General features: G+C 74.0%; 39 protein-coding genes and 2 pseudogenes (1 of these 41 running past the window's edge). 15 read left to right on the top strand and 26 right to left on the bottom strand.

Translation table 11 applies throughout. The features are described 5' to 3' along the window. Nucleotides 1-68, bottom strand: partial view of a ribosomal protection-like ABC-F family protein gene (gene abc-f / locus ABZW10_RS24110; protein WP_355369311.1) — the 5' end (the start) only. It extends 1,567 nt beyond the left edge of the window; the window shows 68 of its 1,635 coding nt (coding positions 1-68); its start codon is at nt 66-68; its stop codon lies off the left edge, out of view. Between the two features lie 478 nt (nt 69-546). Here abc-f and ABZW10_RS24105 point away from each other — a divergent pair, with 478 nt between their 5' ends. Then, nucleotides 547-1,860, top strand: a complete 1,314-nt coding sequence (locus ABZW10_RS24105) for a cytochrome P450 (protein ID WP_355369309.1) — start codon at nt 547-549, stop codon at nt 1,858-1,860. Nucleotides 1,861-1,920: 60 nt separating this feature from the next. Here ABZW10_RS24105 and ABZW10_RS24100 read toward each other — a convergent pair whose 3' ends face one another. From ABZW10_RS24100 to ABZW10_RS24090, 3 genes are all read right to left on the bottom strand, one after another. After that, nucleotides 1,921-2,685: a glucose 1-dehydrogenase gene (locus ABZW10_RS24100; RefSeq protein ID WP_355369307.1), complete on the bottom strand. Its 765-nt coding sequence runs from the start codon at nt 2,683-2,685 to the stop codon at nt 1,921-1,923. Continuing rightward, complete coding sequence (locus ABZW10_RS24095; protein WP_355369305.1) at nt 2,682-3,317, bottom strand: TetR family transcriptional regulator; 636 nt, start codon at nt 3,315-3,317, stop codon at nt 2,682-2,684. Before ABZW10_RS24095 ends, ABZW10_RS24100 begins: the two co-directional genes overlap by 4 nt. Nucleotides 3,318-3,413: 96 nt before the next feature. After that, the gene (locus tag ABZW10_RS24090) at nt 3,414-3,617 is read right to left on the bottom strand and encodes a hypothetical protein (RefSeq protein ID WP_355369303.1); all 204 of its coding nucleotides are present in this window, start codon (nt 3,615-3,617) and stop codon (nt 3,414-3,416) included. Between the two features lie 235 nt (nt 3,618-3,852). On the opposite strand from ABZW10_RS24090, the gene ABZW10_RS24085 reads away from it, so the two are divergent. Further along, nucleotides 3,853-4,743: a helix-turn-helix transcriptional regulator gene (locus ABZW10_RS24085; protein WP_355369301.1), complete on the top strand. Its 891-nt coding sequence runs from the start codon at nt 3,853-3,855 to the stop codon at nt 4,741-4,743. Between the two features lie 42 nt (nt 4,744-4,785). Here the strand turns inward: ABZW10_RS24085 and ABZW10_RS24080 are convergent, their stop codons facing one another. The 5 genes from ABZW10_RS24080 to ABZW10_RS24060 form a co-directional block, all read right to left on the bottom strand. Next, on the bottom strand, nt 4,786-5,820 hold the full coding sequence (locus ABZW10_RS24080; RefSeq protein ID WP_355369299.1) for a hypothetical protein: 1,035 nt from the start codon (nt 5,818-5,820) through the stop codon (nt 4,786-4,788). Between the two features lie 61 nt (nt 5,821-5,881). After that, on the bottom strand, nt 5,882-6,268 hold the full coding sequence (locus ABZW10_RS24075) for a hypothetical protein (protein ID WP_355369297.1): 387 nt from the start codon (nt 6,266-6,268) through the stop codon (nt 5,882-5,884). A gap of 142 nt (nt 6,269-6,410) precedes the next feature. Then, on the bottom strand, nt 6,411-7,205 hold the full coding sequence (locus tag ABZW10_RS24070; protein ID WP_355369295.1) for a hypothetical protein: 795 nt from the start codon (nt 7,203-7,205) through the stop codon (nt 6,411-6,413). Next, complete coding sequence (locus tag ABZW10_RS24065; protein ID WP_355369293.1) at nt 7,202-7,936, bottom strand: hypothetical protein; 735 nt, start codon at nt 7,934-7,936, stop codon at nt 7,202-7,204. The genes ABZW10_RS24070 and ABZW10_RS24065 overlap by 4 nt, the downstream gene beginning before the upstream one ends. A 161-nt stretch (nt 7,937-8,097) precedes the next feature. Continuing rightward, on the bottom strand, nt 8,098-8,589 hold the full coding sequence (locus tag ABZW10_RS24060) for an HPP family protein (RefSeq protein WP_355369291.1): 492 nt from the start codon (nt 8,587-8,589) through the stop codon (nt 8,098-8,100). 178 nt (nt 8,590-8,767) lie between these two features. Here ABZW10_RS24060 and ABZW10_RS24055 point away from each other — a divergent pair, with 178 nt between their 5' ends. The 4 genes from ABZW10_RS24055 (at nt 8,768) to ABZW10_RS24040 (ending at nt 14,064) form a co-directional block, all read left to right on the top strand. Beyond that, nucleotides 8,768-9,973: an amidohydrolase gene (locus tag ABZW10_RS24055; RefSeq protein WP_355369289.1), complete on the top strand. Its 1,206-nt coding sequence runs from the start codon at nt 8,768-8,770 to the stop codon at nt 9,971-9,973. A 235-nt stretch (nt 9,974-10,208) separates the two neighbouring features. Further along, complete coding sequence (locus ABZW10_RS24050; protein WP_355369287.1) at nt 10,209-11,771, top strand: threonine/serine exporter family protein; 1,563 nt, start codon at nt 10,209-10,211, stop codon at nt 11,769-11,771. A gap of 248 nt (nt 11,772-12,019) precedes the next feature. Further along, nucleotides 12,020-13,669, top strand: coding sequence for a SulP family inorganic anion transporter (locus ABZW10_RS24045; RefSeq protein WP_355369388.1), 1,650 nt, complete (start codon nt 12,020-12,022; stop codon nt 13,667-13,669). 41 nt (nt 13,670-13,710) lie between these two features. Continuing rightward, on the top strand, nt 13,711-14,064 hold the full coding sequence (locus tag ABZW10_RS24040) for a zinc ribbon domain-containing protein YjdM (protein WP_355369285.1): 354 nt from the start codon (nt 13,711-13,713) through the stop codon (nt 14,062-14,064). Between the two features lie 61 nt (nt 14,065-14,125). Here ABZW10_RS24040 and ABZW10_RS24035 read toward each other — a convergent pair whose 3' ends face one another. From ABZW10_RS24035 to ABZW10_RS24015, 5 genes are all read right to left on the bottom strand, one after another. Continuing rightward, the gene (locus ABZW10_RS24035) at nt 14,126-14,494 is read right to left on the bottom strand and encodes a hypothetical protein (RefSeq protein WP_355369283.1); all 369 of its coding nucleotides are present in this window, start codon (nt 14,492-14,494) and stop codon (nt 14,126-14,128) included. A gap of 66 nt (nt 14,495-14,560) precedes the next feature. Beyond that, a complete protein-coding gene (locus ABZW10_RS24030; protein WP_355369281.1) occupies nt 14,561-15,934 on the bottom strand; it encodes a cytochrome P450 in 1,374 nt (457 codons plus the stop codon). A gap of 781 nt (nt 15,935-16,715) precedes the next feature. Further along, nucleotides 16,716-16,940 (bottom strand): holin, encoded by a 225-nt coding sequence (locus ABZW10_RS24025; protein WP_355369279.1) that lies wholly within the window; start codon nt 16,938-16,940, stop codon nt 16,716-16,718. A gap of 277 nt (nt 16,941-17,217) precedes the next feature. After that, nucleotides 17,218-17,619: a hypothetical protein gene (locus tag ABZW10_RS24020; RefSeq protein WP_355369277.1), complete on the bottom strand. Its 402-nt coding sequence runs from the start codon at nt 17,617-17,619 to the stop codon at nt 17,218-17,220. Further along, nucleotides 17,616-25,460 (bottom strand): ricin-type beta-trefoil lectin domain protein, encoded by a 7,845-nt coding sequence (locus tag ABZW10_RS24015; protein WP_355369275.1) that lies wholly within the window; start codon nt 25,458-25,460, stop codon nt 17,616-17,618. Before ABZW10_RS24015 ends, ABZW10_RS24020 begins: the two co-directional genes overlap by 4 nt. Nucleotides 25,461-26,135: 675 nt before the next feature. Here ABZW10_RS24015 and ABZW10_RS24010 point away from each other — a divergent pair. After that, nucleotides 26,136-26,729: a phosphoribosylanthranilate isomerase gene (locus ABZW10_RS24010; protein WP_355369273.1), complete on the top strand. Its 594-nt coding sequence runs from the start codon at nt 26,136-26,138 to the stop codon at nt 26,727-26,729. 160 nt (nt 26,730-26,889) lie between these two features. After that, the gene (locus tag ABZW10_RS24005) at nt 26,890-27,747 is read left to right on the top strand and encodes a class II glutamine amidotransferase (RefSeq protein WP_355369271.1); all 858 of its coding nucleotides are present in this window, start codon (nt 26,890-26,892) and stop codon (nt 27,745-27,747) included. Nucleotides 27,748-27,841: 94 nt separating this feature from the next. On the opposite strand, the pseudogene ABZW10_RS24000 reads toward ABZW10_RS24005, so the two are convergent. Beyond that, nucleotides 27,842-28,435: pseudogene (locus ABZW10_RS24000) on the bottom strand (alpha/beta hydrolase fold domain-containing protein); the annotation flags it as partial. Here ABZW10_RS24000 and ABZW10_RS23995 point away from each other — a divergent pair. Then, nucleotides 28,427-28,777: pseudogene (locus ABZW10_RS23995) on the top strand (TetR/AcrR family transcriptional regulator); the annotation flags it as partial. The pseudogenes ABZW10_RS24000 and ABZW10_RS23995 overlap by 9 nt on opposite strands. Nucleotides 28,778-28,847: 70 nt before the next feature. Here ABZW10_RS23995 and ABZW10_RS23990 read toward each other — a convergent pair. Next, nucleotides 28,848-29,486, bottom strand: coding sequence for a carbonic anhydrase (locus ABZW10_RS23990; protein WP_355369269.1), 639 nt, complete (start codon nt 29,484-29,486; stop codon nt 28,848-28,850). 312 nt (nt 29,487-29,798) lie between these two features. Between ABZW10_RS23990 and ABZW10_RS23985 the strand changes: the two genes are divergently transcribed. The 3 genes from ABZW10_RS23985 to ABZW10_RS23975 all read left to right on the top strand — a co-directional run bounded on the left by ABZW10_RS23985 (nt 29,799) and on the right by ABZW10_RS23975 (nt 32,519). Continuing rightward, the gene (locus ABZW10_RS23985; RefSeq protein ID WP_355369267.1) at nt 29,799-30,125 is read left to right on the top strand and encodes a MazG-like family protein; all 327 of its coding nucleotides are present in this window, start codon (nt 29,799-29,801) and stop codon (nt 30,123-30,125) included. Between the two features lie 850 nt (nt 30,126-30,975). Then, entirely contained in the window at nt 30,976-31,767 is a 792-nt protein-coding gene (locus ABZW10_RS23980; protein WP_355369265.1) for an alpha/beta fold hydrolase, read from the top strand. Then, nucleotides 31,764-32,519: an AfsR/SARP family transcriptional regulator gene (locus ABZW10_RS23975; protein ID WP_355369263.1), complete on the top strand. Its 756-nt coding sequence runs from the start codon at nt 31,764-31,766 to the stop codon at nt 32,517-32,519. Before ABZW10_RS23980 ends, ABZW10_RS23975 begins: the two co-directional genes overlap by 4 nt. Nucleotides 32,520-32,572: 53 nt before the next feature. Here ABZW10_RS23975 and ABZW10_RS23970 read toward each other — a convergent pair whose 3' ends face one another. Next, nucleotides 32,573-32,812 carry an acyl carrier protein gene (locus ABZW10_RS23970; RefSeq protein WP_355369261.1) on the bottom strand — a complete coding sequence of 80 codons (240 nt, stop codon included), beginning with the start codon at nt 32,810-32,812 and terminating at the stop codon, nt 32,573-32,575. After that, on the bottom strand, nt 32,809-34,728 hold the full coding sequence (locus tag ABZW10_RS23965; RefSeq protein WP_355369259.1) for an HAD-IIIC family phosphatase: 1,920 nt from the start codon (nt 34,726-34,728) through the stop codon (nt 32,809-32,811). The genes ABZW10_RS23970 and ABZW10_RS23965 overlap by 4 nt, the downstream gene beginning before the upstream one ends. Nucleotides 34,729-34,948: 220 nt before the next feature. Between ABZW10_RS23965 and ABZW10_RS23960 the strand changes: the two genes are divergently transcribed. From ABZW10_RS23960 to ABZW10_RS23950, 3 genes are all read left to right on the top strand, one after another. After that, nucleotides 34,949-35,647: a helix-turn-helix domain-containing protein gene (locus tag ABZW10_RS23960; RefSeq protein ID WP_355369257.1), complete on the top strand. Its 699-nt coding sequence runs from the start codon at nt 34,949-34,951 to the stop codon at nt 35,645-35,647. A 136-nt stretch (nt 35,648-35,783) separates the two neighbouring features. Beyond that, the gene (locus ABZW10_RS23955; protein WP_355369255.1) at nt 35,784-36,701 is read left to right on the top strand and encodes an ATP-binding cassette domain-containing protein; all 918 of its coding nucleotides are present in this window, start codon (nt 35,784-35,786) and stop codon (nt 36,699-36,701) included. Then, nucleotides 36,698-37,525, top strand: a complete 828-nt coding sequence (locus ABZW10_RS23950; RefSeq protein ID WP_355369253.1) for an ABC transporter permease subunit — start codon at nt 36,698-36,700, stop codon at nt 37,523-37,525. The genes ABZW10_RS23955 and ABZW10_RS23950 overlap by 4 nt, the downstream gene beginning before the upstream one ends. 80 nt (nt 37,526-37,605) lie before the next feature. Here the strand turns inward: ABZW10_RS23950 and ABZW10_RS23945 are convergent, their stop codons facing one another. From ABZW10_RS23945 to ABZW10_RS23910, 8 genes are all read right to left on the bottom strand, one after another. Then, nucleotides 37,606-39,096: an FAD-dependent monooxygenase gene (locus ABZW10_RS23945; protein ID WP_355369251.1), complete on the bottom strand. Its 1,491-nt coding sequence runs from the start codon at nt 39,094-39,096 to the stop codon at nt 37,606-37,608. 62 nt (nt 39,097-39,158) lie between these two features. Continuing rightward, nucleotides 39,159-43,862 (bottom strand): type I polyketide synthase, encoded by a 4,704-nt coding sequence (locus ABZW10_RS23940; RefSeq protein WP_355369249.1) that lies wholly within the window; start codon nt 43,860-43,862, stop codon nt 39,159-39,161. An 81-nt stretch (nt 43,863-43,943) separates the two neighbouring features. Then, nucleotides 43,944-44,723 (bottom strand): alpha/beta fold hydrolase, encoded by a 780-nt coding sequence (locus tag ABZW10_RS23935; protein ID WP_355369247.1) that lies wholly within the window; start codon nt 44,721-44,723, stop codon nt 43,944-43,946. After that, on the bottom strand, nt 44,723-45,565 hold the full coding sequence (locus tag ABZW10_RS23930; RefSeq protein ID WP_355369245.1) for a 2-oxo acid dehydrogenase subunit E2: 843 nt from the start codon (nt 45,563-45,565) through the stop codon (nt 44,723-44,725). Before ABZW10_RS23930 ends, ABZW10_RS23935 begins: the two co-directional genes overlap by 1 nt. A 1-nt stretch (nt 45,566) precedes the next feature. Continuing rightward, nucleotides 45,567-46,598, bottom strand: a complete 1,032-nt coding sequence (locus tag ABZW10_RS23925; RefSeq protein ID WP_355369243.1) for a 3-oxoacyl-ACP synthase III family protein — start codon at nt 46,596-46,598, stop codon at nt 45,567-45,569. 126 nt (nt 46,599-46,724) lie between these two features. Then, nucleotides 46,725-47,255, bottom strand: a complete 531-nt coding sequence (locus ABZW10_RS23920; protein WP_355369241.1) for a hypothetical protein — start codon at nt 47,253-47,255, stop codon at nt 46,725-46,727. 84 nt (nt 47,256-47,339) lie between these two features. Further along, entirely contained in the window at nt 47,340-48,419 is a 1,080-nt protein-coding gene (locus ABZW10_RS23915) for an alpha/beta hydrolase (protein WP_355369239.1), read from the bottom strand. Nucleotides 48,420-48,455: 36 nt separating this feature from the next. Continuing rightward, nucleotides 48,456-57,671: SDR family NAD(P)-dependent oxidoreductase (locus tag ABZW10_RS23910; RefSeq protein WP_355369237.1), on the bottom strand; the 9,216-nt coding region annotated here is incomplete at its 5' end.

Raw genomic sequence — 57,671 nt, 5'->3', positions numbered from 1 at the left:
TGGAAGACGGGGGTGTCGTCGGGCCAGGAGAAGGACAGGGTGGAGCAGACGACGGAAGCGCCGGACATGAAGACGACCTCACGGGGTGACGGCTTCAGGGGCAGGGAAGGACACACCTGTCCCCTGAGTGGACGAGGGGGAGGAGGGGACGACAGCCGGGCCGCGGCAACGGTGCTTCAGCGCACCGGCGAGCGGCCTGTCGGTCCGGGTATCACCCGGAGATGTCGTCGTCCACCACCATGTCCGGTCTCCTCGACGAAAGATCAACGTTCTCGCCACTGTAGCAGCACGGGCCCCGCGCCGCAGGTGGATGGATCCGCAGGGGGACAGCGGAGGCCCGTGCCGCCCGGTCGGCGTCCAGGACGGCCCGCGCGATCGTCGGCGGGCGCCTCCTGCGGCACGTTGTGGCCGACCTCCGGCAGGGTGCGGCGGTGAAGCGACCGCGCGCATCGGCCGATTGACGGTGGGACGGCTGTTCGGGTGGTGCCCCGGAAGGGTGTCATCCGCACCGCGAAGGCCCTCTCGACGCGGCGGACGCGCGGCGGCATGCTCGTCCCCGTGCACGGTCCGGACCGTGCCGCGTCCCTGCGCCGTACGACCGAAGGAGCCCCTGTGGACCGTCTCGTGCTGGACCCGACCGGCCGTGACCGCGACGCCGAGACCGCCGAGCTGCACGCGCGCGGACCGGCCACGCCCGTCGACATCCTGGGGGTGAAGGCCTGGGCGGTGGCCGACCCGGACCTGCTGGAGGAGCTGCTCAAGGACCCCCGGGTCTCCAAGGACGGCCGCCGGCACTGGCCCGAGCTCCCCGAGATCTCCGCCGGCTGGCCGCTGGCCCTCTGGGTGACCGTGCGCAGCATGTTCACCGCCCACGGCGCGGACCACCGGCGGCTGCGCCGGCTGGTCGGCACCGCCTTCACGGCCCGCCGGATCAACGAGCTCGCCGGGCGCGTGGAGGAGCTGACGGAGGCCCTGCTGGACGACCTCGCCGCGACGCCGCCCGGTACGCCGGTCGACCTCCGCGAGCGCCTGGCCTACCCGTTGCCGATCCAGGTCATCGCCCAACTCCTCGGCCTTCCACTCGAGTTGACGGATCGTTTCAGGGCCCATGTGGACGGCGCCTTCGACACCACGCTCACCCCGGCGGAGTCGGAGGCCAACGCGGTGGCCTTCTACGGGATGGTCGGCGAGCTGATCGCCGCCAAGCGCCGCGAGCCCGGCGACGACCTGACCTCCGCGCTGATCGCCGCCTGCGAGAGCGGGGCCGGGGACGGGGTCGACAGCGGTGCCGACGGCGGCGACGCCGGGCTGAGCGAACAGGAACTGCTCGACACCCTGCTGCTGGTGGTCTCGGCCGGCTACGAGACCACCGTGAACCTGATCGACAACGGCATCGCCAACCTGCTCACCCACCCCGACCAGCTCGCCCTGGTCCGCGAGGGCAAGGTCGGCTGGGAGGACGTGGTCGAGGAGACGCTGCGCCGCGACGCGCCCGTCGCCCACCTGCCGCTGCGCTACGCGGTGGAGGACATCGAGCTGCCGGGCGGGGTGACCGTCCGCCGCGGCGAGGCGATCCTCGCCTCCTACGCCGCCGCCGGCCGCCACCCCTCCCGGCACACCGACGGCGCCGTCTTCGACCTGACCCGGGTGGACAAGGACCACCTCGCCTTCGGTCACGGCGTGCACTTCTGCCTCGGCGCCCCGCTCGGCCGGCTGGAGGGCCGCACCGCCCTGAGCAGGCTCTTCGAGCGCTTCCCGGACCTCGTGCTCGCCCCGGACGCCGAGCTGCGGCCGGTGGAGTCGCTGATCTCCAACGGCCACCGCACGCTCCCCGTGCTGCTGCACGGCCCGCGGGCCTGACGGCGCGAACGCGGCCGCGCCGCCCCGGGCACCCTCCGGGACGGCGCGGTCGCGCGGGGCTCACTGGCCCATGACGTACTTGACGGTCGGTCCGGTGGTCCAGCCGCCGTCCACCGCCAGCTCGGCGCCGGTGACGTAGGAGGAGTCGTCGGAGAGCAGGAAGACCACGGCGGTGGCGATCTCCGGGGCCTCGCCGACCCGGCCCATCGGGGTGTTGGGGTAGTTGCCCTCGCCTCGCTGGATGCCGACCGAGGCCGTCATCGGCGTGTACGTCATGCCCGGGTGCACCGAGTTGACCCGGATCCGCTCGGTGCCCAGCTCGACCGCGCCGATCTTGCTGAGGCCGCGCACGCCCCACTTGGAGGCGCCGTAGCCGGCCGTCAGCGCCAGGCCCATCAGGCCGGCCGCCGAGGAGATGTTGACGATCGAGCCGCCGCCGGCCGCGCGCAGCGCCGGGACGACGGTCTTCATCCCGATGAACACACCGGTCAGGTTGACGTCCAGCACCCGGCGGAAGTGCTCGACGCTCTCGTCCGCCAGCAGCGTGCCGGTGGAGATGCCCGCGTTGTTGACCAGGCCGTGCACCGCGCCGAACTCCGCCACCGCGAAGTCCACCACGCGCTGCCACTCCTCCTCGGAGGTCACGTCGTGCCGGACGAACCGGGCCCGCTCGCCGAGCTCGGCGGCGGTGGTCCGGCCGTCGTCCTCCAGGACGTCGGTGATCACCACGTTGCCGCCGGCCGCGACGGCCAGTCGGGCGGCCTCGGCGCCGAGGCCGCGGGCGCCTCCGGTGATGATGACGGTCTTGCCGGTCAGGTCGTTCATGACGTGCTCCTTCGGGGGGCGGGGGCGGCGAGCATGGCGGCGGACACCGTCACCAGGTCGGCGAGGAAGGTCTCCTCGTCCGTCAGCGGCGCGGATCCGGCGAGGTACTGCTGCGCGCGGTCGGCGAGCGCCGCGCCGATCAGGGTGAGGACCAGGTCGAGCCGCTCCAGCCGGATCGGCTCCGGCAGCGCGGAGATCCGCTCCTCGGTCAGCTCGATCAGCCGCCAGTAGCCGCCGCCCGCCAGGGTGGGGTGCGGGGTCCGGGTGCGGACGCCGCTGTTGTGGCTGATCTGCGCGGAGATCCGCAGGCAGCGCCGGCCCTGCTCGGTACGCAGTTCGGTGGCCTCGGCGGTGACCAGCGCGCCGAGCAGTCCGGGCAGGTCCGCGTCCGCGAGCGCCGGCAGGTCCGGTGCGAGCGCCCGCTCGGTGCGCTCCTGGCGGGCGGCCATGATCGCGTCGAGCAGGCCCTCGCGGGAGCCGAAGTGGTACTGCACGGCGGACGGGTTGCTCTGCCCGGCCAGCCGGACGATGTCCTTGGTCAGCGAGGCCTCGACGCCCCGGGTCGCGAAGAGTTCCTCCGCGGCCCGCAGCAGCCTCTCGCGGGTCTCATGGCCCGCCGACGTTCTTGCCATACGACCAGATTAATACTGGGCATTATTAACGTCAATGAAGCAGAACGCCTCGGCCCCGCCGTCGCGGGACGGCGGGGCCGAGGGGCGGGAAGGGTGTCAGCAGCTGGTCGAGACGGTCACCCAGTGGTCCTGGTACCAGACCTCGATCTTGCACTTCTTGGGCGGCGCGGCCGTCGCCGAGGCGGTGGCGGCCGTGCCGACGGTCATGCCGCACACGGCGACGAGCGCGGCGAGCGCGGTGACCGCGCGCCGCCGGCCGGTCCGGGGGGTGGTGGTCCGGGTGGTGGTCCTGGTGGCCAAGGCTGGTCCTCCTCCTGTGAGCCGACCCGCCGGGAGACGGCGCCGGTGGAACGAGGATGCGCCCCGGTCCCCACCCGAGGGAGGGCAGAGCGTGCCCTGGCGCAACGGCCTTCCCTGTGCGCAACGACGGCTCCCGCCGCGGACGTTCGGGTACCGCCACGGTCGGATTTCCGTCCGCCGGTGTACGTCTCGCGGTGGATGGGTGGACAGCGGGGGCGGTGTGACAATCACTGCTGTGGATATCGCTGAAGCTCTCCGTGACTTCTTGGTCTCCCGGCGGGCGAGGCTTCGCCCCGACGAGGTCGGGCTGCCCGCCCACGGCATCCGCAGAGTGACCGGCCTGCGCCGCGAGGAGGTCGCCGCACTGGCGGCCCTGAGCGTGGAGCACTACACCCGGCTGGAACGGGGGCAGGCGTCGCGGGTCTCGGACGCCGTCCTCGACGCGGTGGCCGACGCCCTGCGGCTCAGCCCGGGGGAGCGCCGCTACCTGCGCGGCCTCGCCCGCCCGACCGACCGCGAGGAGGCCGGCCTTCCCCCGGACCGGCGGTCGGGCATCCAGCGGGTGCTGGACTCGATGCTCCTCACGCCTGCCTACCTGGTGGGCCGGGGCGGCTCGGTGCTGGCCTGGAACGGGCTGGCGGCGGCCGTGTTCATCGACTTCGCCCGCGTCCACCCGGACCGCCGCACCGTCGGGCGGCTGGTCTTCACCGACCCGCGCGCCCGCCGGGTGTTCGTCAACTGGGAGGAGAAGGCCCGCGAGACCGTGTCCTACCTCCGGGGCGAGGTCGGCACGTGGCCGCACGACCCCGGCCTCGCCCGGGAGATCGGCGAACTGCGGGCGTGCAGCGCGGTGTTCCGCCGGCTCTGGGCGGAGCAGGTGGTGCAGGAGAACGATCACGCGAACGTCCTGATCGCCTGCCCGGCGGTGGGCCTGCTCAGCCTCTCCGCCGAGGCGCTGCACCTCGCGGGACATCCGGACAAGGTGATGGCCGTGTACACCGCCGCCCCGGGATCCGGCTCCGAGCGGGGGCTGCGCCGGCTGGCCCGTGCCCTGGCGCCCGGGTCCGCGCCGTCCGCCGCGCGTAGTGCGGCGCCGCCGTCCGCCGACGGTCCGGCCGAGGTCTGACGGGGCGTCCGGGGCCTCACGGACCGTCCGGGCGCCCGTGGATCAGCTCAGGAAGCCCGCGTGCACGTGGTCGTGGTGGGTGTCGTCGGTGAAGAACTGGTTGGCCGTCGCACCGCCCGCCGGCAGCAGCGGCCCGCCGACGTTGTAGGAGCCGGCCGCGGCGGCGGCCCGCATGAAACCCTCGACCAGGTCGCGCGGGGTGGCCGGGTCGACCACGGCGTGGCCGTCGATCTGCCAGGTGTCGAAGGCCCGGCCGGCCGGGTGGTCGCTGGGCCGGTCGGTCCCGAACACGTTCAGCGGGTGGCCCGAGCGGACCACGCTGACCTGGAAGGAGTAGGGGCCGGCCAGGGTGAGCATGGCCTGCAGCACGCTGTCGTGGACCGAGCCGCTGCGCAGGTCCGCGACGGCCGCCGGCGGCAGGACGATCCGGGGTTCGGCGAGCACCCGGCCGGCGAGCGCCGGCAGCTGCGGCGCGGCGGGCCCCGGATCGGCGGGATGGAGCGCGGTGACCGTCCAGCGGGGGCTCGCCGCAGTCAGCCGGACGTCCACCGTCGTCCCGCCGGCGGTGACGGCGGAACCGGTGGCGGACCACTGGCGGCACACCACCAGGACGCTCGCCGAGTCCGCGAGGATGCCGCCGTACTGGGCGTCGATCACCTCCACCACCGCCTCGGCGTCGGCGGGCAGCAGCGGTCCCGCCTGGTCGGCGAGCTGCGGCGGGAGTCCGAGGGCCGCCACCCGTTCCCGGGCCGCGGCCGGTCCCTGCCCGCCCGGGCCCCAGGTGCCCAGCGCCTCGATCAGCTCGACCGCGCGCAGCTTGACGTCCGGCTGCACCTCGCCGGGCCCGGGGCGCCAGGGCGTGGCCGTCGGCAGGGTGGCGGAGGCCGTCGGCAGGGGTGTGGTCGTGGGCGCGCCGGCCGGGCCCGGGGGAGCCGGCGAGGTGGGCGCCGTGGCGCCTTCCCGGGAGCCGGCACCGTTCGAGCCGCTGTTGGAGCAGCCGCAGGCGGCGCCGAGCGCCACGCCGAGCCCGCCGACCAGGACGGCCCGCCGCCGCATCAGTGGAGCATGATCGCGCACGCGGTCCACTCTGCCCGCCGCCGCGTCCCTCCGCCGCCCGGCATGAGCCGAAAGAGAGCGCCTACGGCTTGACCAGGAAGTAGGCCGTGATCATCACCACGCAGGCCAGGAAGGTCTGCGCCACCATGGCCATCGGCCAGGTCCCGTCCTCGGACTCGCCCGCCTCCTCGGCCGCCATCAGGCGTTGCGCCAGCTTCCTGCGGTGCCCGACGGCCCCCAGCGGGAAGACCAGCACCGCCGAGGTGTACATCGCCAGCACGGTGGCCGGCTCCATCTGCTTCGCCGCGTAGCTCGCCAGCCCGAACAGCACCATGGCGACGGGTGCCAGCGCGGTCCGCACGCGGTACCCGGGGGTCGGCATGTGCGGCACCATGACGCACAGGTACACCCCCGTCGCCAGCAGCGCGACCCACCACCAGACGGCCACATCGAGCCCGAGCGGAGTCATCCCCAGCCCCCCTTGTCGAGGACGTTCGTTGACGTACGTCCCATCGCCGTCAGCGTAGTACCCCGCCTCGTTCCCACGATCACCGGGGACCGTCGCCGTGCGGGCCGGGAGCGCCTCCCCGGCCCGCACGCGGGTGCGCCGGTCAGGTCCCCCAGGGGTCCGGTGGCTCGTCCCCCTCGCGGCCGGCCCCCGCGGGCTCGGAGTGGTAGAGGTGCACGGACGCGCAGTGGACGGCTCCCCGGCCTCCTCGGCCGCCCGCCAGCAGGAAGTGCCGGTACGGCCCGGGCCCCGGCTCCTCGGTGACCGTGAGCGAGTCGTCGTACTCCGGCAGGACCGTCATCTCCCGGACGTCCCGGAACTCGACCTCCAGCCGGCCGAACCCGGGCCGGCCGTCCCCGCTCTGCAGCACGAGCCGGCGGTCCTCGGCCGTGTACGAGCGCAGCCGGGTGCTGCGGTCCAGCACGATGAGCGGTTCGCCCGGCGGACCGCTCGCGCTGTCCTCGCCGCCGAGCGGCGTCCTGGTCCGGGCCTGCCGCCCGGCCGTCCTCCAGAAGTCCGAGGAACCGAACCGGAGGTGCTCGGGTCGGGCGACGAACCGCGTTCCGACCGCCTCCGCGAGTTCGGCGTCGGAGACGGTGCCGCCGAGCCCGAGGCCGCTCCAGCAGGCGGCGCGCGCGGCGTCGACCGGGTCCAGGTCGAAGGCGAGCCCGAGCTGCATCAGGATCTCGTCCGCCTTCTCCACGGGGCCGCACGCGCAGTTCTGCCGGGCCGCCATCTCGCGCAGCGTCCGGTGGACCGAGCCGTCGTGCCGCGCGGCGAACTCCCGCAGCGCCCGGACCGTGGCGCGTTCGTTCCGGTCGTCCTCCTCGAAGATCTCCTCGAGGGTGGGCCGGCGCCTGCGGGCCGGCGGTTCCGGGGTGTTCCCGTCCTGGGTCATGCCGTGGCCTCCGAGGGGTCCAGCCGGTGCACGCGGAAGCGGTGGCAGACCACGAAGTCCCGCCCGTCGCGGTCGGCCAGCAGCAGCCGGTGGTCGTGGCCGCCGGGATCCGGGCCCAGCAGCGCGTCCATCGCGGCCACCGCCTCGGCGTCCGCCTCCGGTGCGGGGGATCCGGGGGCGCGGTCGATGACGAGGTCGCGGTACAGCGGCCGGACCCGCATCCCCCGGACGGCCTGGAACTCGACGTCCAGCAGGGCGCCGTCGCCGTCCGGGCCCGTGGCCCGGCCGCGCAGCACCAGGAGCCGGGAGTGCCCGTAGGACACGAGCCGGGACTCGCCCGGCAGGTGCACGGGGAGGTCGTCCTGGGTGGCCGTGAGCAGCATCCGCCGGGGCATCCGGTGCGCGAACCGGTCCCGGTCGACGGCGCCGTGGTCGAGGTCCCCGGTCCGCGGCAGCAGCCGCCCGACCTCCCGTTCCAGCCCGTCCTCGTCGAGCCGGCCGTCCCTCCCCAGCCCGGACCAGGCCATGATCAGGATGGCCTGCCCGCCGGTGATCCGGAACGCCTGCCAGACGATGGACCGCAGGGTGCCGAGCCGGTCCGCGACGTCCTCCCCGGGGGCGCCGGGCAGTCCCAGCTCCCTCCCCAGCCACTGGGCCGTCGCCAGCACGGACCCTCCGTTCGCGACGGCCGCTTCCCTTGCCCGCCGCACCAGTTCGCGCTCGTACTCCATCGACCGCCCCCCTGTTCCCGTTGACGGCATCCTCTCCCAACGACCCGGGAATCGGCCAGGCGCCTCAGCTGCCCGGAGGGGCCGGGAGGACGGCGACGGGCAGCGGGAGCCGGCCGGCGGACAAGCGGGTCATCCGATCGGATGACCCCCCGCTTCCGCCGTCACCAGGAAAGCGGGTACCGGACCGGATGCCCGCCGATCCGGCCCGGCAGCAGGCCGATCGCCACCAGCAGGACGGTGGAGAGCACGAGCAGCGGCAGGAACGGCCAGGCGTGCGGGGCCTGGAGCACCACGACCACGGCGCTGGCGACGGCCGGGGAGTGCGACAGGTGGCAGAGCATCATCGCGCCCAGCGCGAGTCCGGCGGCTATCGCCGCGCCCCAGGCGGTGCTGCCGGTGAGCGCGAGGGTGCCGTAGCCGATCAGCGCGGCGAGCAGCTGACCGCCCACCACGTTGCGCGGCTGGGAGATCGGCAGCCCGGGCGCGCCGTGCACCAGGGCCGCGCTGGCGGCGACCGGCGGGATCAGCAGGGGTTGGTGGACCAGCACACCGATCCCGGCCAGCAGGAGCAGCGCCCCGATGGCGAAGGCGGACGCCCGCAGCGCGTGCAGCGGATGCGGTCGGGAGGACTGGGCGGTGGGCGGCGTGGTCATGCGCGGGTGGCTCCGGGTGGGGAACGGGGGGACCCGGGGATGATAAACAGACTGTTGCAAGAAAAGGTGGGATGTTTCGCCAGTTGGACGGTCGTCGGACACTCCGTGGACGGACCGCCTTCCGTGGCGACCCCGGAACCACCGCAGCGACCATGCACGCAGAGAGGGTTGACTCCCCATGGCCGGAACCGCCGCCACCGTCTTCCGCAACGTCCGACCGTACGGTGCCGAGCGGTCCGTCGACCTGTTCGCCGTCGACGGCGTGCTGGTCGAGCGCCTGCCGGAGGGCGCCGAGCCGACCGTCGTCGACGGCGGGGGCCGGATCGCGCTGCCCACCCTGGTGGACGCGCACATCCACCCGGACAAGACCGCCTGGGGCGAGCCCTGGTACAGCCGGCGCCCGGCCGGTTCGCTGCCCGAGTACGTCCGGGGCGACGTCGACCTCCACCACCACCAGCGCACCCCGCTCGCCGAGCGCGCCCACCGGCTGCTGGCCCACGCCGTCGCCTCCGGCACCCGGGCCGTGCGGGCGCACGTCGACGTCGCCCCCGCCTACGGGCTGGCCGGGGTGACCGGGCTGGCCGAGGCGCGCGAACGGCTGGCCGGGGCGCTGGACGTCCAGCTGGTCGCCTTCCCCCAGCACGGCGTGCGCCGGACGCCCGGCGCGGGGGAACTGCTGGCCGAGGCGGCGGCGAGCGGGCTGATCGACGCGGTCGGCGGCATCGACCCGGCCGGCTTCGACGGCGGGCCCGACGGCGAGGGCCCCGCCCAGCTCGACCTCGTCTTCGACCTGGCCGAACGTCACGGCCTGCGGCTGGACGTCCACCTGCACGACCGGGGCGGGCGCGGCCTCGACCCGCTGCGCGACATCATCGCCCGGACCAGGGCCGCGGGCCTGGCCGGCCGGGTGGTGGTCAGCCACGCCTTCTGCGTCCCGGAGCTGGCCGGCGACCGGCTCGCCGAGCTCGCCGACCGGCTGGCCGAGGCCGGCGTCGGCCTCACCACCGTCGCTCCCTCCGCGCACCAGGTGCTGCCGTTCCGCGAGCTCCAGGCGCGCGGCGTGCGGGTGGGTCTGGGCTCGGACGGCGTGCGCGACTCCTGGAGCCCCTACGGCAACGCCGACATGCTGCACCGCGCCCACCTGCTCGGCTGGACCACGGACGCGCGCACCGACCGGGAGCTGGCCGACTGCTTCGCGCTCGCCGCCGACGGTGGCGCGGACCTGCTCGACCTGCCGCGCGTCACCCTGCGGCCGGGTTCACCCGCCGACTTCCTGCTGGTGGACGGCGAGTGCCTCCCGCAGGTCGTCGTCGACCTCCCGCCGCGCGACCTCGTCGTCCGGGCCGGCCGGGTGGTCGCCAGGGACGGCCGTCTGCTCGTCTGAAAGGCCCGCCGGCAGGTCCTCCGGCAGGCCCTCCGGAAGGCCTGCCGGAAGGCCGCTGTCCGGGGTGGTGACGGCGGTGTCCGTGGCGCGTCCCGACCTGACCGGCGCGAACGGTCCGCCCTCACTCCACCCCGGTGCGCCTGCGCACGCGCGGCGCGTTCACCGGACGGTCGCACCGGGTAGTCGTTCGCATACACTGGGCGACTCCATGGGGGGTGACGGCCAGGGAGCGGCAATGCCGGAACACGAACAGCTGGGCCCACGCGCCGAGCCCGGCGGACCAGTCGACCCTTCCCGACCCGCCGGCGCGGCCGGTCCGGCCGGCCCGTCCCGGCTGCCGGCGCGGCCGGACAAGGTGCCGCTCCAGGCCCGCACCCCGATGGACGGCCGGGCCGTCACCGGCCTGGGGGCGACCTCCTGGCCGGACCGGATGCTCCCGCTGCTCCGCATGCCCACCGCCGCCCGCCCGCTGCTCCCCGACCTCCCCGGCGAGGACCGGCCGGATCCGGCCGAGGTGGCGGCGGTGCTCGACCTCGCCCTGCTGGTGGGGGAACTGCTGCTGGCCAGCGGCGAGGCGGCGGAGGACGTCGAGGCGGCGATGCTCGCGGTGGCGCGCGCCTACGGCGTCCACCCGTGCGACCCGCAGGTCACGTTCACCCGGGTCGCCGTCTCCTACCGGCCGGGCCCGGCCGAGCCGCCGCTGACGGTGGAGCGGTCCGTACGCCGGCCGTCCGGCGACTACGCGCGCCTCGCGCTGCTCTTCCGGCTGGTCACCAGGATCTCGGCGGGCGGGATCGACGTCGAGGAGGCCCACCGCCGGCTCGCGGCCGGGCTCCGGTCCGGCCACCGCTACCCGGGGTGGCTGGTCGCGCTGTCCTGCGGGCTGCTCGCCGGGGCGGCCACCGTGCTGGTCGGAGGCCGCACCGACGCCCGGGCCGGACTGGTGTTCGCGAGCGCCTTCGTCGCGGCCCTGGTGGGCGACCGGCTCGCCGTACTGGTGGCCCGTCACGACCTCCCGGAGTTCTACCAGTTCGTGCTGGCCGCGACGCCGGCCGCGCTGATCGGCATCCTGCTCTCCTTCAACGGCCTGCACCTGCGTGGCTCGGCGGTGATCACCGGCGGGCTCTACGCGCTGCTGCCGGGGTGGCGGCTGGTCGCCGCGGCGCAGGAGGGACTCGCGGGCTGCTACCTGACGGCCGCCGCCCGCATGCTCGAAGCGCTGTACATGATGACCGGCGTGGTGATCGGGGTGACGGCCGTGCTCTACGTCGGCATCAACCACGGCGCGGACCTCGCGGCCCGCGATCTTCCGGTCGGAGCCTCGAACCCGCCGCTGCAACTGGTGGCGGCCGTGCTGGTCACCCTGGCCTTCGCGGTGATGCTGAACACCGAACCGGGTGCGCTGCCCGCGGTGCTGCTGAACAGCACGGCCGGCTGGACGACCTACGGCGTGCTGGTCGGCGCGGGCCAGCAGCCGGTCGCCGCCGCCGCCCTGGCCGCCGGGCTGGTCGGCCTGGCCGGCCAGGTGATGGCCCGCCATCGCGGCACCTCCGCGCTCCCGCACGTGTCGGCGGCCCTCGGGCCGCTGCTGCCCGGCTCGGTGCTCTACTTCGCCCTGCTCGCCTTCGTCCGCGGGGACGCGGTGACCGGCCTGCGGGGCGTCGCCCACGCCTGCGCCATGGCCATGGCGCTCGCCATCGGCGTCAACCTCGGCCGCGAGGCCGCCCGGCTCTTCCTCCCGGCCCCGGCGCCGGGCGCGGTCCCGCCCGCGCGCCACCGGGGCCGCCACCGCCGCTGAGCCGCGGCGTCGGCCGCCAGTCCGGTCGCTACTGTCCGGATCCGGCGCATGCCGAATCAGCGACTTGAAAAATTCTTCATGTTCATACATGCTGGCGTGCCGTTGGATCGGCACCGACCTGCCGCAGGCCGGTGAGGAAGAGGAAGAACACCGGTGAGGACGAGCAAGAGGGAGGCAGGGTGAACATCACCGCCTCCGTTCCCGGCCGGCTGCGCGCCGTACTGCCGAACCGGGAGACCATCGCCACCATGGGGCGCTCGCCCCGCAAGGACCTGCTCGCCGGGGTGACGGTCGCGATCGTCGCGCTGCCGCTGGCACTCGGGTTCGGCATCTCCTCCGGCGCCGGCGCCGAGGCGGGGCTGGCCACCGCCGTGATCGCCGGCGCGCTCGCCGCGCTCTTCGGCGGCTCCAACCTCCAGGTGTCCGGGCCGACCGGGGCGATGACCGTCGTCCTGGTACCGATCATCGCCCGCTACGGGACCGGCGGCGTCCTGACCGTCGGGCTGCTCGCCGGTGTGATCCTCGTCGCCCTCGCGCTCGCCCGGGCCGGCCGGTGGATGGCCTATGTCCCGGTGCCGGTGGTGGAGGGCTTCACCCTCGGGATCGCCGGTGTCATCGCCCTCCAGCAGGTGCCCGGAGCACTCGGGGTGAGCAAGCCGGACGGCGACAACCCCGCCGTCGTCGCCGCGCGGGCGGTGCGCGCCTTCGCCGCGTCGCCGCACTGGGCGGCGCTCGGCCTGGCCCTCGCGGTGGCGGCGGTGACGCTGATCGGCGCCCGGCTGCGACCCGCCGTGCCCTTCTCGCTGGTCGCCGTCGTGGCCGCGACCGTCACCGCGGGGGCCGCCGGCCTGCCGGTCGCCACCATCGGCCATCTGCCCGCCGGACTCCCGGCGCCCTCGCTCGGCTTCCTCGACCTCCCGGCCGTCCCCGCCCTGCTGCCCTCCGCGTTCGCCGTCGCGGCACTGGCCGCGCTGGAGTCCCTGATGTCCGCGACCGCCGCGGACGCCATGAGCGTCTCGGAGCGGCACGACAGCGACCGCGAGCTGTTCGGCCAGGGTCTGGCCAACCTGGCCGCGCCGCTGTTCGGCGGGGTCGCCGCCACCGGCGCGATCGCCCGCACGGCCGTGAACGTGCGCTCCGGCGCGGTGTCGCGCCTCTCCGCCCTCGTCCACGCCGCGGTCCTGGCGGTGATCGTCTTCGCCGCCGCCCCGCTGGTCGCCGGGATCCCGCTCGCGGCCCTGGCCGGGGTCCTGCTGGCCACCGCCGTGCGGATGGTCGAGGTCGGCTCGCTGCGGGCGCTCGCCCGGACCGGGCGCGGCGAGGCCGCCGTCCTGCTGCTCACCGCCGCCGCCACCCTGGCCTTCGACCTGGTCACCGCGGTCGTGGTCGGCCTGCTCGTCTCCGGCGTGCTGGCGCTCGCCGCGGTCGCACGGGCGGCCAGGGTCGAGCAGGTCCCGCTGCACGCCGACCTGCCGCCGGCCGACCACCACGACGAGGAGCAGGCGCTGCTCGCCGAGCACATCGTCGCCTACCGGATCGACGGACCGCTGGTGTTCGCCGCCGCGCACCGCTTCCTGCTGGAACTCACCGAGGCCGCCGAGGTCGACGTCGTCATCCTGCGGATGTCCCGGGTCAGCGCGATCGACGCCAGCGGTGCCACCGTCCTCGGCGACGCCATCGGCCGGCTGCGCCGCCGCGGCACGCTCGTCCTGGTCTCCGGCGTCCGGGACGAGCACCATCGCCCCCTCGACGCCCTCGGCACCCTCGACGCGCTGCGCGCCGACGGCCACGTCTTCGCGACCACCCCCGAGGCGATCGCCCACGCCCGCACCCACCTGCGGGCGCGGGGCGCCGCCACCGGGCCGCCGGCCTCCGCCGCCCCCGCCTGCCTTCGCTGACCTCGGTAACCCCTACTCGAACGACTGGATAGTCTGATCACATGAGCGACAACCTCCCCGCCTGCCCGAAGTGCTCCGGCGAGTACACCTACGAGATGGACGCCCTCATGGTCTGCCCGGAGTGCGGCCACGAGTGGGAGCCCGCCACCGGCGGCGGCGAGGCCGCGTCCGGCGAGCGGGTGATCAAGGACTCGGTCGGCAACGTCCTGAACGACGGCGACACCGTGACCGTCGTCAAGGCGCTCAAGGTCAAGGGCAGCGTCTCCGGCATCAAGGCCGGCACCAAGGTGCGCAACATCCGGCTGGTCGACGGCGTCGACGGCCACGACATCGACTGCCGGATCGAAGGCTTCGGCGCCATGCAGCTCAAGTCCAGCGTGGTCAAGAAGGCCTGAGGCCCTCGGCGGTGGCCGGCCGGCAGCGGTCGGCCACCGGTGCCGGGCCGGCCGTGGTGCGTCAGCAGCGGTCGGCCGGAAATCTGGCGGTCACCGGTCCGCCCGGCCGCGCCCGCTCCAGCCACACCGGCCGGCTGCCCAGCTCGGCCACCGGCGGGGTGACGTACAGCAGCCCCGGCTCCTCGCCGGGTTCGGCGGTGTCGTAGGCCCCGGCCACCACCAGCCGCAGCGCCGCGCAGACCGCCCAGTCGGGATCGGCCGCCGCACCCGCCGGGTCGAGCCGGGCGGCCAGCCCGAGCAGCGCCTCGCGCAGGGTGCCGGTGAGACGGGCGACGGGCGCGCCGTCCAGGGCGGGGTGCCCGCCGCCGTCCCGGTGGGCGGAGGCAGGGGCGGTGGCGGTGACCGGTGTCGTTGCGCTCACAGGAGTCATGCCCAGGACGCTAGGGGAGACGTCCGACAACGGCCCGCCCGACGGTGGCCGGTTCCGGGCGGTGCGTCAGTTGCCGTCCGCCGTCGGCCGGGAGCGTTCCCGGTCGAGCATCCGCAGGTGCAGCCGCTGCGGCCGCAGGACGGTGGTCAGCCGCATCGGGTGGTCGTCCGCGCGTCGGCCCGGCGCCGGCGCCGGATGCCAGCGGGCGAGCAGGGTTGCCAGCGCGATCGCCGCCTCGGCCCGGGCGTAGTCGGCGCCGAGGCACTGCCGCGGGCCGTTGGCGAACCCGGCGAACCCCCAGCGCGGCAGGGCGGCGGCCCGCTCGGGCAGCCAGCGGTCCGGGTCGAACCGGGCCGGGTCGGCGAAGATCCGCGGATTGTGGTGGGCGACGTACGGGCTGACCAGCACCTGGCTGCCGCGCGGCAGGACGCGCCCGCCCAGCTCGGTCTCACGGGCGCAGGTGCGCAGCAGCACCCAGCCGGGCGGGTAGAGCCGCAGGGCCTCCGTCAGGACCCGGGTGGTGGCGGACAGCCGCGGCAGGTCGCCCCACCCGGCGGGCCCACCGTCCGGCAGCACGGCGTCGACCTCCGCCCGTACGGCGGCCAGGGCCTCCGGGTGGGCCGTCAACAGCCGCATTGTCCAGGAGAGTTGCGAGGCGGTGGTCTCGGTGCCGGCCAGCAGCATGGCGACCACCTGGTCGTGCAGCTCGGCATCGGAGAGCGTCGAGCCGTCCTCGTCGCGGGCGGCGACGAGCCCGGCCAGCAGGTCGGTGCGGCCCGGGCCGTGCGCGCGGTGGTCGCGCACCAGGTCGGCGACGGTCTGCCGCAGCGTACGGACCGCCCTCCGGTAGCCGGGGCCCGCGGGCAGCATCCAGAGCCGCCGCAGCGCCCCGGCGAAGGCGGTCTCGAAGGAGCGCTGCAGCCGCTCGGCGAGCGCGTCCGGCACCTCGGTGCCGAGCAGCGTGCGGGTCACCACCCGCAGGGTGAAGCGGTAGCAGGCGGGGAAGACGTCCACCACCTCGCCGTGCCGCCAGGAGCCGGCCAGCAGCGCCGCCTCCCGGCTCATCACCTCGGCGTAGGCGGCCAGCCGTTCGGGCCGGAACTCCGGTTGCAGCATCCGGCGTTGGCGCCGGTGGTCGGGGTGGGCGCAGGTGGGCAGCCCGTTGCCGAGGATCTCCCGGAAGCGGCCGTAGATCGGCCCGCCCTTGTCGAACGTGCGGTCGTCGGCGTACACCTGCCGCAGCAGCTCCGGATGGCAGGGCACCACCAGCCGGTACGTCCCCAGCCGGATCTCCACCAGGTCGCCGTACGCGTGCAGCCGCCCCAGGAACCGCGCCGGGTCCCGGGCCAGCACGGGCAGGTGCCCGAGCACCGGCACCGCCCCGGGCAGCTTTCCGTGCACATAGGTCGTGGTCGCGGAACCCCGCGCTGACGAGGACACAGCAGCAGGGTAGGCGCACCGGAGAGCGGCGGACAACCGGCGTACGCCCACCCGCCCGCGCGCTCGGCCGGACGGGGGACCGGCGGCGGCCGGAACGCGAAACCCCCTTCCCGGCGGGTCGATGGCCCGGTACCGCTCCGGAGAAGTCCCCGGGCGGAGTTGAGTACCGGTACTCAGGCGAACGGCGCCCCGGGGCGGGGAGGATCGCCGGTATGACCAGCGATCAGACGGCCCGCGCCAGCGCCCGGCAGGGCCGGACCGCGACCGGGTGGACGTTCACCTCGTTCGGAGCGGGCGGGGCGGTGACGGCGGGATGATCTGGGGACGTGGCGGCCCGGGACGCATCCCGCTCACGGACACCGGGGCGATCCAATGCCCGGGCCTCGCCCATGTGACGGTCGGCGACCGGGACCCGGACCAGGACGACGCCGACCGGGACGGCGCCCGTGCCCCCGACACTCCCGGCGAGCCGTCCTCCCCCGCGAAGGGGCGCCGGTCCAGGCGCTGAACGACGCGGCGAGCGGGTCGGCGCCCCTACCCCGCCGATGGCGCCTCCTCGGGGATCCGGCGGGCCCTGATCCGGCCGAACGCCTCCCGGGGCGTACGGAAGAGGGGGAACCAGCGCTCCCCGAATCCGTCCCCGAGGGCCAGACCCTCCAGCGAGTCACGAGTGGCCGGCGGAAGTCGATGTCGTCGCCCCATCCTCCCAGGACCCGCCAGGGGCCGTCTGCGGGGCGCCGAACGGCACCGCGCCCCGCACCGCGCACGCGAGCCGCGCCGGTCAGTCGCGCCCGCGGACCAGCAGCGCGGCCGAACTCGGGTCGCCGACGCGCTTCGCCGCCGCCCCCTTGAGCACACTCAGCGCGGCCGGCAGCGCGGCCACCGCTGCCGCCTTGAGCGCACCGATCGAGGTCAGGTCGAAGTTGTCGGCCAGCAGCAGGCCCAGGAACGTCACGGCGTAGGTGGCGAGGGTGCGCTCGGTCAGGTCGATGATGAACGTCCGCATGGTCAGGACTCCTTGCACGATGGAGACGATCAGGTGCGTGGTCGCGGAGCACTCGGTTCGGGCAGTTCGTCGAGGGACGGTGTCGTTGGCCGGAGGACCTGCGGGTGCGGCGACTCACCGCCCCTGCTGTACACGTTCGGACCCACCCGTTCGGAGGACGGCCTCGGTGCGCATCCGAAGAAATCCGAAGAGTCTGACGGCGGGCAACAGACGGGAAAGCCCCTGCGACCGACCTGACGGTCGGTCGCAGGGGCCGGTCCTCCACCGGGAGCCGGTGCTACGCCGCGAGCGGACGCAGCGCCACCTCCCAGGCGCGGAACTTCAACCGGAGCGAAGGTGCCTGGACCTCGAAGACCGGTGGCAGCTCTGCGCCGTACTCGTAGTAGGTGATCGAGTCGATCCCCTCCGGCTCGTCATCGGGCTGACCGTGCCAGCCGTCCGAACTCGTCACGGTCTGCTGCATGACCAGCTCACCGACGTCGTGGAACTCCAGCGCGAAGCGCCCACGGGCCGGGTGTCCGAACTCCAGCCGCACGGTCGACTTCGGGTAGCCCAGCATGGCGACCCCGAGCAGTCCGAAGTCGTTGTGGAGATCGAGGAAGCCGCCGTCCGGGAGATCGACGTCCGAGTAGTCACCCGGGGCCTCCCACTGCTTCAGGCTGGTGAATCGCGCTCTCACTTCTTCTTCCTCGCCTCCTTCTTCAGGTAACGCTGCACCTTGTGGATGTCACGCCAGCCCATCGGGCTGGTGGCGTTCCGGTCGAACTTGCCCCAGCCGCTCGGCGCCCGGGAGTTGGGGTAGCTCGGCACCTTGTGCGGCGTCGGGACCTTCTGGCTCTTTCCGCCGCCGAGCTTAATGGTGTGGGTCGCACCACGAAGATCCCACTGCCACCTGGTCTTCTTGCCCGTGTAGAACACCCGGCTTCTGCCGCCGTTGTACTTGTCCGCCAACTTGCTGGCGTACCGGGCCTTCGCCTCGTAGTTCTGGATCCGCGCGTACCGGTAGACCACCTTGGCCTTCTGCACCACCTGCGCGGCCTTCGTGGCGGCCCGGGTGCACTTGATCCCGACCGCCACCGCCTTCACCACGGGGCCGGCACCGACCGTCTGTGCGACGGCCGTGACGGCCATCTCGGCGGCCTTCGCCCAGTTGCCGGTCGCGGCGTAGGAGACGGCCGAGACCGTCGCCGCGATCGCGCCCACCGGACCGGGGATGTTGGAAGCGACCTCGGCGACCTTGGCGACCACCTCGACCGTCTTCTTCAGCCACTTGGGCATGCCCCAGTTGCCGTCGAGGTCGGTGCAGTTGACCGGGTCGCCGGTGCAGTAGTCGTAGGCGCTGGCGTTGCCGCCGGGCACCGGGTCGATCTGCAGGAAGCGGCCCAGCGCCGGGCTGTAGAGGCGGGCACCCATGAGGATGTCGCCGTCCTGGGCCTCGGCGGAGCGCTGCTTGCCGCCCAGCCAGCCGTAGCGAACCGCTTCCTGGCCGTCCTGCGGGATGCCGAACTCGTCGAAGTCCAGCACCTTGGGTGTGGTCAGCGCGGTGTCGGTGGTGATGACGACGGAGCCGAACAGGTTGGTGAGCTGGAGCTGGACATCACCCGTCCTGCTGGTCGTGGCGACCAGGTCGGAGTCGGGGCCCGAGACGTTGCGGGTGAGGGTGCCCTGGGTGGTGTCCTCGATCGTCCAGCGGACCTCGTCGCTGTCGTCGCCGTAGTGGTTCAGCTTCGACGTGGCGTTGGCCCACGTACCGTCGGCCTGCTTCTTGCTGGTGGTGAACGCGGTCAGGCGGTGGGCGGCGTCGACGGCCCACTCCTGCTTGGTGTCCCCCTTCTCCTGGGCGGCGACCCGGTCGTTGGCCCAGTAGGTGTTGGTCGCGCCGGTCGCGGTCTTCACCGTGCGCCCGAAGGCGTCGTAGACGAAGCCCGCATCCGTCAGGCGGTCGGCGCTGTCGTACGTGTGGTTCTCGGCGACCGCCCCGGCCGTGCTGCACTCGCCGGCTTCGCCGCGCGGGGCGGTCGACTTCGACAGGCGGTTGGAGTGGGCGTCGAAGGCGTACTGGCGGGTGACGCAGCCGGTGGCGACCGTGGACTGCTCGGCCTTCACCAGCCGGCCGAGCCGGTCGTACTGGTAGGAGCGGGTGGCGGTGGAGCTGGTGTCCTTGGCCACCTGGCCCTGGGTGGAGATGTCGGCGCTCTGCGCCCAGATGACCTTGTTGTCGGAGGTCCGGGTGTAGGTGCGGCTGGTGGCCTCGCCGACGGCGTTGGTGGTGTCCTTGCGGACGATCCCGCCGGGGTAGGTCTGCTCGACGAGCTGGCCGTCCGGACCGTACTTGGCGGTGAACTCACCCGCGACGCTGTCGTTGACCGAGGTGACCAGTCCGCGCGGCTCCTTCGCGCGGTCGTAGGTGTAGGTGGTGAACCCGGTCGGGTCACTGACCTTCACCGGCTTGCCGAACTTGTCGAACTCCGAGGTGGTGGTGCCGCCGTCGGCGTCCGTGTAGGAGATCAGCCGACCCAGCGAATCGAGCACACGCACGAGTGACTTGCCGCCGGCGGTCGTCTTCACGATGTCGCCGGTGGCCGGGTCGTACTCGGTGGTGACCTTCGGCAGCGGCTTGCCCTCGTCCGAGGTGATCTCGGTGGAGGTGATCCGGTCCGCGCCGTCGTACGTGGTGACCGTCTTGCGGGACTTGCCCGCGTTGGTCTCGGTCGTCTCCTCCGGCTCACCGAACGGCGAGTAGCGGGTGACCCGCTTCACCGGCAGCGTGGTCGGCATCCGCGTCGCGTCCGCACCGGTGATCGCACCGCCCGGCCCGGTGACACAGGGCAGACCCGCCCACTCGGGACGGTTGGCGCACAGGGCGTCGTCCGGGTTGGCGCCGGCGGTGTAGAACACCGACTTCACCGTCCCGGCGTCCGAACCGTTCGAACCCGGCTTACGGGATTCGAGAGCCCGCCCGGAGGCGTCGAACTTGACCGTGGACGTCAGCTTCGCGCCCAGCGCGTCGGTGGTCACCGACGTCGCGGTCTTCAGCACCCAGCCCGACGTCCCGCCGATCGGCGTGTCGTACCCGGTCCTGGTGACCCGCAGCTCGACGTCGTCGGCGTAACCCTCGATCCGGGCACCGTCCGTGGCCGTGGTGACCAGGTGGTAGGCCTTGCCGTCCGGCTTCCCCTCGTCGTAGGTGCTGGTGTTGTGGTCCCGCGCCACCACCGACGTGCCGGCGGCGAGCGAGGGGTTGACCGTCGTCTTGGTCAGCGTGAGGGTGTCGATGCCCGCCTGGAAGTACGGCGAGCCGGCCGCCGGGTTGGTGCCGGTGACGACCAGGTCGAGCTGGTGGTCGCCGCGGGCCAGCTGCACCGGGGCGCCGGCGGACCACGGGGTGGTGGTGACGCCGTTGTTGTAGCCGTCGAAGCTGCCGGTGACGTCGGTGCCGTCGAGAACGAACTTGACGATGCCGTAGTCGATGGCCTTGGTCATCTTGGCGGAGAGCAGGTACTTGCCCTCCTCCGGGACGGTGACCCGGAACGAGGCGCTGTCGCCGGCCTTCTTGCCGAGGAGCATCACCTGGGCGTTGCCGGACCAGCCGCCTCCGCCGACCCAGCTGCCGTCGCCGTTCTGGGTGATGACCTGGGCGGTCGTACCGAGGCGGGGCATGCTTTCGCCCTCGACCGTGACGGTCGCCGGGTTGGTGCCGGCGGCGATGTCCTCGGCGAGGCTGGCGCGGTAGAGCGGGCCGAGGGTCTCCAGGACGTCGAGGCCGTCGGCGGTGTAGGTGGTGCGGGAGTCGAGCAGCCGGGCCCGGTCCGCGGACGCGGCGGGCAGGCCGAGCTCCTCGACGAACCGCGCGGTCTCCGGGTGGGTCCCCAGCGCGATCGCCCGGTTGGTGGCCTCCAGGGAACGGACGGCGTGGCCGTAGCGGTCGTACTCGGTGGTGTCGATGTCACCCCCGGGAGTGACCGATGGGCTCGCCGTGTTGACCTCGTTGCCGGAGGCGTTGAGGTAGTGCACCGCGGCCGGCTTGTAGCCGTCCTTGCCCGGCTTGACCGCCGTGGCGGTGTTGGTGCCCGGGTCGTCCTCCGGTCCGAACACGGCGGTGGCGTCGGTGGGAGCGTCCAGCTGCGCCCACTTGGCGACGTCCGCACCCGCGAGGTCGTACGGACCGCCCGCGCCGACCGTCAGCGGCACCTCGTAGACGACGCTGGTCGCGACCTCACCGCTGACCTGGTCCTTGCTGCCCTGGGCGAGAGAGGCCCGGCGGACCTTCAGCAGGCGCCCCGGGTCCTGGTCGGCCGCGGCCTTGCCGTAGTCGAAGTTCCACGGCAGCTCACCCGCGGCACCGATCCGGGTGACCCGGCCGTCGGCGTCGTAGCTGTAGGTGGTCTTCAGCGGCTGCGCCAGACGCGGGTCCCAGACCTGCACCAGCCGGCCGCGCTCGTCGTACGCGTAGTGCGCGACCTCGACGGCCTCCTGCTTGGACGTGACCGGGTTCCACGACCACGCCTTCACCGAGCGGATCCGGTCGGTGAAGTCACCGGGGGTCCCGGCCACCGCCGTCGTGGTGACGGCGTAGTCGTAGTCCATCGCCTCGCAGCCGCGCGGCAGCGCACCGGCCAGGCAGCCGCCCGCGTCGTCCACGCCGGGCTCCACCGTCGGGACGGCGCGCTTGGGCAGCACCCGGCCGTCGGTGACGTCGTAGACGTAGCGGGTGGTGGAGGCCGCCTCGGGACCCGTCTCGCTCTGGACCTGGAACTCGCTCGTGCCGAGGCCGCGGGCGAAGACCGTGACGCTGCCGTCGAGGTCGGCCAGCTTGTAGGTGGTACCGGAGTTGGCCGGGGTCCACTTCTGGTTGGGACCGCCGTGGCACCAGTGCAGCGTGACCTGGGTGCCCTGACCGCCGGAGTCCGGGGCGTCGAGGCACTTGCCGGAGTTGGCGTTCATCAGACTGCCGTCCGGGCGGACCTCCCACTGCTGGGCGCCGGTGCCGTTGCACTCCCACAGCTGGATCTTGGTGTAGTCCGCGGTGGAGGAGTTCGGGACGTCCAGGCACTTGCCGAGCGCGGAGACCGAGCCCTTGTCACCCAGGATCCACTGCTGCGCAGCGGAGGTGTTGCAGTCCCAGGTCTGGATGGCGGTGCCGTTGGCGGTGTTGGAGCCGTTGACGTCCAGGCAGCGTCCGGTGGTCGGCGTGGTGATCAGGCCGGCCACGGCGGGCTGGGCGGTCAGGGTCAGCGACTCCGCGCCCGGCTCCGGGAAGAAGGTTCCGTCGGAGCCCTTGGCGAAGGTGAGCGAGGTGTCGTCGTTGCCCTTGATCTCCGCGAGGTCGGACTCGGGGAAGGTCAGCGAGCGGTAGTCGGAACCGGTTCCCGCGTCCGGGCCGCCGGACCACTGCGGACCGAACGGCGCGACGATCTCCTTGAGCGACAGATCGTCGAAGAAGACCTCCTTGCCGCCCCCGGAGAACCCGTTGTAGAGGCGGAAGAACGCCTCGGTGGCACCCTGCGGGACGGCCATGTCGACCGTCAGCTGCTGCCAGCCGTCGGTGAACCCGGCCTTCGCGGAGGTCACCTGGGCGTAGCCGGCCGAGGTCCTGGTGAAGCCGGCCAGACGCAGGCCGCGGTCCGCGTAGTCGGGGTTCAGACCGGTGCCGGCCGGGACGAAGATCCAGCCGGTGAGCCGGTAGGTCTTGCCGGGCTTCATGCCCATGGCCATCGAGTTGTCACCGATGGCGGCGTACGAGTCCTGGCCGGTGGCGACGATGCGCAGCGAGTCGGTGCTGTTGTCGTGGCCGCGGGCGGTGGAGCGCTCGATGGTGGCCTGTCCGGCGGAGAAGCCGTTGGTGTCGAAGCCGACCTGTCGCTGGTTGGCCGTCAGGCGCTCGCCCTGGGGCTGCCAGCCGCGCCCGAGGTCGCGCGAGGAGGAGGAGCGCTTCACCGAGACGCCGAACTCGTCGGCGTCGGTGACGTCGACCGAGTAGTCACCGGTCAGCAGGTTGACCGAGCCGGGGCCGATCCCGGTGCCGGCCGCGCCGTCGGCGTTGCGGTCGACGGTGATGGTGTTCCAGGCGGTCGCGTAGCCGTTGCCGGAGCCGTCCTGCGGGAAGAGCAGGGCGCGGATCTGGACGACGCCGCCGACGTTGCCGAGGGTGTCGACGACCGTCCAGTTGGCGTGCGGGCCGAGGTCGGCCAGCAGCGGCTTGGGGTCGGTGACGGGGGTGTTGTCGGCCTTGGCCAGATTGGCGAGCGGCACGTTGTACTCGGTCGCGCCGGGGCCGCGCCGGTACTGGTAGACCACCCGCTTGTACTGGGTCTGGGCGTCGACCTGCAGCTTGACGCGCTTGGCGGCCTGACTGCCGTCGATGGGGGAGACCAGCCCGGCCTGGCCGACCGAGAAGGAGTAGACGGTCGGGTCGGACAGGTTGCCCGCCCGGTCCTTCGACTGGACCTTCAGGGTGTGGTGGCCGTCGGTGGCCGGGGTGATGGTGGCGTTCGCCGCGCCGGTGGCGTCGACGGTCACCGCAGCGGCGCCGTCGAGGCTGTGGACGAAGGCGATCTGGTCGGTGACCCCGCCGGCCGGGGTGAAGGTGAAGGTGCCGGCCTGTCCGGCGGCGCCGTGCCACAGGCCGTCCGACGGGTAGGAGGCGGAGCTGACGAACGGTGCGCCGGGCTTCACCGTGTCCGCGATCACCGTGACGCTGGGCGTCCAACCGGAGTTGACCCGGCCGTCCCAGAGCCGCGAGCCGATCGAGTAGGACACGCCCTCGTCGAGCCGGGTCAGGCCGAAGTCGCTCGGCCGGGCCTGCAGGTAGCTGCCGTTGGGGCCCTGCTTGTAGGCGCGCTTGACGAAGACGCCTTCGCGGTACAGGTCGAAGTCGGCGCCGACGTCACCGCCGTCCGGGTCGTTGGCCAGCACCTGGAAGACCGGGGTGGCGGAGGAGGTGTAGCGCGGGTTGCCCTGCTGGGAGGGCAGCACGTCGACCGTCGACGGGGTCGGCGGCACCGTGTTGTAGGTGATCGACAGGAACGGGGAGTGGGCTCCCTCGGACGACTCGAACTTCTTCCAGCCGTAGGAGTCGTTCTCGTCGGCGGCCTTCAGGCCGAGCGCGTAGGTGCTCGCGCCCATGCCGGCCCAGGCCTGGACCAGGCCGGTGACGTCCGCGCCCGCCCACCAGCCGCCGCTGGAGTTGTAGCAGTCGTACGAGTCGCCGTCGCCCGCGATGTCCCAGGTCTCGCTGGATTCCCCGTACTTGGAGATCAGGCCGGGCTGGTTGCTCCACCTGCTGCCGGTGCTCGCGTACTGGGCCGCCCAGACCTCCCACTTGCGGGGGCTGCAGGAGAAGGAGTGGAAGTTGGCCAGGTACAGCTTGGCGTTGATGATCTGCTTCCCGTTGAACCCGCCGCCCGGGAAGTGCAGGAACGAACGGGCTTTGACGGCGCCGCCGTTGTACGTGCCGACCTTCAGCTCGGTGGCCGAGGACTGGTCGGTGTTGTAGTCGGTCTGGACGAAGGTGTCGAAGTTCGTGCCGACGTCGACCACCGGGTCGATGGTCACCGGGAACGACGTGCCCGGGTCGGTCAGGAACGCGGGGTCCGCGCTGAAGACGAGTTCGGCGCCCGCGCCCTCGCCGCGCAGCTCCATCGACACCGCGCCGCGGTGCAGGTGCTCGCCGGACTTCTCGTCCACGGCGGCGTCCCACATCACCGGGGCGGGGATCCGCACGGTGGGCTTGCCGCCCGCCGTGTCGGTGAGGTGGATCGAGCCGTCCTCCTGGCGCTCCACCCGGTAGCCGGTGGTGTCCAGCGGCAGCGTCAGCGTGCCGGCCTGGGACACCGCGTCGCGGTTCTTGACGATCAGGTACTGCTCGAAGCCGGTGCGGGTGGCCTCCAGCACCAGGTCCACGCCCGGGCGGGCGTCCGTGTAGGTGGCGGTGGAGCCGGAGAGCGTCGGCTTGGGCAGCTTGCCCAGCCAGCCCAGCTCGACCTGCCGGTCACCGGAGCCGACCTTCACCAGGTCCCGCTCGGCCGGAGTCGGGGCCTGCGCCGGAGCCGGGGCCTGCGGGTCGGCCGCCGGGGCGGCGAGCGGGGCGGCGGCGCTGCGGGGGGCCCGCGCGCTCGCGGCCACGCCCGCGGTCGGCGACGCGTCGGCCGGCGGCAGCGGGTCGCCGACCTTCACCGAGGCGTCGCCGCCGGAGAACACCAGGCCCTCCGGGTGCGCCTTGGGCGCGACCTTCCCGTCGGGGGTCTCCACCAGTGTGGTGTCGACGGGCACCCACGCCTCGCCGACCTTCATCCGGATCGGGCCGGTCGACAGCTCCTGGCTGAGGGTGCCGTCCGGGTTGGCCCACAGGGTGAGGGTCTCGGTCCGGGCCCCGGTCACCTCGATCCGCCGGTTGTTCATCCGCGCCGCCAGCAGCGCCGACGCCTGGTCGGGTGCCTCCGTCACCGAGGAGGCGGTGGACCGGGCGGGCTGGGCGGGCTCAGCGGCTGCCGGGGGCGCGGTCAGCCCGTTGAGCGCCACCCCGGTCTCCACCAAGAGACCGAGAGCGGCGAGCACGGCTATTCGCCGGGCTCTGCGCGTAGTGAAGGCCCCACCTGCGAACGCAGATGAGGCCTGGGACTTCCGTAGCAACGCTACTCCCAAGGGATCGTCGTCTTTGAATCCGACCTGATGAGGGATCAGGAGAATAAAGATCTCATAAGGAGGAGATGAGAAACTCATGAGGTTTGTATCGATCTGAACACGAACCGGGTGACGGATCGCCAGGTATTCAGGCGATCTCCGCAGTCTCTTCGATTACAGAAAAATCAGACATAAGTGCTTCATTCAGGGCAATTTTGATGCAATGTCAGAGTGATGAAGGGGGGGATGGGGACGGTCGGAAAGGTATCGGTGAGGGAGGGGCGTGGACGCCGGGCGCGGACGGTCGAGCGTCGTTGTCGGACCCCGCCGCTGGGTTGAATCCACCGAACCGGAAGGTGGGGGAGCTAAGCGACTCTCCTCCCCCCGGGGTGCCCCCTCGCCGGTCGTCGTCCACCGGCGCGAGCAGGAGCGGTGCTGGAAAGCCGGCCGTGACCCCTTCACCGGCGAACCCGGCCCCTACGCGGACCGGTTCCCGCGCCGACCCCGGCGGGCGGCCCTTCCGGCGGTACGCTGGCAGCCGCCGTCCAGTAGGGAGCGTCCGGGAACGTGTTCGTGAAGATCTGTGGTCTCAGCACCGCGGCGGACGTCGCCGCCGCGGTGGAAGCCGGCGCCGACGCGATCGGGTTCGTGCTCACCGAGAGCCCGCGCCGGGTGTCGCCGGAGCTGGCGCGGGAACTGGCGGACGCGGTGCCCGAGGGCGTCCTGACGGTGGGCGTGTTCCGGGAGGAACCGGCCGAGTACGTGCGGGCCGCCGTCCGCGCCACCGGCGTGCGAGCGGTGCAGCTGCACGGAAACCACCCGGCCGCCGCCTTCGCCGAGCTGTCCGACCTGGGCCTGCCGCTGATCCGGGCCACCTCGGCCGCGGCGGCGGCCGGCGCCGATTCCGGGGACTTCGGCGAGGACCTGCTGCTGCTCGACGCGCCGGTGGCGGGCGCCGGGGAACCGTGGGACTGGTCCGCGCTGGGCGCGAAGCCGCCCGCCGGCCGGTGGCTGCTGGCCGGCGGGCTGAGCCCGGCGAACGTCGCCGACGCGATCGCGGTCGCCAGGCCGTGGGGCGTGGACGTCTCCAGCGGTGTCGAGGCGCGGCGCGGGGTCAAGGACCCGGCGCTGATCGCCGACTTCCTGCGCGCCGCCAAGTCCGGCTGACGGCGGGACCGGCCGGGGAGGGGCGGGGAGGGACGGGTAGGGCGGTGGTGCCGGCCGGGTTGCCGAGCTGCTCCCCGTGCCCGGCCCGGCTCCTCGGCCTACCGTGGAAGGACCCGGCCGAAGGGCTGCGCACCGCGATCCCGTGAGGAAGGTGAGCCGCATGTGTCGCTGGCTGGCCTATTCCGGTTCCCCGATCATCCTGGAGGAACTGCTCTACAAGCCCGAACACTCGCTGATCGATCAGAGCCTGCACGCCAGGATGGGCGTGGAGACGACCAACGGCGACGGGTTCGGCATCGGGTGGTACCCCGCCGATCACGGCGAGCCCGACCGCGTCGCGGAACCGGCGGTCGTCCGGGGGACCGGGCCCGCCTGGAGCGACCGGAACCTGCGCGAGCTGGCACACTGCGTGCGCTCACCGATGTTCGTCGCCCACATCCGTGCCTCCACCGGCACCGCCGTGCAGCAGACCAACTGCCACCCCTTCCGGTACGGGCAGTGGCTCTGGATGCACAACGGGGCGATCCACGACTTCCCCAGACTCAAGCGCGACCTGGTGCTCGCCGTGGATCCTTCCCTCTACCCCTCCATCGAGGGCTCGACCGATTCTGAGCTGATGTTCCACCTGGCGCTCACCTTCGGGCTGCGGGACGACGTGCCCGGCGCCGTCGAGCGCATGGCCGGCTTCGTCGAGGCGACCGCGGCCCGGCACGGCGTCACCGAGCCCCTGCAGATGACGGTGGCCGTTTCCGAGGGCACGCAGCTGTGGGCGTTCCGCTATTCGAGCGCGCGCGCCTCGCGGTCGCTGTTCTTCAGCACCAGCGTCCAGGCGCTGCGCGCCCTGCACCCGGACAACCCCGTCCTGCAACGGGCCTCCGAGGAGACCCGCATCATCGTCTCCGAGCCACTGGGCGACCTGCCCGGGGCCTGGAACCCCGTCCCCGAGTCGAGCTACGCCGTCGTGCGGGAAGGGCACGATTCGATCCGCGCGTTCAGGCCGCAGATCGGCGCGCGGTGAGACGCGGGCGCGGGCGGTGCCGCCGCGCCCCACCGTGCCCCGCCCTGCCGCGCCCGGGACTCCTCGGGCTGCCCTGGAACGGCCGCGCCGTCGGTCACCCCGTCAGCAGCGCCTCGCGGAGGAACCGGAGGATTTCGGCCCGGGCCGCGACGGCCTGCGGCTCGATGCCGGGCAGGGTGAGGAACGCGTGCTGCGCGCCCGGGTACTCGGAGAGCCGCACGGGCGTGCCGGCCGCGCCCAGCCGCTCGGCGTAGCGGCGGCCGTGGTCGGCGACCGCGTCCCGGGTGGGCACCACCACCAGCGCCGGGGCCAGTCCGCCGAGGTCGTCCGCGTGCAGTGGCGAGAACGCGCGGGCATCGGTTCCCGGCGGGGCGGCGAGCCGCTGGAAGAACTCCAGGAGCGGCAGGGCCCGGCTCGGGCTGTACGCGTACTCGGCGACGGAGGCGTGCTCGAACATCGCCGCGGTCACGTCGGTCACGGGGTTGACCAGGACCTGCGCCTTGAGCTCCACGCCGGCTTCCCGGGCCCGGACGGCCGTCAGGGCGCTGATGAGCCCGCCGCAGCTCTCACCGAGGACGGCCGTGCGCACCGGGTCGATGCCCCACTGTGCGGCGTGCCGCAGCAGGTGGTCCAGTACCTCCCGGCCGTCGTCGGCGGCGTCCGCGATCGGACTGTCGGGGGACGCTACGGGTCCGGCGGCACTGGATCACGGATGGTGATGGAGGAGGTGCTGCAGGCCCTACGCGCCTCCGGCCTGCCCGACGAGGAGGTCCCGGTGCAGTACCACCGCCTCGTGACCCTCCTCGCCGCGCTGATCTCCTCCGAGGCGGGCATCAGCACCATCACCCCGGAGGAGTACGAACAGGGCGTGGAGCAGTTCCGCGTCGCGGTGCTCGGCGCCGACCCCGAACGCTTCCCGGCGCCGGCCCACTACGCCCGCGACCTCCGCCCCCTCGGCGCCGACCGCCGGGCCGTCCTCGAGGACGTCCTCGCCGCCCACCTCGCCCACATCGAGGCGCGGATCGTCTGACCTGCGGGATCGCGGGGCGCTCGTGGTGCCCTCGGGTTGTGCCGGGCTGTGCCGGATTGTGCCGTGCTGGTCAGGAGGGCGAGTCGGCGGGCTTCTCCAGGCCGTGGGAGGTCACCAGGTGGGCGGTGCCGTCGGCCAGGCGGTAGGAGATCCCGATCACGGCGGTGGTACCGGCGGCGACGGCCTCGGCGAGGGTCCGCGAGCGCTCCAGGAGCAGGTCGACGGTGTGCTCGATGTGGGTGTCGATGAAGTCGGAGTTCTCCGTGTAGCCGGCCGCGCGGGCCGCCAGCACGCTGGGCGTCACGCGCTCGATCACGTCGCGCACGTAGCCGGTGGCGGTCGCGCCCTCCTCGACGGCGGCACGCGTGGCGGCGACGGCGCCGCAGGAGTCGTGGCCGAGGACGACGACCAGCGGGCTGCCGAGCACGCTGATGCCGTACTCGATGCTGCCGAGCACCTCCGCGCCGACGACGTGCCCGGCGGTGCGGACCACGAACAGGTCGCCCAGGCCCTGGTCGAAGATGATCTCCGCGGCCAGGCGGGAGTCGGAGCAGCCGAACAGGACCGCGAACGGGCTCTGGGCGGGGGCGGTGGCGGCCCGCCGGGCAGCGTCCTGGTTGGGGTGCTCGGGGGCGCCCGCCGTGAAGCGGCGGTTGCCGGCCAGCAGGGTCTCCAGGGCGGTGTGGACAGTCATTCGATCGCCGGTCATGGTGGCAAGCCTAGGGTGGGGCACCGGGGCCCGGCAGCACCGGGGGGCCCGTGCGGGGTCTGCGTGGGGTCGGTGCGGGGTCGGTGCGGGGGTCGGGGCTCGAATGCGGGCCGCGCCCCGGATTGCACCCGGTCAGGTGAACTTCCCGGGCGGACGCCGAACCGGGCGCGGGCGGGTTCGGCCGTGGGAACGCCCGGCGGGCCGGGTCGGGGCCGGGGCGGACTGCTGCTCGAAAACGCCGCGTTCGCCACAGGCTCGCCGAGAACCGCCCGTGTTGAACGAGCGGTTCGAACAGCGGCAGGATCCACCGCCATGGACGACACCTGGAAGACGCTCAACTCCCTTGCCCAAGGCCTTGATTCGCAATCCGCGCTGGTCGGCGAGCAGCGCTGGCTGGTGCAGATCGTGAAGCTCCAGGAGGAGGTCGGCGAGGTCGCCGAGGCGGCGATCGGGGCGCTCGGCGAGAACCCGCGCAAGGGGCGTTCCCATGACTGGGACGACGTGCGGAAGGAGGCATGCGACGTGGCGGTGACGGCGCTGGTCCTGCTGGTTCGGATGGGCGGGGACCCCCGCTGGTTCTTCGAGGAGCACGTGCGGATGGTCGCCGCCCGCGCGCAGGCGCGACCGGTCGCGCTGTAGCGACGTCCCACCTCAGCTGACCGCCAGGTCGGTCGCGCTGGTGTGGCGGCCGGACCGCCCGGCGGTGCTCGGGCTGCTGTCCTGCCCGGTGGTCTCCGGCGTCGCCGAGGCCACCGGGCTGCTCGACGGCGACGGTGTGCCGTGTCGTGCAGTGTGCCTGGGCCCGCTGCTGGCTGTGGATCGTGGACGGCTGCGCCCGCCCGGACCCGGGCAACAAGGCCGGCGCGCACGTCCGGGCGGGCCTCCGGCCTGCCGGCACATGGGCCGGCACCAGCGGGCGGCACATGTGTTCAGCCCGGGTAGGGGTTGCGCAACGCCTGTGGCAGTTGTGGGGATCTTCCGTGCCCCGGTCGGCTGTCATCGGGACTCGTCCCGGGCGAGCACCGCGCAGAGAGCCGCATCCCGTGGAACGCGCAGGACGGTGCAAGGACGGTGGCCTGGCCCGTCTCCCCGGCCGCCGGGGCCTGCGACGGCGCGGGCGATGTCAGGCTGCGCCCGGCCGCCGGCGCGGGTCCGGTCGCGGGAAAGGCCCGAGTCGGGCGGGGCCCGCGCACGGGTCCGCGTCATCGGACGCGAGAGACCGGTTCGGTGGTGCTTCCCGGGCCCTGCTTGCGGGGAGCGTCGAGGTTCGCGAGATCTGCCGCCCCTGAAGGTGACGGCCCGTGAACAGGGGGGCTAGGGGGTGGCTCGGCAGATTCGGTGCCGTTTAGCGTCTGACCTGGGCCGCGTTGACCCCTATGACCGCGAGTCGCTTGCTGACAAGCGACGTCTGAGCGGTGCCGGCCCTGCCGCAGCGATGGAGGCCGCTCGTACAAGGACGAGCGGCCTTCCACTATAACGAGAGGAAGCCATGAGCTCAGCTCCGGACGAGCCGTCAAGATGGATCCGCCGGTTCCACCCCGCCCCCGAGGACGCGCCGCGGATGATCTGCTTTCCGCACGCGGGTGGTTCCGCCAGCTACTACTTCCCGATGTCGAAGTCGCTGTCCCCGCAGGTCGAGATCCTGGCCGTGCAGTACCCGGGCCGCCAGGACCGGCGGTCCGAACCCCTGCTCGACAGCATCGGGGGTCTTGCCGACGGTGTCTTCGAGGCACTGCGCTCCTGGAGCGGCCGGCCCTTCGTGTTCTTCGGGCACAGCATGGGCGCCCTGGTCGCCTACGAGGTCGCGCGGCGCTTCCAGGAGCGTACGTCGACCGGTCCGCGATGCCTGTTCGTATCGGGCCGGCGGGCGCCCTCCCTGCACCGCCCCGGAACCGTTCACCTGCGGGACGACCCCGGATTCGTCGCGGACCTGGTACGGCTCGGCGGAACGGACCAGCGTTTCCTCCAGGACCAGGAGTTACTGGAGCTGACGCTGCCCGTGGCCCGTAGCGACTACAAGGCCGTGGAGACCTACAGCCACGCGTCAGGACCACCGTTGGAGTGCCCGATCACCGCCTTCGTCGGCGACCGCGACCCGGAGGCGTCGGTCGAGGATGTCAAGGCGTGGAGCGAGCACACGGCGGGGGGACTCGACCTGCAGGTCTTTCCCGGGGGGCACTTCTACCTCGATGCTTGCCGCGCGGAGGTGGCAGGAGCGGTCGTCGAAGCCTTGAACGAGCAGGCTCCGGCGGTGTCGGTGGAAGGGAGCGCCGGGAGATGAGATACGAGATCCTGGGGCCGCTGCGCGTGGTGGACGGCGACCACGTCCTCGCGATCGGCGCCCCCAAGAGGGAGCTCGTGCTGGGCATGCTGCTGGTGCGCTCCAACCAGGTGGTGCCGGCCGACGACCTCATCACCGAGGTGTGGGGCGACGACCCGCCGCGCCGGGCACGGGCCGCGCTGCACGTCAGCATCTCCCACCTGCGCAAGTTCCTGGCGCGGCCGGACCGCGCCGGGAACCCGATCGTCACCCAGCCCGGCGGCTACCTGCTGGACCTGTCCCGCGACGAGCTGGACGCCCACGAGTTCGTCCGGCTGGCGGAACTCGGCCGCAACCACATCAAGCAGCGGCGTTTCGAGGAGGCCGCGGCGCTGATGGAGTCGGCGCTCGGGCTGTGGCGCGGGCCGACCCGGGGTGACCTGCCGAGCGGCTCTGCCATCAGCCGGTACGTCACCTGGCTGATGGAACTGCGCCTGGGGTGCAGCGAGATGCTCGCCGACGCCCAGCTCGAACTCGGTTTCCACCGGGAGCTGGTGCCGAGTCTTTACTCGCTCACGGCCGAGCACCCGCTGCGGGAGGTCTTCTACCGGCAGCTGATGCTCGCGCTGTACCGCTCGGACCGCAAGGCGGACGCCCTCATGGTCTACCAGACGGCCCGCCGGACGCTCAACGCGGAACTCGGCCTGGAGCCGTGCCGTTCGGTCCAGGACCTCCAGCAGACCATTCTCATGGCCGACGCCCCGGCCCGGTAGCCGGCAACCGGTAGCCGGCAACCGGCAACCGGCCGCCTGACGCGCGCCACGCGTCAGGCGGCCCCGGCGGCGGGGACGTAGAGGGCGTGGACGGCCCCCAGGCTGGACGCTTCGAGGAGGTCGGGCAGCGCCACCCGGCGGCCGGTCTCCCGCTCCAGCGCGGTCACCAGCCACAGCAGGTGCACGGAGTCCCAGCCCGGCACCTCGTCGAGGCTCAGGCCGATCTGTTCGGCCGTCACCGGCATGCCCAGCTCGTCGCGGACGAGGGTGACGAAGTCGTCGATGGTCATCACAGTGCTTGTCCTTCCGGGTGTGCGGTCAGTCGGATGTGCTCCGGGGGCGGGACGATGTCGGCGAGGTCGTGCCGGTAGGTCGTCGTCGTCCCGTCGTCGGCCGCCGGCTGGAAGCCGTAGCGGGGGTACAGGTCCTTGACGGTGGTGTTCTTGGCCGTCGGCCGGTAGCTGCCGTACACGGCCTTCAGGCCGGTGTCCCGGGCGTGCCGGAGCAGCGCGGACAGGCACGCCTGCTCGATGCCGCGGGAGAAGACCCGGCAGCTGAGCAGGAAGTTCTCCACCCGGCCGGTGTCGCCGTCGCGGCGGACGAAGACCGCGCCCACCAGGCCGTTGTCGCCGAAGCGGTCGCTGGAGCGGATCGCGAGCGCCCAGGTGGCGGGGTCGGCGATCCGGTCCCGGACGTCCTGCGGCTGGAGGCGTTCGGTCGTGAGGTTGAACTGGTTGGTGCGCAGGGTGATCTGGGAGACCCGGGGGACGTCGCGCTCCTCGACGGGGGTGAACGTCACCCGCACGTCGAGTTCGCGCAGGTAGTCCTCGAGCGAGGAGAAGCTGTGCAGGAAGTCGGAGCGGGCGCTCTCCTCGCGGTACTTGGCGGGGCGGCTGCGGTCCTCGGCGGTGAGCTCCCGGGTGTCGAACCAGCCGTCCCGCAGCAGGCGTTCCACGTGCAGGGCCGGTTCGTCGTCGAGCCGGACGACCGCGACCTCGGGGAGCTCCTGGCGCACCAGCCCGCATTCGTAGGGGCTGTCGTCCGCGAAGACGAAGCTGTCCACGCCCAGGTTGAGCGCCTCGGCGAGGTCCCTGAGGTTGTCCGACTTGGGCCGCCAGTTGGCGGTGATCCGGACGAAGTCGTCCTCGCGCAGCACCATGTCGGGGTGTTCGCGGAAGACCGCGCGCACCGGTTCCAGGTCGTTCTTGCTGGCGGCGGCGAGCAGGACGCCCTGGGAGCCCAGCTGCTTGGCGACGCGCTGGAAGGCGAGGAACGCCTCGCCGCGGTAGCTGCCGCCGACCTCGATGCCGTCCGGTCCGTCGTCGCCGAGGACCCCGCCCCAGAGGGTGTTGTCGAGGTCGAGCACCAGGGTCTTCTTGGTGCGTCCGGTCAGCTGGCGGCCCAGGTGCCCGGCCTCCCGCGCGTAGACGGCGAGCAGCGCGGGGGAGAAGTGGGACTTGGCGTACACGCTCAGCCGCGCGTCGCTGACGAGGTCGCCCTCCGCGGCGAGCGGGTCGAGGTCGAGCACCACGAGCGAGGGGTGGCCCTCGGCGAGGCGCAGCAGCCGGGCGTTGGCGTCGCGCCACACGGCGCCGAGCGCGGCGCGGGAGCGGTAGTCGACGAGCTGGGCGGTGTGGCGCCGCAGCAGCGGCAGGGTGTTGAGCAGCAGGGTCCCGCGGCTGGTGGTCCCGAAGGCCGCGGCGAGGCCTTCGAGGAGCCGGATCTTCTCGTCGAGGACGCGTTCGACGTCCGCGACGTGCCACGGGGTCGGGACCTCGTCGAAGACGAGCGCCGGGTCCAGCACGCAGAGCACCAGCTCGGGGGCGGCCGCGTACAGGGCGCTGCCCGGGTCGGAGAGGTCGAAGACGAAGGAGTTGTAGTCCGCGACGTGCGGGCGCAGCAGCAGCCCGTGCCGGGCGAACTCGGCCGTCAGCGGCGCGACCAGGGAGGAGAGGGTGCCGTGGCCGGTGACGGCGACGGTCACGGCCGGGACGGCGGGGTGCTCGCGCAGGACCTCGTCCGGGTCGAGCCGGCCGAGCAGCTGCCCGGCCCGGGTCAGGCCCTCGCCCGACAGTTCGGACAGCAGGCCGCGGACCTCCGGGTAGTGGGCGGCGAGCCGGCCGGACCGGAGCAGTTCGAGGAGCCGTCGCTCCGGTGTGAGGGGGGCCGTTTCGCGCGCGGGGCCGTCCGTCGGTACCGGGGTGTCCATCCTGCGTCCTCTCTCGCGAGCTGCGTGTGGGCCGCCCGGGCATGGCGCACCGGTGTGCGGCGCGTGCTCGATCGTCGGTGGCCGCGCTAACCGCCCGCTTACGTACGCCTTGACCCGGCAGGTGGGTGCGGACGCCGGAACTGCTGACGGATGACTGTTGACCAACTTTCGTTTTTGGTCATAAGTTTGGGGCGAGGGCAGGAGAAAGGCGGGCTGAGTCGTGAGCGAGGAAGCGCGAAGGGAGAGGGCGGAGCGGATCCTCGACGCCGCCGCCGAGCTGATGCTGCGTCACGGGTACAAGCGCGTGACCATGGAGGACGTCGCCAGGGCCGCGGGCGTCGGCAAGGGCACCGTCTACCTCCACTGGAGGACGAAGGAGGCGCTCTTCCGGGCGCTGCTCCTGCGGGAGTCCGAGCAGATGCTGAGCGGACTGCTGACGAAGCTCCGCCAGGACTCCGAACTGGCCCTGCCGTGGCGGCTGATGCGCATCCTGGCCCTGGAGGTGGTGCGGCGTCCGCTCCTGCGGGCCCTGTTCGTCGCCGACTCGGACGCGCTCATCGGCTTCGCCGAGAACGAGGCCGTGCGCCGTGAGACGCAGCTCGAACTCGCCCCCGAGACCCGCTACCTGGAGCTCCTCGTCGAGCGGCGGGTGCTGCGCGGCGACCTCGGCTTCGAAGAGGCCGCCTACCTCATGAGCGTGATCGTCCGCGGTTTCTTCCTCGCCGAGCGCACCGGAGAGGAGTTCGGCCCCGGCCTCGAACGCAGGGCCGACCTGATGGCGGACGCCATCCGACTGACCATGGCCGCCGAGAAGGCGCTGGGGCCGGACGACACGGAGGCCCTGGCCGCCGGGACGATCACGGTCTTCGGCCGGACCGTCGAAGCCGTCCGATCGGAGCTGAGCAGCGCGTACGCCTGACGGCGCCGTACCCCGCACCACCCGTACGACGGCACACCGCACCACCCTCACCCAGAACCGGCGCCGCGACCTTCACCCCCGGGAGGCCGCGGCGCCTTCCCTTTCCGTGCTCCCGCGCCAGAACCGGAGGCGAGCAGTGATCGAGGCCAGAAGCCTCACCAAGCGGTACGAGAACAAGAGAGCGGTCGACGACCTCACCTTCGACGTCCGGCCCGGCATCGTGACCGGATTCCTCGGTCCCAACGGCGCCGGCAAGACCACCACCATGCGCATGATCCTGGGCGTCGAGACGCCCAGCAGCGGCGCCGTCACCGTGGGCGGCCGCCGGTACACCGACGTCCCGGCGCCCATGCGCGAGGTCGGCGCCCTGCTGGACGCCCGCGCCGCGCACGCCGGCCGCAAGGCCTACGACCACCTGCTGTGCCTGGCGTACAGCAACGGCATCCCACGCGGCCGGGTCGACGAGGTGCTCGGGCTGGTGGGCCTGGAGAAGGCCGCCGGCTGGCGGATCGGCACCTTCTCCCTCGGCATGGGCCAGCGCCTCGGGATCGCCGCCGCCCTGCTCGGCGACCCCGGCATCCTCATGCTGGACGAACCGGCCAACGGCCTCGACCCCGAGGGCATCGTCTGGATCCGCACCCTGATGCGGGACCTGGCCGCCGAAGGCCGCACGGTCCTGGTGTCCAGCCACCTGATGGCCGAAATGGCCCTGACCGCCGACCACCTCCTCGTCATCGGCCGCGGCCGGATCCTCGCCGACACCAGCGTGGACGCCTTCATGCGCGCCAACGCGCCGCACTCGGTGCTGGTGCGCGTCGACGAGCCCGCCGCGTTCGCCGCGCACCTGGCCCGCGCGGGGGCCGTGGTGCACAACGGCACCGAAGGAGCCCTGCTGGTCTCCGGCACCGACAGCGCCGAGATCGGGAAGCTCGCCGCGGCCACGGGCACCGTGCTGTCCGAACTCACACCGCAGCGCACCTCGCTGGAGGAGGCGTTCATGAAACTGACCGGCGGCGCGGGCGAGTTCCGGTCGAGCGGGGGAGAGGGCAGATGACCAGCACCACCAGCACCACCGTCACCGCGGGGAGCACCGAGCCGCGCGCCACCCTGGGGCACGCCCTGCACGCCGAGTGGACCAAGCTGCGCACCCTGCGGACCACCGCCTACCTCGTGCTGTTCATGGTGGTCGTGGGGTCCGCCTACGGCGGGGTGTTCAGCTGGATCGACGGCACCGGCTACCCCTCGCTGCTCGGATCGGACCGGTCGGCGTTCGACCCGACGGCCACCGCGCTGCGCGGCTACGCCATCACCCAGCTGGCCGCCGGGTTCCTGGGCGTGCACGTCATCGCCTCCGAGTACAGCACCGGCATGATCCGCACGAGCCTGACCGTCGTGCCCCGGCGCGGACGCCTGCTGGCGGCCAAGGCGCTGGTGGTGACGCCGGTCGTGCTGGTGGCCGGGGTGATCTCCGGCTTCGGCGGCTTCTTCGCCGGCCAGCAGGTGCTCGCGGCCAACCACGCCCCGCACGTCGCGCTCGGCGACCCCCAGGTGCTACGGGCGGTGCTGGGCACCGGCCTCTACCTCGCGCTGGTGTGCCTGCTCGGGGTGGGCATCGGGGCCCTGACCCGTGCGCCCGTCGGGGCGTTCGCCCTGCTGGCCGCGCTCACCCTGATCGTTCCCGCCACCGCGGCGAACCTGCCCGGCACGGCCGGCCGGCTCGTCAAGGAGTTCTGGCCCTCCGCGGCGGGCAGCCGGGTCACCGCCGTCGTGCCGCTGGAGGACACCCTGGGGCCGTGGGCCGGGCTCGGGGTGCTGGCCGCTTTTGTCGCGCTCCTGCTGCTCGCGGGCTTCGAAGCGGTCCGGCGCCGCGACCCGTGAGCCCGTGCGGGCACGGGAGGGCACGGACCGCAAGGAAGGGGGGACCGGCCGGCCGGTCCCCCCTTCCGCGTCCTGCCGGGTCAGCGGGGCGCGCCGAACCAGCCGGTCAGCGCCGACCGCAGCCCCTTGACGTCGTCGCCGCGGGCATCCGCCCACGCCACGTGCCCGTCGGGGCGCAGCAGCACGGCCGCGGCGTCGATCTCCGTGGTCGCCTCGGCCCGCACGACGTCCACCAGGTGCGCCCAGCCGGCCGCCTCCTGGCCGAGGTCCGCGTCGGCGGTGAAGTCCAGCAGCAGGCCCCGGCCGCGGTGCAGGGCGGCGGCCACGGACGAGGAGCCGTCCGCGGTCGTCAGCGGGACGTTGCGCAGCCGCAGCCCGAGCAGCGGGTGGCCCGTGCCGGAGTCGGCGCCCGAACGGTCCATCGGGTAGCGGACCCACAGGCCCGTCACCAGCTCGATCAGGTGGCGGTTCACCTCGCTCAGGGACATCAGCTGGGCGACGACCGCGCGCAGCGGCGCCATCTTCTCCGGCGGGTGGCTCAGTTCGACCTGCGCCCGCACGTTGGTGCAGACCCACTCGCCGACCGGCCGGCGCTCGTCGTGGTAGGTGTCCAGCAGGCCTTCCGGGGCCCAGCCGTTCAGGTCGGCCGCCAGCTTCCAGCCGAGGTTGACCGCGTCATGGAGGCCGGTGCCCAGGCCCTGTCCGTTCAGCGGGAAGTGGATATGGGCGGCGTCGCCGACCAGGAAGGCCCGGCCCTGGCGGTAGCGCTCGGCGTTGCGGGTCGGATTGCCGTAGCGCTCCATCCAGCGGGCCTTCGTGGTCGGCAGCTCGGCGCCGGTCAGGCGCCGCGCGCTGTCCTGGAACTCCTCCAGCGTCACGGGCACCGACGCGCCTGGGGACGGGACGCCGAACTCGGCTGTCACCACGCGCATCAGGCCGGGCGCGAGCGGTGCGGCGGCGTAGTGGCCGCCGGTGGGGGCGATGTGGGCGCCGATCTGGGTGGGCAGCAGCTCCGCCAGGTCGACCTCGACGTCCGCGACCAGGCCGTGGAAGTCGGGGTCGTCACCGGGGGCGGGGATCCGGGCCAGGGCGCGGACCGTGCTGTCCCGCCCGTCGCAGCCCACCACGTATCGGCAGCGGATCCGTTCCTCGCCCGCGTCCGAGCGGACGGTCACCGTGACGCCGTCCTCGTCCTCGGCCAGGTCCACGACCCGCAGGCCGCGCCGGATGTCGGCGCCGAGGTCGGTGGCGCGGTCCTCCAGGACCCGTTCGATGCGCGACTGCAGCACGAGCACCGTGTCCTCGTGCCGCTCGTCGAGCCGCGAGGAGTCCAGCGGCATCAGCGAGAACTGGACGGTGGGCAGCGACAGGGTGCCCTCACGCAGCGGCGCCATCAGCCCGCGCTGGTCGAGCAGTTCGATGGCCCCGGCATTGATCGCCATCCCGGGGGAGGTCTCGCGGGGAATCGGGTTCTGCTCGACGACCACGGTGGGGACTCCGGCGAGCCGCAGTTCGCACGCGAGCATCAGCCCGGTCGGTCCTGCGCCGACGATCAGGATGCCGTCGCTCATCGCATCTCCTTACAAAAGGGTTCGGTACGGGGGGCGTCCGGGGGCCGGACGGGCAAGCGGGCTCAGGCGGGGACGTGGGCGGGCGAGAGCCGCTCCGCGATCCGCACGCGCAGGTAGTGCGCCAGGTCGGCGGGCGTGGGGTGCTCGTAGATCGCGGCGGGCGGCAGGTCCAGGCCGGTGGCCGCCACCAGGTGGTTGCCGAGCTCCAGGGCGGTGAAGGACGAGAAGCCCAGCTCCAGGAAGTTCAGGCCGGTGTTGATCGCGTCGTGGCCGCTGTGCCCCAGCACCTCGGCGGCGAGGGCGACCACCAGCTCCAGCAGCACCGCGGCCTGTTCGTCCGCCGCGGCGCCTTCGAGCCGCTCGCGCAGCCACTGGGCCCGGTCCGGGTCCGTCCGGTCCGGTTCGCCCAGGTGCGGCGCCGCGTCCGGGAGGTCGTCGAACAGCCGGGTCCGGTGGCGGGCGTCCGCGTGGGCCAGGAAGCGCTCCCAGTCGACGTCGGCGACGACCAGCGACGCCCCCTCGCCCCGCAGCGCCAGGTCGAGGACATCGCCGGCGGGCCGTACCCGCAGCTCGGCCAGGCCCAGCCGCCGCCACTGCGCCGCCACCGGGCCGGCGTCCGTTCCGGCGCCGTCCTCCTCGTACGGCCCCCAGGCCACCGAGGAGGCGGGCAGGCCCCTGGCGCGGCGCCGTTCCACGACCGCGTCGAGGAAGGCGTGCGCGGGGGCGTGGTTGCCCAGTCCGGCGCAGCCGAACGTGCCGGGCACGGAGGAGAGCACCACGAACGCGGCGAGTCCGAGGCCGTCGGTCAGCTCGTCCAGGTTGGTCACCGCGTCGGTGACCGCCGAGAGGCGGCGGGCGACCAGGTCGAGGTCGAGGGGGCCGGCGGCCTCGTCGTCCAGCCGGGTCGCGCCGTGCACCACCGCGGTCAGCGGGTGCTCGGCAGGCACCGAGGCGAGCAGGGCCGCCAGCGCCCCGCGGTCGGCAGGGTCGCACACGGCGGGGGTCACCCGGGCTCCGAGGCCGACCAGTTCGGCCGTGAGCCGGTCGGTGTCGGCCGGCTTCCCCTCGTACGGGCTCACCAGCAGCAGGTGCTCGGCGCCCGCCGCGGCCAGCCGGCGCGCCGCGTGCGCCCCGGGCGCGGTGTCCGCGCCGGTCACCAGCACGGTGCCGGTGGGCTGCCAGGCCGTGCCGGGGGCGGACGGGTGGCCCGCCGCGGCCGGCACCAGCCGCCGGGCGGACGCGCCGGCCGGGCGCAGCGCGATCTCGTCCTCGCCGTCGGCCGCGGCGAGGAGCCCGGCGAGCCGGGCCACCGTGCGTGCGTCCGGCGCCGCCGGCAGGTCGATCAGGCCGCCCCAGGCCCGGGGCCACTCGGCGGCCAGGGCCCGTCCGAGGCCCCACACCTGCGCCTGCACCGGGTCGACCGGTCCGTCCCCGGGCCCGGCGGCCACCGCGCCGCGGGTCACCGTCCACAGCGGGGCGGTGACGTCCGCGTCGACCAGGGCCCGCAGCAGCGCGAGGGTGCCCGCGACGCCCGACGGGGCCGGTGCCGTCCCCGGCCACGGCTTCTCACCCAGGGCCAGCAGCGACACCACGCCGGTGAGGTCGCCGCCGGAGGCGTGCGCCGGCAGCCCGGCGAGCACCTCTTCGGGCCCGCCGCCGGGGAACTCGGCCGACACGACCCGGGCGCCCCGCGCCTCCAGCGCCGCCGCGACGTCCGCCGCGAGCGGTTCGGCGGCGCCCGCCGGGGCCGCCACCAGCCAGGTGCCCGACAGGCGCCCGGCGGCCGGGTCGGCGAGCGGCCGCCATGCGACCTTGTAGCGCTGCCGGGGCCGGCGCCGCCAGGCCGAGAGCGCGCCCAGCACCGTGCCGAGCGGGGCGTCCGGGGCGACGTCCAGGGCCGTGGCGAGCGCCGCCGGGTCGTTGCGCTCGACGGCGTCCCAGACCTGGTCCTCGCCGGGGGAGAGCGCGGCGCCGGGCCCCGGCGCGCCCGCGCGGGCGGCGGACGTGTCCAGCCAGTAACGCTCGCGCTGGAACGCGTAGGTCGGCAGGTCGACGCGCCGCGCGCCGCGCCCGTCGAGCACGGCCGCCCAGTCCACCGGGCGGCCCTGGGCGAACAGCCGGGCCAGTCCGGTGGTCAGGGCCCGGCCCTCGGGCCGGGAACCACGCAGGGTCGGCACCAGGAGGGCGTCGGCGTCCGGCAGGCACTCGCGGCCCATGGTGCTCAGCACCGCGTCCGGCCCGAGCTCCAGCCAGGCCGTCGTGCCGTTCTCGTGCAGCCACCGCATGCCGTCCAGGAACCGCACGGTGCGGCGCACGTGCTCCACCCAGTAGGCGGGCGAGCCCAGTTCCTCCGCCGTCGCGAGCCGCCCGGTCACATTGGAGACCACGGGGATCGCGGGAGGCGCGTAGGACAGCGATTCGGCGACCTTGCGGAACGCGTCGAGCATCCCGTCCATGTGGGCCGAGTGGAAGGCGTGGCTGACCTTCAACTGCTTTGTCTTATAGCCGAGTTCGCGGCATCGGGCGGCCACCTCCGCGACCGCGTCGGCGTCCCCGGAGATCACGGTGGACGCGGGGCCGTTGAGCGCGGCGATCCCCGCCCGCTCCTCCCGGCCCGCGAGTAGCGCCAGCACCTCGCCCTCGCCGGCCCGCACCGACAGCATGGCCCCGCCCGCCCGAGCCCCCTGCATCAGCCGGGCCCGGGCCGCGACGAGTGCCGCCGCGTCCGGTAGCGACAGGACGCCCGCCACATGGGCGGCGGCCAACTCGCCGATCGAGTGGCCCATCACGAAGTCCGGGTGCGTGCACCAGTGCTCCATCAGCCGGAACAGCGCCACCTCGACGGCGAACAGCGCCGGCTGGGTGAACTCCGTCTCGTCCAGCAGCGACGCCTCGGGCGAGCCGGGCGCGGCGAACAGCACCTCCAGCAGCGGACGGCTCAGCCGCGTGTCCAGCTCCCCGCAGACCGCGTCCAGCGCCCGCGCGAACACCGGCTGGGTGCCGTAGAGCTCACGGCCCATGCCGAGCCGCTGGCTGCCCTGCCCGGTGAACAGGAACGCCAGCTTCCCGGCCCGGCCGGCCGTGCCGGTGACGGTCTCGGTGGAGCTCTCGCCCGCGGCGAGCGTGTCCAGGCCGCGCAGCAGGCCCTCCCGGTCCTGGGCGACGACCACCGCCCGCTGCTCGAAGAGGGTGCGGGAGACGACGAGCGACAGGGCGACGTCCTGCGGGGCCGGGCCGCCGTCGGCGTCGGCCAGGTGCTCCCGCAGCCGGGCCGCCTGGGCGCGTAGCGCCGCTGGGGTCTTCGCCGACACGACGAACGGCAGGACGCCGCCTGCCACCGGCCGCGTACCGTCCTGCTCGGGGGCGTCGTCCGCCTCGTCCTGCGGGGCCTGCTCCAGGATGACGTGCGCGTTCGTGCCGCTGATGCCGAACGACGACACGCCGGCCCGCCGCGGCCGGCCCGTCTCCGGCCACGCCACGGGCTCGGTCAGCAGGGCCACGTCGCCGGCCGTCCAGTCCACGTGGGGCGACGGGTTCTCGGCGTGCAGGGTCTTCGGCAGCACGCCGTGCCGCATCGCCATCACCATCTTGATCACGCCGCCGACGCCGGCCGCCGACTGGGCGTGCCCGATGTTCGACTTCAGCGAGCCCAGCAGCAGCGGCCGGTCCGTCTCGCGGCCCTGCCCGTACGTGGCCAGCAGCGCCTGCGCCTCGATGGGGTCGCCGAGGGTGGTGCCGGTGCCGTGGCCCTCCACGGCGTCCACGTCCGCGGCCGTCAGCCGGGCGTTGGCCAGGGCCTGCTGGATCAGCCGCATCTGTGACGGGCCGTTCGGCGCGGTGAGGCCGTTGCTGGCGCCGTCCTGGTTGACCGCGCTGCCCCGGACGACGGCGAGCACCGGGTGCCCGTTGCGGCGGGCATCGGACAGCCGCTCCAGGACGAGCATGCCGACGCCCTCGCTCCAGCCGGCGCCGTCCGCCCCGGCCCCGAACGACTTGCAGCGCCCGTCGGGGGCCAGCCCGCGCTGCCGGCTGAACTCGATGAACACGCCGGGCGTCGCCATCACCGCGACGCCGCCGGCCAGCGCGAGCGTGCAGTCGCCCTGGCGCAGCGCCTGGCAGGCCAGGTGCAGCGCGACCAGCGACGAGGAGCACGCCGTGTCCACCGTGACGGCCGGGCCCTCCAGGCCGAGCGTGTACGACACGCGTCCCGAGGCGACGCTGCCGGCGCTGCCCGCGCCGACGTAGCCCTCGACCTCCGGCGGCACCGGCTGCACCCGCGTCCCGTAGTCGCCGTACATCACCCCGGCGAACACGCCGGTGGCCGAGGTCCGCAGGCTGGTCGGGTCGATCCCGGCGCGCTCCAGCGCCTCCCAGGACGCCTCCAGCAGGAGCCGCTGCTGCGGGTCGGTTGCGACCGCCTCGCGCGGGCTGACCCCGAAGAACGCGGCGTCGAAGTGGTCGGCGTCGTGGAGGAAGCCGCCCTCCCGGGCATAGGTCGTCCCGGGCCGGTCCGGGTCCGGGTGGTACAGGCCCTCCACGTCCCAGCCGCGGCCCACCGGGAATCCGGAGACGGCGTCCGCGCCGTCCGCGACCAGCCGCCACAGATCCTCCGGGGAGGCGACCCCGCCCGGGTAGCGGCAGCTCATCGCGACGATCGCGATGGGCTCCTGCCGGGCCGACTCGACCTCCGACAGGCGCTGCCGAGTGCTGTGCAGATCGGCCGTCACCCACTTGAGGTAGTCGACGAGCTTCTCTTCCTGCGTCATCCGACTTTCGACCTTCCCCGAGACGGGACGGGACACGGCAGACAGACTGGTCGCGGCGGCTAACGGCAGCCTTGGCGCGTTCTAACGCGCCGCTGCGGCCAGCACCGAGCTGAGCAGGCTCAGGAACACCGGCTCGCTCTCCCGCGTGAAGAAGTGGCCGCCCGGCACCAGGTGGAGCCGGAAGGCCGCGCGGGTGTGGCGCCGCCACGCGGCCGCGTCCGACGACGCCAGCAGCGGGTCGGTGGTGCCGGCGAACACCTCCACCGGGCAGTCCAGCGGTTCGGCGGCCGGGCCGGGACGGCTGTGGCACAGCCGCAGGTCGTCCCGGAAGAGGGAGAGCGCCGCCGACATCCACAGCGGGTGGTCGACCAGCCCGGGCGACATTCCGCCGATCCGCAGCAGCAGCGCGGTCAGCTCGTCGTCGGGCAGGTGCTGCACCTCGTCCCGTAACGCCGTCGGCAGGTGCGGCGCGGGGTAGGCGCCGAGCAGCAGCGCGGCGGGGGGCGCGCCGGCCTCCTGACGGCGGCAGGCCAGCCGGTAGGCCACCAGCGCGCCCATGCTGTGTCCGTAGAAGGCGTGCGGGCCGGCCAGCAACGGGCCCAGCTGGTCGTCGAGTTCGTCGACCAGCTCGTCCATGTCGAGCAGGCGCGGTTCGCGGATCCGGCCCTCGCGGCCCGGCAGCTGGACCGGCAGCACCGCGACGTCGGGGCCGAGGGCCCGCTGCCAGCCGGCGAACGCGGACGCGGCGCCGCCCGCGTGGTGGAAGCACAGCAGCCGCAGCCGGGCCCGCCGGTCGGGCGCCGCCGTCACGTAGCGGGTGCCCGGTCCGGCGGCCAGGGTGCCGACGGGGCTCCGCGGCATCATCGGACCGTGTCCGCGGCGGCCGAGGCCTCCGCCACCAGGCCGTCCGCACCGGCGGACGCGCCGTCCGCTGCGGTCTCGGCGAACCGCTCCAGGTGCCGCTTCACGTCCGCCAGGACGTCGGCGGCTTCCGCCCCGTCGATGACCCGGTGGTCGAAGGCCAGGCTGAGCCGCATCACCGGCGCCACGACGACCCGGCCGTCCCGGACCACCGGGCGGTCGGCGATCCGCCCCACGCCGAGCGTGACGGTCGTCCCGCCGACCGAGTGGAAGCCGTCCACCACGCCGTGGCCCAGCGAGCTGACCGCGAACGTGCCGAACACGGCCGCACGCCGCCGCAGCGGCCGCACCCCGAGCCGGAACAGCAGCGGCCGCAGCGGCCACGGCAGCCGATGCAGCAGCCGCGCGCCGGCGAACTCGGGCATGGTTGCGGGATCGCCGTCGCGGAAGTGCTCCACCCGCCGCTGGATCTCCGCCAGGTCCGCCCGCTGCAGGTCCGGCAGCACCGCGGAGAGCACGACGCGGCGCCCGCCGACCTTCCGGTCCAGCGCCAGCTTGCCGTTCACCGCCGCGTAGCGGGCGATCCGCGGCCGGCGCCGGCCGCGCACCGCCGCGTTGGCCTCGGGGTGGTCCCGCAGCGCCCGCGCGGCCGCCAGCAGGATGTACGACACCACCGAGTAGCGCCGGCCGAGGGCACGGGCCGCGCCCCGGTGGGCGACCACTTCGCCCATGTCGACCTCGGTGTCCAGGAAGACGGGGGCGAACGGGCGTATCTCGTCCAGGAACGCCAGCGTGTGCCGGCGCTCCCGGGCCATCGCCGTCACGGCGGAGGGCTGCGTCATGTCAGACCTTCTCCAGGGCGAACCCGGCCTTGATCCACTTGCTGGACTCGATCGCGATGCCCAGGGCCCGGTCGCCCTGCACCATCCTCGGCAGCAGCCGTTCCAGCTGCAGGAACGGCAGGGCGTTGCCGTTGTTCCCGGTCTCGCGGACGCAGCTGACCTCCTGCGCGTCCACCATGCCCAGCTCCGCGACGATCTTCGCGGTCATCTGCCCGGACAGCTGCGGCGGCAGGAGGTAGTCGACGTCGCTCTCCTGCCAGTCCAAGTCCTCCAGCAGCTCCTGGAGGATCTCCACGGCCATCACCGGCACCGACTCCTCGATGGCCTTGTAGTCCTCGCTGCTCGACGGCCGCTTCTCGTGCCGGTCGGCGGTGCCGAACCACTCGATGGTCTGCGCGGGCGCGCGGCCCAGTCCGGTCAGCCGGTTCAGCACCCGGTGCAGGCGCACCGACCCGGGCGTCGGCTCGGTGGACAGCACGATCGCCCCCGCGCCGTCCCCGAACAGCATGAAGTTCACCATCTCCGTCGGCGGCAGGCTGCGCAGGTCGGCGGAGAGGTCCAGATGCTTGGCACAGGTGTCGGCGCCGATCACGAGCGCCGTCCGGTGCAGGCCCGTGAGCAGCATCTTGTACGCCACATCGAGCGCCTGGAACGCCCCCGAGCAGCCCGACTGCAGCTGGTACGTCGGCACGCCGTCGATGCCCAGCCGGTCGGCGACCAGGTTGACCGAGGCCGGCATCAACACGTCCGGGGTCGCGGTCGCGAACACCATCAGATCCACGGACGCCGCGTCCACGCCGGCGGCCTCCAGCGCCCGGCGCGCCGCCTGCTCGCCCATGTCCACGAGCGAGTGCCGGCGCTCGCCGGACTCCAGGTCCACCGCGAGGTGCCGCGAGCGGGTGCCGACGAACGCGTCGACCCACTGCTCCCACAGCGCGTCCATGCCGAACCGCCGGCCCACGGCGGCGTTGTCGACGGGAGGGCCGGGCAGCGCCGTCCCCACCGAGCGGATGTGGATGTCCGGAGTGTGCATCTGAGGTCCTTTCCGGCGGCGGCGTCAGGGATCGGCGACAGACGCGAACCGGTGCGCGGGGCCGGGGCCACCCCCGACCCCGCACACCGGTCCCTGCTCAGCGGCGTCGCTGAATCGGCCCTGAGGTCAGCCGCACACCTTGATGTTGGTGAGGTAGACGTTGGGTGCGACGAGCTGGTAGGTGCGGGTGCCGAGCTTGCCCCGGTAGCGGCCGGAGGTCCCGAAGGCGGCCACGGTCTGCGGCACGCCCGCGGTCGATCCCGCGATGTCGACCAGGCCGGCGGTCCGGACGGACCCGCCCGGCAGCTGGATCTCCTCGCGGTAGTAGCCGATGAAGTGCTGGTCGCTCTGCCTGGCGAACACGATCGACATCTCACCGGTCAGCGAGCCGACCGACCGGCCCTCGGCATCGGTCAGCACGTCGTGGACCGTGGCGCCGTCCCCGACCTCGATCGCCGGGGAGCCCTGGTCGTGCATCTCGAGAGCCACCACCGTGTCCGTGAGGTTCTCGAAGACGACGCAGCCCCGGGAGGCGAGCTCCCCGGTGGGCGACGCCGCCGAGGCGACGCCGGGGCCGGCGAGGACGAGGGCGCTGCTGACGGTGACGGCGAAGGCCGCGAGGCGGGCCGGTCGCACGGTCGCAGTGGTACGGGACATGTCTGTCCTTTCTCCGGCGCGCGGCCGGAGGAGACACAGGTGGTACGGGTCGTGACGAGGATCCGCGCAGCCGCTAATGCGGCCCTAACGCCTTCCGGCCAGCCGCGCCCGCGAACGGCGGGCCCGCCACAGCCCGCCGATGACCGCGCCGCGCAGCGACCGCACCCCCCTCATCCGCAGCAGGGAACGGGCGCACCACAGCTGGTTCTCGACCGCGTGGTCCGGGGCCCCGTGGACGTCGTCGTACTCGACCACCTCCAGGTCCCGCAGGTGCGCCCGCAGCCGCGCGACGTCGCCGGGCGGGATGATCTCGTCCCGCAGGCTGGAGATGTACCGCACCGGGATGTCCAGGCCCGACAGCTGGGCGTCGGTCAGCGCGCAGCCGGCGAGGGAGTCCAGGACCTCACCGGGGTCGGTCGCGGCCATGTGCGCCAGGGCGTCGACCGTGACCCTCGGCAGCGCCCGCTGCCACGCCCGGTCGGTGAAGAAGTCCGCCACCGGCGCGCCCGCCGTGACGACCCCGCGGATCCGCGGGTCGTCGACCGCGCACCGCAGCGCCAGGTGGCCGCTGAAGCTGAGCGTCAGCGCGTACGTGTTCGCCACGTCGGCCCGCCCCTGGAGCGCGTCCAGCACGCCGGACAGCATCCGCCAGGACTCCGGCCCGTACCGGAGCGGGTTCTCCCCGGTGCCGGGCATCTCCAGGGCGACGGCGGCCATGCCCATCCTGCGGAAGACCGGCAGCACCGGAGCCCACTGCTCCTTGACGGTCACGATGCCTCCCATGACCAGCAGCAGCGGCCTGCGGTCGACGGGGGACAGCCCCGACTGCCACAGCCCGACCCGGCCCCCGTCCACGTCCACCTCCAGCCGGGACACCTCGCGCCCGGCGCTCCACCGCTCGAACGAGGCGGCGGCCCGGTCCAGGGCGTCCTTGCGGTCCGGCCCGTCGACGAAGGGGAACCTGGCCATGAGGTAGTGCCGGCTCGCCTCCAGGTGCCGTCCGCGCCGCTCCAGCTGCTGCCCCGCCGCCACCCACTCGTGGACCCACGACCCCGGGCCGGAGCCGTCGGTGCGGATGCGGTCCAGGACCTCCTGGTAGCGGGCGATCCGCTGGCCGCGGGCGTGGACGCCCACGTAGCTCTTGAGTTCCTCCACGTCGTTCATGCGCCGGTTCCTCTCGGACGGTGATCGCGGCCCGGGTCAGGCACGGCCGAGCTCCTTGTCGATGAAGGCGAACAGGTCGTCGGTGGTCGCCGCCTGGATGCGCTCGGTGACCTGGGCGGACTCCGCCGCCGCCGCGTCACCCCACTTGGCCATCAGCGTCTGCAGCCGCGTGGTGACCGCCGGGCGGGCGGTGTGGTCGGGGGCCATGGACAGCAGCGCCGACTCCAGCCGGTCCAGCTCGGCCAGCACCGTCGCGGACGCGTCGGCCGCCTCCGGGGCGATCCGGGTCCGCAGGAAGCCCGAGAGCGCCGCCACGGTCGGATAGTCGAACACCATGGTCGCGGTCAGCCGGACGTCCGCGGCCGCGCTGAGCCGGTTGCGCAGTTCGACCGCCATCAGCGAGTCGAAGCCCAGCTCCTGGAAGGAGCGCTCCGGGTCGACCGCGTCCGCCGAACCGTGCCCCAGCACGGCCGCGGTGAGGCCGCGCACGACATCGAGCACCGCCTTCTCCTGCCCGGAGGGGTCCAGCCCCGCCAGCTGCCGGGCCAGCGACACCGTGCCCGAGGCGGCCCGCCGGGCCGGGGTGCGCAGCAGGCCGCGCAGCACCGACTGCGCCATCCCGGGACCGGCCTGGCCGAGCGCCACCGGGTCCAGCCGGGCGGCCAGCAGCAGCGGCTCCTCCGGTGCGGCCAGGGCCGCGTCGAACAGCGCCAGGCCCTGCTCGGCCGACAGCGGTACGACACCGCCGCGGGCCAGCCGCGCCCGGTCGGCCGTGTCCAGGCCACCGGTCATGTCGCTGCCGTCGGCCCACAGGCCCCAGGCCACCGAGGTGGCCGGCAGCCCGGCCGCGTGCCGGTGCTGCGCGAGCGCGTCCAGGAACGCGTTGGCGGCGGCGTAGTTCGCCTGGCCCGCGCTGCCGATCGTGCCCGCCAGCGACGAGAACAGGACGAACGCCGCCAACGGGGCGTCCTTCGTCAGCTCGTGGAGGTGCCAGGCCGCGTCCACCTTGGGGCGCAGCACCGCCGCCAGACGCTCCGGCGTCAGCGACGTCACCGTGCCGTCGTCCAGCACACCCGCGGCGTGCACGACCGCGGTGAGCGGGTGCTCCGCCTCGACGGACGCCAGCAGCGCGGCGACCGCCTCCCGGTCGGCGGTGTCGCACGCCGCGACCCGCACCCGGGCGCCCAGCGCCTCCAGCTCCTCGACGAGCCCGGCCGCGCCGGGAGCCGCGGGCCCGCGCCGGCTGGTGAGCACCAGCCGCCGCACCCCGTGTCCGGCCACCAGACGGCGCGCCACCAGCGCGCCCAGCGTGCCCGTGCCACCGGTCACCAGCACGGTGCCGTCCGGATCGACGGCCGGCGCGGCACCGGACGCACCGGACGCCGGGACACGCGCCACCCGCGGCGCGAGAACCCTGCCCCGACGCACCGCCACCTGGGGCTCGGCACCGTCCAGCACGCCCGCCAGGACCGCCGCCGACACCTCCTCGCCGTCCAGGTCGACCAGCCGGAACCGGTCCGGGTTCTCCGCCTCGGCCGACCGCAGCAGGCCCCACACCGCGGCCCCGGCCGGGTCGCGGACCTCCTCCCGCGCCTCGCAGGACACCGCCCCGCGGGTCAGCACGACCAGCCGGGAATCCGCCAGCCGCTCCTCCGCCAGCCAGCCCCGCACCAGCTCCAGGGCCCCCGACGCGGCCCGGTGCGCCTGCTCGGCCGGGTCGGCGCCGTCCGGCGACACGAACGCGGCGAGCACCCGCGCCGGCACCGCAGCGCCGGAGCCGACGGCCGCGGCCAGCTCGGCCGGACCCGGGTACCCGACCCGGTCCGCCGCCCCGAGCAGCCCGAGCACGTCCTCACCGAGCACCGCCAGGCCGCCGTCCCCGCCGCCCGCGGCCACGGGCGGCGCGACGGCCGTCCACTCCAGCCGGAAGAGCGCGTCCTGCCGGCCCGCACGCGCGGCCGCCAACTGCTCGGCGCCGACCGGGCGCAGCGCGAGCCGCTCGACGGCGGCGACCGGCAGGCCGTCCCCGTCGGCCAGCGCCAGCGCCACCGCGTCCGGCCCGTGCGCCTTCAACCGCACCCGCAGGGCGGAGCCGGCCGTGCCGAACAGCGACACCCCGCTCCACTCGAACGGCAGGTACGCCCGTCCCGGCGCGTCCGCGTTCTCGGCGACCGGGGACAGCAGCGCCGCGTGCAGCGCCGCGTCCAGCAGCGCCGGGTGGATGCCGAAGAGGTCCGTCCCGGTGCCGGCGGGCAGATCGACCTCGGCGTACACCGTCCCGCCGTCCCGCCAGGCGGCCCGCAGGCCCTGGAACACCGGGCCGTAGGACAGGCCCATGGCGGCGAAGCGGTCGTACAGGTCCTCGGTGTCGACCGGCTGCGCGCCGGCCGGAGGCCACTGCGCGAGGTCCGGCACCGAGCCGTCGCCGGCCCCCGCGCCGCCGAGCAGACCCGCCGCGTGCCGCGTCCAGTCGCCGTCGTCGTCCGGCCGGGAGTGGATCGACACCGGGCGCCGGCCCGACCCGTCCGGCTCGCCGACGGTCACCTGCACCTGCACGGCCCCCTGCTCGTCGAGCACCAGCGGGGCCTCCAGCGTCAGCTCCTCGACGCCCGCGCAGCCGCCGTGCTCGGCGACGTGCAGCGCCAGCTCCACCAGCGCCGCACCGGGCAGCAGCACGGTGTCCAGCACCGCGTGGTCCGCCAGCCACGGGTGCGTGGCCAACGACAGCCGCCCGGTGAACACCTGCCCGCTGCCGTCCGCCAGGTCCACCGAGGCACCCAGCAGCGCGTGCCCGGGCGCGCCCAGGCCCGCGGTCCGCAGATCTCCGGTGCCCGCCGCCGACTCCAGCCAGTAGGTGCGGCCCTGGAAGGCGTACGTCGGCAGGGCGACCTTCGCCGCGCCCGGCCCGAACACGGCCTCCCAGTCCGGCACCGCCCCCTCGACGTAGCCGCGGCCCAGCGCCGTCAGGAACTGCTCCAGGCCGCCGTCGTCCCTGCGCAGCGTGCCGAAGGCGGCGGCGCCCTCGCCGAACGCCTCCAGGGTCTCCTCGGTGCCGAAGGTCAGCACCGGGTGGGCGCTCACCTCGATGAACACCCGGTGCCCGTCCTCCAGCAGCCGCCGCACGGCGTCCTCGTACCGGACCCGCTCCCGCAGGTTCTCGAACCAGTACCCGGCGTCCAGCGCGCCGGTGTCGATCCGCTCACCGGCCAGCGTCGAATAGAAGGGGACCGAGGAGGCCACCGGACGGACCGGAGCCAGCGCCTCGACCACCTGCGTGCGGACGGCCTCCATGTGCGGGGTGTGCGACGCGTAGTCCACCGGGATCATCCGGGCCCGGATCCGCTCGTCCCGGCAGCTGCCGACGAACTCCTCCAAGGCCTTCGCCTCCCCGGCCGCCACCGTCGACGCCGGCCCGTTCACGCCCGCGACGAACAGCCGCCCCTCCCAGCGCGCCAGGCGCTCCTCCACCTCGGCGGCCGGCAGCGGAACGGCGGCCATGCCGCCCGTCCCGGCCAGCGCCCGGATGGCCCGGCTGCGCAGCGCCACCACGCGGGCGGCGTCGTCCAGGCTGAGCGCCCCGGCGACGTACGCCGCCGCGATCTCGCCCTGGGAGTGGCCGACCACCGCGGCCGGCCGCACCCCGTAGGACTCCCACAGCCGCGCCAGCGACACCATCACGGCCCACAGCGCGGGCTGCACGACGTCGACGCGCTCCAGCGGCGGCGCGTCCGCCGCGCCCTCCAGGACGTCGGTGAGCGTCCAGTCCGTGTACGCGGCCAGCGCCCGCGAGCACGCCGTGACCTGATCCCGGAACACCGGCGACGTCCGCATCAGCGCCCGGGCCATCTCCGGCCACTGCGAGCCCTGCCCGGGGAAGACGAACACCACCTTGCGGTCGCCCGCGCCGACGGCGCCCGTCACCGCCCGGCGGGAGGTCTCGGCGCCCGCCGCCAGCGCGCGCAGGTCCGCGAGCAACGCGTCGCGGTCCTCACCGGCGACGACCGCCCGGTGCGCGAAGTGGCTGCGGGCCGTCGCCAGCGACCACCCGACGTTCCGCACGTCGAGCGACGCATCGGCGGCCACGTGGTCGGCCAGCCGGCCGGCCTGCGCCCGCAGCGCCTCCTCGGACTTCGCCGAGAGCACCCACGGCACCGGCGCCGACGCCTCGCCGTCGGCCTCCCGCCCCGGCGCGTCACCCACCCCGGCCGCCTGCTCCAGGATGAGGTGCGCGTTGGTACCGCTGATGCCGAACCCCGACACCCCGGCCCGCCGCGGACGCCCCCGCTCCGGCCAGGGCCGCTCCTCGGCCAGCAGGGAGACCGCGCCGGCCTCCCAGTCCACGTGCGGCGACGGCGCGTCCATGTGCAAGGTGCGCGGCATCAGCTCGTGCCGCAGCGCCATGACCGTCTTGATGACCGACGCGACACCGGCGGCGGCCTGCGTGTGCCCGATGTTGGACTTGATGGACCCCAGCCACAGCGGCTGGTCCGCGGGCCGGTCCTGACCGTAGGTGGCGAGCACGGCCTGCGCCTCGATCGGGTCGCCCAGGACCGTGCCCGTCCCGTGCGCCTCGACGACGTCGACCTCGGCGGCCGTCAGCCGGGCGTTGGCGAGCGCCTGCCGGATCACCCGCTGCTGCGAGGGCCCGTTGGGCGCGGTCAGCCCGTTGCTCGCCCCGTCCTGGTTGATCGCCGAGCCGCGGACCACCGCGAGCACCGGATGCCCGTGGCGTTCCGCGTCCGACAGCCGCTCCAGCAGGATCATGCCGGCGCCCTCGCCCCACCCCGTGCCGTCCGCGGCCGCCGCGAACGGCTTGCAGCGTCCGTCCGGGGCGAGTCCGCGCTGACGGCTGAACTCCAGGTAGATGCTGGGCGTCGCCATGATCGTCGCACCGCCCGCCAGGGCCATGCCGCACTCCCCGTTGCGCAGGGCCTGGGCGGCCAGGTGCAGGGCCACCAGCGAGGACGAGCACGCCGTGTCCACGGTGACCGCCGGACCCTCCAAGCCCAGCGAGTACGACACCCGGCCCGAGGCGACACTCGTCGTCGTGCCCGTCAGGAAATAGCCCTCCAGCGACTGCGGAGCGTTGCTCGCCCCCGCCGCGTAACCCTGGCTCGCCACACCGACGAACACCCCCGTCTCGCTGCCGTGCAGCGACACCGGATCGATGCCCGCGTACTCGACCGCCTCCCACGCCGTCTCCAGCAGCAGCCGCTGCTGCGGGTCGGTCGCGGTCGCCTCCCGGGGGCTGATCCCGAAGAACTCCGCGTCGAAGTCCGTCGCGTCGTGCACGAAGCCGCCCTTGCGGGTGTACGTCTTGCCGGGCACGGACGGATCCGGGTCGTAGACCGCGTCGACATCCCAGCCGCGCCCGGGCGGGAAGTCGCCGACCGCGTCCACACCGTCGGCGACCAGCCGCCACAGCTGCTCCGGGGACCGCACACCTCCCGGGAAGCGGCACGCCATGCCGATGATCGCGATCGGTTCGTCGTCGCGCGCCGCGGCGACCACCACCGGAGCGGCCGCCGAGCCCCCGGCGTCGACCAGCTCCGCCCGCAACTGCTGGGCGATCGCGGCCGCCGTCGGGTAGTCGAAGACCAGCGTCGCCGGAAGCCGCAGACCCGTGGCCGAACCCAGCCGGTTGCGCAGCTCCACGGCCGCCAGCGAGTCGAAGCCCAACTCCTGGAACGGACGGGTCGCGTCGATCGCGTCCGCCGACGCGTGCCCGAGCACGGCCGCCACATGGCCGCTCACCAGCTCCAGCACGACCCGGTGCTGCTCCGCCTCCGGCAGCGACACGAGCCGCTGCGCCAGCGCCGCCCCGTCCCCGACCGGACCGGCGGCGGCCGACCCGGTCGAGGTGCGCACCAGACCCCGCAGCATCGGCGGCGCCGTGCCCGCCGTCACCTGCCGGCGCAGCCCGGACAGGTCCAGCCGGGCCGGCACCAGCACCGCGTCGCCGCCCGACGCCGTCGCCGCGTCCAGCAGGGCAAGCCCCTGCTCCGTGGCGAGCGGGACGATGCCGCCCCGGGCCAGCCGGGCCTGGTCGGTCTCGTCGAGGCCACCGGTGATGCCGCTGGCCTGCGCCCACAGGCCCCAGGCCAGGGACAGTCCGGGCAGACCCCGCGCACGCCGGTGCTGGGCGAGCGCGTCCAGGTAGACGTTGGCGGCCGCGTAGTTGCCCTGGCCGGGAGCGCCGAGCGTGCCCGCGACGGAGGAGAAGAGCACGAACGCCGAGAGGTCGGCGCCCTTCGTCAGCTCGTGGAGGTTCCAGGCCGCGTCGACCTTCGGCCGCAGCACCGCGGTGAGCTGCTCCGGGGTCAGGGACGCGGTCGTCGCGTCGTCCAGCACACCGGCGGTGTGGACCACCGCGGTCAGCGGGTGCGCCGGATCGACGGAGGCCAGCAGCCCCGCCGCCGCCTCGCGGTCCGCGGTGTCGCACGCGGCGAGCCGCACCCGGGCGCCCAGCGCCTCCAGCTCCTCGGCGAGCCCGGTCGCGCCCGGCGCGTCCGGGCCGCGCCGGCTCGCCAGCAGCAGGTGCCGCACCCCGTGCGCGGTCACCAGGTGACGTGCCACCAGCGCACCCAGCGTCCCGGTGCCGCCGGTCACCAGCACGGTGCCATCGGCCGCCGGCGACGAGGGAACGGTCAGCACCAGCTTGCCGGTGTGCTTGGCCTGCCCCAGGTGGCGGAAGGCGTCGGGCGCCCGCCGCACGTCGAACGCGGTCACCGGCAGCGGCTCCAGGGCCCCCCGGTCGAAGAGCTCCACCAGGTCGCCGAGCATCGCCTGGATGCGGTCCTCACCCGCGTCGAACAGGTCGAACGCCCGGTAGGAGATCCCGGGGTGGCCGGCCTCCACCACGGCGGCGTCCCTGATGTCGGTCTTGCCCATCTCCAGGAACCGGCCGCCGCGCGCCAACAGGCGCAGCGACGCGTCGACGAACTCCCCGGCGAGCGAGTTCAGCACCACGTCGACACCCTCACCGGACGTCGACGCGGCGAACCGCCGCTCGAACTCCAGGTCGCGCGACGACGCGATGTGGGCCTCGTCCAGCCCCTGACCGCGCAGCGTGCCCCACTTGCCGGCACTCGCGGTGCCGAACACCTCGGCGCCCCAGTACCGGGCCAACTGCACCGCGGCCATGCCGACGCCGCCGGTCGCGGCGTGCACCAGCAGCTTCTGACCCGCGCGGAGCTCCCCGAGGTCCGCCAGCGCGTGGTAGGCCGTCAGGAACACGATGGGGGTCGCGGCCGCCTGCGCGAAGGACCAGCCGTCCGGAATCCGCGCCAGCAACCGGTGGTCGGACACCGCCACCGGCCCCATGCAGCCCCCGTACAGGCCGAACAGGCCCATGACCCGGTCACCCGGCGCCAGCCCGGACACCTCCGGACCCACCTCCAGGACCACGCCCGCGCCCTCGCTGCCGATCGGCGCCTCACCCGGGTACATCCCCAGCGTGATCAGCACATCGCGGAAGTTCAGGCCCGCCGCGCGCATCGCCACCCGGACCTGGCCCGGCCGCAGCGGCTCCAGCGCGTCCGGCGCCTCCACCAGCGTCAGGTTGTCGAGGGTCCCCCGGGCACTCACCCCGAGCCGCCAGGCCGGGGCGGCCGGCGGCGTCAGCGCACGACCCGCGTCCGCCTTCACCAGCCGCGCCGCGTGCGGCACACCGCCGCGCAACGCCAACTGGGGTTCGCCGGCGGCCACCGAGGCCGCGACCGCCGCGAAGGACGACTCCTGACCGTCGACGTCGACCAGGACGATCCGGTCCGGGTTCTCCGACTGGGCCGCCCTGAGCAGACCCCACACGGCGGCCGCCGGCAGGTCCGCGACGTCCTCCGCGCCCGCGGCGGCGATCGCACCCCGCGAGACCACCACCAGCCGACTCGCGGACAGCGACCGGTCGGCCAGCCACCGCTGCACCAGCACCAGCCCGTCCTGCACCGCACGGTGCACCTGCGCAGCCCCGCCGCCCGGAACCCCCGGGCACGCCGCGACCACGAAGTCCGGCACCCGGACGCCCTCGGCGACCGCCGCAGACAACGCCGCCACATCGGCGTGGACCGCGACATCGGCACCGGCCGCACCCAGCCCGTTCACGACATCGAGCAGCTCCGCGGCACCGCCCACGGCAGCCCACGAACCGGCCGGCGCCGAGGCGGCGTCCGGCGAGGGCACCACCGTCCAGTCCACCCGGTAGAGCGCGTCGCGGCCGGCGGACTTCGCCGACGCCAACTGGTTGGCGGAGACCCGCCGCATCGTCAACGCCCCCACGTGCGCGACCGGCGCACCCGTGACACCGTCCGCGACCGTCAGCGTGACGTTCTCCCGGCTGTCCGCCGACATCGCCAGGCGCACCCGCAGACTCGTCGAAGCGGCGGCCGACACCGACACCCGGCTCCACGAGAACGGCAGCCGGACCGCCGGACCGCTGCTCGCCGCCGCGGTGTCGCCGCCCAGCAGCAGCGCGTGCAGGGCCGCGTCCAGCAATGCGGGGTGCACGACATGGCCGTCGTGCGTGCTGCTCTCGGGAGAGCTGTCCTCAGGAAGCGCCACCTCGGCGTAGATGTCGTCGCCCTGCCGCCAGGCGGCCCGCAGACCCTGGAACACCGGGCCGTAGGTCAGGCCGATGTCCGCCAGGTCGTCGTAGAGCGTCGCCGTGTCGACCGGTGTCGCTCCCGGCGGCGGCCAGGCCGTCAGGTCCGCGGCCCGCGCTTCGGCCGACGGGTCCGCGGTGAGCCGACCCGTGGCGTGCAGCGTCCAGGAGGCGCTTTCGTCTGCCTCTCCCGGCTCTCCCGTCGCGCGGGAGTGGACCGTCAGGGTCCTGTCGCCGCTTTCGCCGTCCGGCGGGGTGATGTTGACCTGGAGTTGGAGGGTGGTTTCGGTGGTGAGGGTCAGGGGTGTGTGGAGGGTGAGTTCGTCGATGGTGGTCGTGTTGGTGTGGTGGGCGGCGTGGAGGGCGAGGTCGACGAAGGCGGTTCCGGGGAGGAGGACGGTGTCGTGGACGGTGTGGTCGGCGAGCCAGGGGTGGGTGTTGAGGGAGAGGCGGCCGGTGAAGAGCCGGATTCCTTCGGGGAGTTCGATGGTGGCGGTGAGGATGGGGTGGTGGTTGGGGGTGATGCCGGCGGTGGTGACGTCGGTGGCGGGAGCGTGGTGCAGCCAGTAGCTCTGGTGTTGGAAGGGGTAGGTGGGGAGGGTGGTGTGGGTGGGGTGGTGGCCGAGGAGGGTGGGCCAGTTGATGTTGGTGCCGGT

This window comes from Kitasatospora sp. NPDC004723 (assembly GCF_040609255.1).
In the GTDB taxonomy this organism is placed as follows: Bacteria; Actinomycetota; Actinomycetes; order Streptomycetales; family Streptomycetaceae; genus Kitasatospora.
This window is presented reverse-complemented; position numbering and strand designations above follow the sequence as displayed.

Bases quoted from the DNA above. Each gene is read 5' to 3' on its own strand.
- ABZW10_RS24105 (WP_355369309.1), top strand. From the start codon at position 547: ATGCTCGTCCCCGTGCACGGTCCGGACCGTGCCGCGTCCCTGCGCCGT.
- ABZW10_RS24100 (WP_355369307.1), bottom strand. From the start codon at position 2,685: ATGAACGACCTGACCGGCAAGACCGTCATCATCACCGGAGGCGCCCGC.
- ABZW10_RS24095 (WP_355369305.1), bottom strand. From the start codon at position 3,317: ATGGCAAGAACGTCGGCGGGCCATGAGACCCGCGAGAGGCTGCTGCGG.
- ABZW10_RS24075 (WP_355369297.1), bottom strand. From the start codon at position 6,268: ATGACTCCGCTCGGGCTCGATGTGGCCGTCTGGTGGTGGGTCGCGCTG.
- ABZW10_RS24070 (WP_355369295.1), bottom strand. From the start codon at position 7,205: ATGACCCAGGACGGGAACACCCCGGAACCGCCGGCCCGCAGGCGCCGG.
- ABZW10_RS24065 (WP_355369293.1), bottom strand. From the start codon at position 7,936: ATGGAGTACGAGCGCGAACTGGTGCGGCGGGCAAGGGAAGCGGCCGTC.
- ABZW10_RS24060 (WP_355369291.1), bottom strand. From the start codon at position 8,589: ATGACCACGCCGCCCACCGCCCAGTCCTCCCGACCGCATCCGCTGCAC.
- ABZW10_RS24055 (WP_355369289.1), top strand. From the start codon at position 8,768: ATGGCCGGAACCGCCGCCACCGTCTTCCGCAACGTCCGACCGTACGGT.
- ABZW10_RS24050 (WP_355369287.1), top strand. From the start codon at position 10,209: ATGCCGGAACACGAACAGCTGGGCCCACGCGCCGAGCCCGGCGGACCA.
- ABZW10_RS24045 (WP_355369388.1), top strand. From the start codon at position 12,020: ATGGGGCGCTCGCCCCGCAAGGACCTGCTCGCCGGGGTGACGGTCGCG.
- ABZW10_RS24040 (WP_355369285.1), top strand. From the start codon at position 13,711: ATGAGCGACAACCTCCCCGCCTGCCCGAAGTGCTCCGGCGAGTACACC.
- ABZW10_RS24035 (WP_355369283.1), bottom strand. From the start codon at position 14,494: ATGACTCCTGTGAGCGCAACGACACCGGTCACCGCCACCGCCCCTGCC.
- ABZW10_RS24025 (WP_355369279.1), bottom strand. From the start codon at position 16,940: ATGCGGACGTTCATCATCGACCTGACCGAGCGCACCCTCGCCACCTAC.
- ABZW10_RS24005 (WP_355369271.1), top strand. From the start codon at position 26,890: ATGTGTCGCTGGCTGGCCTATTCCGGTTCCCCGATCATCCTGGAGGAA.
- ABZW10_RS23990 (WP_355369269.1), bottom strand. From the start codon at position 29,486: ATGACCGGCGATCGAATGACTGTCCACACCGCCCTGGAGACCCTGCTG.
- ABZW10_RS23985 (WP_355369267.1), top strand. From the start codon at position 29,799: ATGGACGACACCTGGAAGACGCTCAACTCCCTTGCCCAAGGCCTTGAT.
- ABZW10_RS23980 (WP_355369265.1), top strand. From the start codon at position 30,976: ATGAGCTCAGCTCCGGACGAGCCGTCAAGATGGATCCGCCGGTTCCAC.
- ABZW10_RS23975 (WP_355369263.1), top strand. From the start codon at position 31,764: ATGAGATACGAGATCCTGGGGCCGCTGCGCGTGGTGGACGGCGACCAC.
- ABZW10_RS23965 (WP_355369259.1), bottom strand. From the start codon at position 34,728: ATGGACACCCCGGTACCGACGGACGGCCCCGCGCGCGAAACGGCCCCC.
- ABZW10_RS23950 (WP_355369253.1), top strand. From the start codon at position 36,698: ATGACCAGCACCACCAGCACCACCGTCACCGCGGGGAGCACCGAGCCG.
- ABZW10_RS23945 (WP_355369251.1), bottom strand. From the start codon at position 39,096: ATGAGCGACGGCATCCTGATCGTCGGCGCAGGACCGACCGGGCTGATG.
- ABZW10_RS23940 (WP_355369249.1), bottom strand. From the start codon at position 43,862: ATGACGCAGGAAGAGAAGCTCGTCGACTACCTCAAGTGGGTGACGGCC.
- ABZW10_RS23935 (WP_355369247.1), bottom strand. From the start codon at position 44,723: ATGCCGCGGAGCCCCGTCGGCACCCTGGCCGCCGGACCGGGCACCCGC.
- ABZW10_RS23930 (WP_355369245.1), bottom strand. From the start codon at position 45,565: ATGACGCAGCCCTCCGCCGTGACGGCGATGGCCCGGGAGCGCCGGCAC.
- ABZW10_RS23925 (WP_355369243.1), bottom strand. From the start codon at position 46,598: ATGCACACTCCGGACATCCACATCCGCTCGGTGGGGACGGCGCTGCCC.
- ABZW10_RS23920 (WP_355369241.1), bottom strand. From the start codon at position 47,255: ATGTCCCGTACCACTGCGACCGTGCGACCGGCCCGCCTCGCGGCCTTC.
- ABZW10_RS23915 (WP_355369239.1), bottom strand. From the start codon at position 48,419: ATGAACGACGTGGAGGAACTCAAGAGCTACGTGGGCGTCCACGCCCGC.